52 protein-coding genes, 2 tRNA genes and 2 pseudogenes (1 of these 56 cut by a window edge) are annotated in these 55684 nt (G+C 67.4%); 24 read left to right on the top strand and 32 right to left on the bottom strand.

Annotated elements, in window-relative coordinates; all coding sequences use genetic code 11:
- Both ACMV5O_RS15905 and ACMV5O_RS15900 read right to left on the bottom strand, forming a co-directional pair.
- A protein-coding gene (locus ACMV5O_RS15905; protein ID WP_416164376.1) for a TIGR00645 family protein crosses the window boundary here: on the bottom strand, positions 1-115 show its 5' end (the start). 392 nt of this gene lie to the left of the window's left edge; 115 of the gene's 507 nt are visible here — the first part of the coding sequence; its start codon is at positions 113-115; its stop codon lies beyond the left edge, outside the window.
- 36 nt (positions 116-151) lie between these two features.
- Positions 152-889: an S-methyl-5'-thioinosine phosphorylase gene (locus ACMV5O_RS15900; protein ID WP_416164375.1), complete on the bottom strand. Its 738-nt coding sequence runs from the start codon at positions 887-889 to the stop codon at positions 152-154.
- A gap of 124 nt (positions 890-1013) precedes the next feature.
- On the opposite strand from ACMV5O_RS15900, the gene typA reads away from it, so the two are divergent.
- Positions 1014-2831, top strand: coding sequence for a translational GTPase TypA (gene typA, locus ACMV5O_RS15895; RefSeq protein WP_416164374.1), 1818 nt, complete (start codon positions 1014-1016; stop codon positions 2829-2831).
- Positions 2832-3026: 195 nt separating this feature from the next.
- Here the strand turns inward: typA and galU are convergent, their stop codons facing one another.
- From galU to smc, 4 genes are all read right to left on the bottom strand, one after another.
- Positions 3027-3932: a UTP--glucose-1-phosphate uridylyltransferase GalU gene (gene galU / locus ACMV5O_RS15890; protein ID WP_416164373.1), complete on the bottom strand. Its 906-nt coding sequence runs from the start codon at positions 3930-3932 to the stop codon at positions 3027-3029.
- A gap of 89 nt (positions 3933-4021) precedes the next feature.
- Positions 4022-6082 carry an NAD-dependent DNA ligase LigA gene (gene ligA, locus ACMV5O_RS15885; protein WP_416164372.1) on the bottom strand — a complete coding sequence of 687 codons (2061 nt, stop codon included), beginning with the start codon at positions 6080-6082 and terminating at the stop codon, positions 4022-4024.
- Positions 6082-7164, bottom strand: a complete 1083-nt coding sequence (locus ACMV5O_RS15880; RefSeq protein ID WP_416164371.1) for a cell division protein ZipA C-terminal FtsZ-binding domain-containing protein — start codon at positions 7162-7164, stop codon at positions 6082-6084. The genes ligA and ACMV5O_RS15880 overlap by 1 nt, the downstream gene beginning before the upstream one ends.
- 36 nt (positions 7165-7200) lie before the next feature.
- Entirely contained in the window at positions 7201-10809 is a 3609-nt protein-coding gene (smc, locus tag ACMV5O_RS15875; protein WP_416164370.1) for a chromosome segregation protein SMC, read from the bottom strand.
- A 66-nt stretch (positions 10810-10875) separates the two neighbouring features.
- On the opposite strand from smc, the gene dapC reads away from it, so the two are divergent.
- The 6 genes from dapC (at position 10876) to ACMV5O_RS15845 (ending at position 16868) form a co-directional block, all read left to right on the top strand.
- Positions 10876-12069, top strand: a complete 1194-nt coding sequence (gene dapC / locus ACMV5O_RS15870; RefSeq protein ID WP_416164369.1) for a succinyldiaminopimelate transaminase — start codon at positions 10876-10878, stop codon at positions 12067-12069.
- 14 nt (positions 12070-12083) lie between these two features.
- The gene (dapD, locus tag ACMV5O_RS15865; RefSeq protein ID WP_416164368.1) at positions 12084-12905 is read left to right on the top strand and encodes a 2,3,4,5-tetrahydropyridine-2,6-dicarboxylate N-succinyltransferase; all 822 of its coding nucleotides are present in this window, start codon (positions 12084-12086) and stop codon (positions 12903-12905) included.
- Between the two features lie 23 nt (positions 12906-12928).
- Positions 12929-14104: a PilT/PilU family type 4a pilus ATPase gene (locus ACMV5O_RS15860; protein WP_416164367.1), complete on the top strand. Its 1176-nt coding sequence runs from the start codon at positions 12929-12931 to the stop codon at positions 14102-14104.
- Positions 14105-14212: 108 nt separating this feature from the next.
- A complete protein-coding gene (gene dapE, locus ACMV5O_RS15855; RefSeq protein WP_416164366.1) occupies positions 14213-15361 on the top strand; it encodes a succinyl-diaminopimelate desuccinylase in 1149 nt (382 codons plus the stop codon).
- A 56-nt stretch (positions 15362-15417) separates the two neighbouring features.
- The gene (gene prmB, locus ACMV5O_RS15850) at positions 15418-16356 is read left to right on the top strand and encodes a 50S ribosomal protein L3 N(5)-glutamine methyltransferase (protein WP_416164365.1); all 939 of its coding nucleotides are present in this window, start codon (positions 15418-15420) and stop codon (positions 16354-16356) included.
- 53 nt (positions 16357-16409) lie between these two features.
- Entirely contained in the window at positions 16410-16868 is a 459-nt protein-coding gene (locus ACMV5O_RS15845; RefSeq protein WP_416164364.1) for a response regulator, read from the top strand.
- Between the two features lie 49 nt (positions 16869-16917).
- On the opposite strand, the gene iscX is transcribed toward ACMV5O_RS15845, so the two are convergent.
- The 11 genes from iscX to ACMV5O_RS15790 form a co-directional block, all read right to left on the bottom strand.
- Positions 16918-17112, bottom strand: coding sequence for a Fe-S cluster assembly protein IscX (gene iscX / locus ACMV5O_RS15840; protein ID WP_416164363.1), 195 nt, complete (start codon positions 17110-17112; stop codon positions 16918-16920).
- A 1-nt stretch (position 17113) separates the two neighbouring features.
- Positions 17114-17455, bottom strand: a complete 342-nt coding sequence (fdx, locus tag ACMV5O_RS15835; RefSeq protein WP_416164362.1) for an ISC system 2Fe-2S type ferredoxin — start codon at positions 17453-17455, stop codon at positions 17114-17116.
- Positions 17456-17466: 11 nt separating this feature from the next.
- Positions 17467-19335 (bottom strand): Fe-S protein assembly chaperone HscA, encoded by a 1869-nt coding sequence (gene hscA / locus ACMV5O_RS15830; protein WP_416164361.1) that lies wholly within the window; start codon positions 19333-19335, stop codon positions 17467-17469.
- A gap of 19 nt (positions 19336-19354) precedes the next feature.
- Positions 19355-19888 (bottom strand): Fe-S protein assembly co-chaperone HscB, encoded by a 534-nt coding sequence (hscB, locus tag ACMV5O_RS15825; RefSeq protein ID WP_416164360.1) that lies wholly within the window; start codon positions 19886-19888, stop codon positions 19355-19357.
- Positions 19889-19898: 10 nt separating this feature from the next.
- On the bottom strand, positions 19899-20222 hold the full coding sequence (iscA, locus tag ACMV5O_RS15820; RefSeq protein WP_324538501.1) for an iron-sulfur cluster assembly protein IscA: 324 nt from the start codon (positions 20220-20222) through the stop codon (positions 19899-19901).
- Between the two features lie 26 nt (positions 20223-20248).
- Positions 20249-20632, bottom strand: a complete 384-nt coding sequence (gene iscU / locus ACMV5O_RS15815; RefSeq protein ID WP_416164359.1) for a Fe-S cluster assembly scaffold IscU — start codon at positions 20630-20632, stop codon at positions 20249-20251.
- Positions 20633-20728: 96 nt separating this feature from the next.
- Positions 20729-21937: an IscS subfamily cysteine desulfurase gene (locus ACMV5O_RS15810; RefSeq protein WP_416164358.1), complete on the bottom strand. Its 1209-nt coding sequence runs from the start codon at positions 21935-21937 to the stop codon at positions 20729-20731.
- Positions 21938-21992: 55 nt separating this feature from the next.
- Positions 21993-23156 carry a cysteine desulfurase family protein gene (locus ACMV5O_RS15805; RefSeq protein WP_416164357.1) on the bottom strand — a complete coding sequence of 388 codons (1164 nt, stop codon included), beginning with the start codon at positions 23154-23156 and terminating at the stop codon, positions 21993-21995.
- 9 nt (positions 23157-23165) lie between these two features.
- On the bottom strand, positions 23166-23648 hold the full coding sequence (gene iscR / locus ACMV5O_RS15800) for a Fe-S cluster assembly transcriptional regulator IscR (RefSeq protein ID WP_416164356.1): 483 nt from the start codon (positions 23646-23648) through the stop codon (positions 23166-23168).
- Between the two features lie 168 nt (positions 23649-23816).
- Positions 23817-24572: a serine O-acetyltransferase gene (gene cysE, locus ACMV5O_RS15795; RefSeq protein ID WP_416164355.1), complete on the bottom strand. Its 756-nt coding sequence runs from the start codon at positions 24570-24572 to the stop codon at positions 23817-23819.
- Between the two features lie 240 nt (positions 24573-24812).
- A complete protein-coding gene (locus tag ACMV5O_RS15790; protein WP_416164354.1) occupies positions 24813-25553 on the bottom strand; it encodes an RNA methyltransferase in 741 nt (246 codons plus the stop codon).
- Positions 25554-25676: 123 nt separating this feature from the next.
- Between ACMV5O_RS15790 and ACMV5O_RS15785 the strand changes: the two genes are divergently transcribed.
- Positions 25677-26477: an inositol monophosphatase family protein gene (locus tag ACMV5O_RS15785; RefSeq protein WP_416164353.1), complete on the top strand. Its 801-nt coding sequence runs from the start codon at positions 25677-25679 to the stop codon at positions 26475-26477.
- A 5-nt stretch (positions 26478-26482) separates the two neighbouring features.
- Here ACMV5O_RS15785 and ACMV5O_RS15780 read toward each other — a convergent pair whose 3' ends face one another.
- Positions 26483-27001 (bottom strand): retropepsin-like aspartic protease family protein, encoded by a 519-nt coding sequence (locus ACMV5O_RS15780; RefSeq protein WP_416164352.1) that lies wholly within the window; start codon positions 26999-27001, stop codon positions 26483-26485.
- A gap of 160 nt (positions 27002-27161) precedes the next feature.
- On the opposite strand from ACMV5O_RS15780, the gene mutS reads away from it, so the two are divergent.
- The 4 genes from mutS to ACMV5O_RS15760 all read left to right on the top strand — a co-directional run bounded on the left by mutS (position 27162) and on the right by ACMV5O_RS15760 (position 31337).
- On the top strand, positions 27162-29762 hold the full coding sequence (mutS, locus tag ACMV5O_RS15775; RefSeq protein ID WP_416164405.1) for a DNA mismatch repair protein MutS: 2601 nt from the start codon (positions 27162-27164) through the stop codon (positions 29760-29762).
- Positions 29763-29812: 50 nt separating this feature from the next.
- Entirely contained in the window at positions 29813-30583 is a 771-nt protein-coding gene (locus ACMV5O_RS15770; protein ID WP_416164351.1) for a spermidine synthase, read from the top strand.
- A gap of 127 nt (positions 30584-30710) precedes the next feature.
- On the top strand, positions 30711-30914 hold the full coding sequence (nqrM, locus tag ACMV5O_RS15765; protein WP_324538521.1) for a (Na+)-NQR maturation NqrM: 204 nt from the start codon (positions 30711-30713) through the stop codon (positions 30912-30914).
- 15 nt (positions 30915-30929) lie between these two features.
- The gene (locus tag ACMV5O_RS15760) at positions 30930-31337 is read left to right on the top strand and encodes a CBS domain-containing protein (protein WP_416164350.1); all 408 of its coding nucleotides are present in this window, start codon (positions 30930-30932) and stop codon (positions 31335-31337) included.
- 18 nt (positions 31338-31355) lie between these two features.
- Here ACMV5O_RS15760 and dnaQ read toward each other — a convergent pair whose 3' ends face one another.
- The 3 genes from dnaQ to ACMV5O_RS15745 all read right to left on the bottom strand — a co-directional run bounded on the left by dnaQ (position 31356) and on the right by ACMV5O_RS15745 (position 33408).
- Entirely contained in the window at positions 31356-32081 is a 726-nt protein-coding gene (gene dnaQ, locus ACMV5O_RS15755; RefSeq protein WP_416164349.1) for a DNA polymerase III subunit epsilon, read from the bottom strand.
- A gap of 133 nt (positions 32082-32214) precedes the next feature.
- The gene (gene rnhA / locus ACMV5O_RS15750) at positions 32215-32676 is read right to left on the bottom strand and encodes a ribonuclease HI (RefSeq protein WP_416164348.1); all 462 of its coding nucleotides are present in this window, start codon (positions 32674-32676) and stop codon (positions 32215-32217) included.
- Positions 32677-33408, bottom strand: coding sequence for a class I SAM-dependent methyltransferase (locus ACMV5O_RS15745; protein ID WP_416164347.1), 732 nt, complete (start codon positions 33406-33408; stop codon positions 32677-32679).
- A 28-nt stretch (positions 33409-33436) separates the two neighbouring features.
- Between ACMV5O_RS15745 and gloB the strand changes: the two genes are divergently transcribed.
- Positions 33437-34210 (top strand): hydroxyacylglutathione hydrolase, encoded by a 774-nt coding sequence (gene gloB, locus ACMV5O_RS15740; RefSeq protein ID WP_416164346.1) that lies wholly within the window; start codon positions 33437-33439, stop codon positions 34208-34210.
- 11 nt (positions 34211-34221) lie between these two features.
- Positions 34222-35616, top strand: a complete 1395-nt coding sequence (locus ACMV5O_RS15735; protein ID WP_416164345.1) for a transglycosylase SLT domain-containing protein — start codon at positions 34222-34224, stop codon at positions 35614-35616.
- On the opposite strand, the gene ACMV5O_RS15730 is transcribed toward ACMV5O_RS15735, so the two are convergent.
- The 3 genes from ACMV5O_RS15730 to ACMV5O_RS15720 form a co-directional block, all read right to left on the bottom strand.
- Complete coding sequence (locus ACMV5O_RS15730; RefSeq protein ID WP_416164344.1) at positions 35617-37656, bottom strand: dipeptide ABC transporter ATP-binding protein; 2040 nt, start codon at positions 37654-37656, stop codon at positions 35617-35619.
- Between the two features lie 112 nt (positions 37657-37768).
- Entirely contained in the window at positions 37769-38254 is a 486-nt protein-coding gene (locus ACMV5O_RS15725; RefSeq protein WP_416164343.1) for an FKBP-type peptidyl-prolyl cis-trans isomerase, read from the bottom strand.
- Entirely contained in the window at positions 38244-38726 is a 483-nt protein-coding gene (locus tag ACMV5O_RS15720) for a peroxiredoxin (protein ID WP_416164342.1), read from the bottom strand. Before ACMV5O_RS15720 ends, ACMV5O_RS15725 begins: the two co-directional genes overlap by 11 nt.
- Positions 38727-38969: 243 nt before the next feature.
- On the opposite strand from ACMV5O_RS15720, the gene ACMV5O_RS15715 reads away from it, so the two are divergent.
- From ACMV5O_RS15715 to ACMV5O_RS15695, 5 genes are all read left to right on the top strand, one after another.
- Positions 38970-39995 carry a zinc-dependent alcohol dehydrogenase family protein gene (locus tag ACMV5O_RS15715; RefSeq protein WP_416164341.1) on the top strand — a complete coding sequence of 342 codons (1026 nt, stop codon included), beginning with the start codon at positions 38970-38972 and terminating at the stop codon, positions 39993-39995.
- Between the two features lie 76 nt (positions 39996-40071).
- Positions 40072-40680 carry a transcriptional repressor LexA gene (lexA, locus tag ACMV5O_RS15710; protein WP_416164340.1) on the top strand — a complete coding sequence of 203 codons (609 nt, stop codon included), beginning with the start codon at positions 40072-40074 and terminating at the stop codon, positions 40678-40680.
- 37 nt (positions 40681-40717) lie between these two features.
- Entirely contained in the window at positions 40718-41437 is a 720-nt protein-coding gene (gene imuA, locus ACMV5O_RS15705) for a translesion DNA synthesis-associated protein ImuA (RefSeq protein WP_416164339.1), read from the top strand.
- Positions 41438-41452: 15 nt separating this feature from the next.
- Complete coding sequence (locus ACMV5O_RS15700; RefSeq protein ID WP_416164338.1) at positions 41453-42919, top strand: Y-family DNA polymerase; 1467 nt, start codon at positions 41453-41455, stop codon at positions 42917-42919.
- Between the two features lie 143 nt (positions 42920-43062).
- Positions 43063-43671 carry a hypothetical protein gene (locus ACMV5O_RS15695; RefSeq protein WP_416164337.1) on the top strand — a complete coding sequence of 203 codons (609 nt, stop codon included), beginning with the start codon at positions 43063-43065 and terminating at the stop codon, positions 43669-43671.
- Positions 43672-43744: 73 nt separating this feature from the next.
- Here the strand turns inward: ACMV5O_RS15695 and ACMV5O_RS15690 are convergent, their stop codons facing one another.
- The 6 genes and pseudogenes from ACMV5O_RS15690 to ACMV5O_RS15665 all read right to left on the bottom strand — a co-directional run bounded on the left by ACMV5O_RS15690 (position 43745) and on the right by ACMV5O_RS15665 (position 48170).
- Positions 43745-45550, bottom strand: a complete 1806-nt coding sequence (locus ACMV5O_RS15690) for a M61 family metallopeptidase (RefSeq protein ID WP_416164336.1) — start codon at positions 45548-45550, stop codon at positions 43745-43747.
- A gap of 107 nt (positions 45551-45657) precedes the next feature.
- A pseudogene (locus tag ACMV5O_RS15685) lies at positions 45658-45960 on the bottom strand (acyl-CoA thioesterase); the annotation flags it as partial.
- Between the two features lie 111 nt (positions 45961-46071).
- Positions 46072-46473: pseudogene (locus tag ACMV5O_RS15680) on the bottom strand (acyl-CoA thioesterase); the annotation flags it as partial.
- A gap of 142 nt (positions 46474-46615) precedes the next feature.
- A tRNA-Val gene (locus tag ACMV5O_RS15675) sits at positions 46616-46690 on the bottom strand.
- A 59-nt stretch (positions 46691-46749) separates the two neighbouring features.
- Positions 46750-46824, bottom strand: a tRNA-Val gene (locus ACMV5O_RS15670).
- Positions 46825-46940: 116 nt separating this feature from the next.
- Positions 46941-48170, bottom strand: coding sequence for a benzoate/H(+) symporter BenE family transporter (locus tag ACMV5O_RS15665; RefSeq protein WP_416164335.1), 1230 nt, complete (start codon positions 48168-48170; stop codon positions 46941-46943).
- Between the two features lie 105 nt (positions 48171-48275).
- Between ACMV5O_RS15665 and ACMV5O_RS15660 the strand changes: the two genes are divergently transcribed.
- Complete coding sequence (locus ACMV5O_RS15660; protein ID WP_416164334.1) at positions 48276-49187, top strand: LysR family transcriptional regulator; 912 nt, start codon at positions 48276-48278, stop codon at positions 49185-49187.
- On the opposite strand, the gene ACMV5O_RS15655 is transcribed toward ACMV5O_RS15660, so the two are convergent.
- Complete coding sequence (locus tag ACMV5O_RS15655) at positions 49171-49569, bottom strand: RidA family protein (RefSeq protein ID WP_416164333.1); 399 nt, start codon at positions 49567-49569, stop codon at positions 49171-49173. The two genes, ACMV5O_RS15660 and ACMV5O_RS15655, sit on opposite strands and share 17 nt — an antisense overlap.
- A gap of 208 nt (positions 49570-49777) precedes the next feature.
- On the bottom strand, positions 49778-50719 hold the full coding sequence (locus ACMV5O_RS15650; protein ID WP_416164332.1) for a LysR substrate-binding domain-containing protein: 942 nt from the start codon (positions 50717-50719) through the stop codon (positions 49778-49780).
- 273 nt (positions 50720-50992) lie between these two features.
- On the opposite strand from ACMV5O_RS15650, the gene ACMV5O_RS15645 reads away from it, so the two are divergent.
- The 4 genes from ACMV5O_RS15645 to ACMV5O_RS15630 all read left to right on the top strand — a co-directional run bounded on the left by ACMV5O_RS15645 (position 50993) and on the right by ACMV5O_RS15630 (position 55310).
- Complete coding sequence (locus ACMV5O_RS15645; RefSeq protein WP_416164331.1) at positions 50993-52030, top strand: TRAP transporter substrate-binding protein; 1038 nt, start codon at positions 50993-50995, stop codon at positions 52028-52030.
- 59 nt (positions 52031-52089) lie between these two features.
- Complete coding sequence (locus ACMV5O_RS15640; protein ID WP_416164330.1) at positions 52090-52587, top strand: TRAP transporter small permease; 498 nt, start codon at positions 52090-52092, stop codon at positions 52585-52587.
- Positions 52584-53876 carry a TRAP transporter large permease gene (locus tag ACMV5O_RS15635; RefSeq protein WP_416164329.1) on the top strand — a complete coding sequence of 431 codons (1293 nt, stop codon included), beginning with the start codon at positions 52584-52586 and terminating at the stop codon, positions 53874-53876. The genes ACMV5O_RS15640 and ACMV5O_RS15635 overlap by 4 nt, the downstream gene beginning before the upstream one ends.
- 90 nt (positions 53877-53966) lie before the next feature.
- On the top strand, positions 53967-55310 hold the full coding sequence (locus tag ACMV5O_RS15630) for an amidohydrolase (RefSeq protein ID WP_416164328.1): 1344 nt from the start codon (positions 53967-53969) through the stop codon (positions 55308-55310).
- The last annotated feature ends 374 nt before the right edge of the window (positions 55311-55684 follow it).

Raw genomic sequence — 55684 nt, 5'->3', positions numbered from 1 at the left:
TGCCGAACTTCACCAGCAGCAACACCATCGCCAGCACGAGGCCGAAGTACACCGGCGCCATCAGCCAGCGGCTGGTGAACAACACGTGCTCGAAGGCGGCTTCCAGACGTTTCATATTTTGCGCCTCAAACGATTTCCGGATCCAGGGTTGTCAGACCTTGCACAGGCATTCAAGCACCTTGCGCACGCGCGCCATCGATTGCTGCAGCACCAGTTCGATGTCGCCGAAGACAATGCCATCCGCGCTCGCGGCGCGGCCGGCGGCGTAATTGACGACGACGCTGATCGCCGCGTAGGGCAGATCGAGCTCGCGCGCGAGCGCCGCCTCGGGCATGCCGGTCATGCCGACCAGGTCGGCACCGTCGCGCTCGAAGCGGTCGATCTCCGCGGCGGTCTCCAGACGCGGCCCCTGCGAGGTCGCATACACGCCCCCATCGATGGCCACATCCCCGGTTGCGGCGATCGCGGCAAGTAGGCGGCGGCGCAGTTCCTCGTCGTAGGGGTGGGTGAAATCGATGTGCTTCACCGCGCTGTCGCCGCCGTCGAAGAAGGTGCTGCTGCGGCCCCAGGTGTAGTCGATGATCTGGTGCGGGACCACCAGCGTGCCCGGTGCGAGGTCGGCACGAATGCCGCCCACCGAGGCGACCGACACGATGCCGGTGACGCGCGCCTCCTTCAGCGCCCAGATGTTGGCGCGGTAATTCACGCGGTGCGGCGGAATGGTGTGGCCGAAGCCGTGGCGCGCCAAGAACACCACCGGCTCCTCGCACATGCGACCGAACACCAGGGCGCCCGAGGGCTCGCCGTAGGGCGTGCGCACCACCTCCCGGCGCAGGGTCTCCATGTTCGACAGCTGGGTGAGTCCACTACCACCGATGATCGCAAGCATTGCACCGGGCTCCGCGTTGAGGGCGCGCGATTCTAGCATGGACGCTGGCGCGACTCGAGAATTCCATGTTGCGGCGCCGCAGCCCGTGGTAGACTTCGTGCCCTTTCAAAGACTTCCCGCCTCCATGTCCCGCGCCATTCGCAACATCGCCATCATCGCCCACGTCGACCACGGTAAGACCACCCTCGTCGACCAACTGCTGCGTCAGTCCGGCACGTTCCGCGACAACCAGCAGGTCGCCGAACGGGTCATGGACTCGGGAGACATCGAAAAGGAACGTGGCATCACGATCCTGTCGAAGAACTGCGCCATCCAGTACGGCGACACCCACATCAACATCGTCGACACCCCGGGTCACGCCGACTTCGGCGGAGAGGTCGAGCGCGTGCTGTCGATGGTCGACAGCGTGTTGCTGCTGGTCGATGCGGTCGAGGGCCCGATGCCGCAGACCCGCTTCGTGACGCGCAAGGCGCTGGCGCTGGGGCTCAAGCCGATCGTCGTCATCAACAAGATCGATCGTCCGGGCGCCCGCCCCGACTGGGTCATCAACCACACCTTCGATCTCTTCGACAAGCTCGGCGCCACCGACGAGCAGCTCGACTTCCCGGTCATCTACGCCTCCGGCCTCAACGGCTTCGCAGTGGAAAACCTCGAGGACGAGCGCAGCGACATGCGTCCGCTGTTCGAAGCCATCCTCAAGCACGTCCCCGCCCCCGAAGTCGATGCCGACGGCCCGCTGCAGATGCAGGTCTGTTCGCTCGACTACTCGACCTACATGGGTCAGCTCGGGATCGGCCGCATCAAGCGCGGTCGCGTGCGTCCCAACCAGGAAGTCGTCGTGATGTACGGCGACGAGAGCCGCGGCAAGGGCAAGATCAGCCAGATCCTCACCTTCAAGGGCCTGGAGCGCTCGCCGGCCGAGGTCGCCGAAGCGGGCGACATCGTGCTGATCGCCGGCATCCAGCAGGTCAATATCGGCGTCACCCTGTGCGACCCCAACTGCCTCGAGGGCATGAAGCCAATCGCCGTCGACGAGCCGACGCTGACGATGAACTTCATGGTCAATACCTCGCCACTCGCCGGCCGCGAAGGCAAGTTCGTCACCAGCCGCCAGATCCGCGAGCGCCTGGAGAAGGAACTGCTCAAGAACGTCGCCCTGCGCGTGACCTACACCGGCGACTCGGATGTGTTCGAGGTGTCCGGCCGCGGCGAACTGCACCTCACCATCCTGCTCGAGAACATGCGTCGCGAAGGCTACGAACTCGCCGTCGGCCGGCCGCGCGTGGTGTACAAGGAAATCGACGGCGTCAAGTGCGAGCCCTACGAGCTGCTCACCGTCGACGTCGAGGAGGACCACCAGGGCGGCGTCATGGAAGAGCTCGGCCGTCGCCGCGGCGAACTCCAGGACATGCAGCCCGACGGCAAGGGCCGCGTGCGCCTCGAATACCGCATCCCGGCGCGCGGCCTGATCGGCTTCCAGGGCGAGTTCCTCACCATGACCCGTGGCACCGGGCTGGCCAGCCACGTGTTCGACGACTACGGCCCGATGGCCGGCCAGATGGCCGAGCGCCGCAACGGCGTGCTGATCTCGCAGAACGACGGTGACGCCGTGGCCTACGCGCTGTGGAACCTGCAGGATCGCGGCCGCATGTTCGTGAGCCCGGGCGACGCCCTCTACGAAGGCATGATCATCGGCATCCACACGCGTGACAACGACCTTGTGGTGAACCCGATCAAGGGCAAGCAGCTCACCAACGTCCGCGCCTCAGGTACCGACGAGGCGGTGCGCCTGATCCCGCCGATCGCGCTGACGCTGGAGTCGGCGATCGAGTTCATCGCCGACGACGAGCTGGTCGAGATCACCCCGAAGAGCATCCGTCTGCGCAAGCGCCACCTGAAGGAAACCGACCGCAAGCGCGCAGCCAAGGCCGACGCCGCCTGATCGTCCGCTCCGCACGCAGCGCCCGCCAGCCCTGCGTCGCCACAACATCGAGGCCCCGGCGGGGCCTCCTTTTTCAGCCGACCACATGCTGAGCGCAACGGCCGATGCTGGCAGCGCATCCATTCATCAGCAAGGCACCCGCCGCCACGGCCCCTGGAGAGCGGCGCCATGGGCGTGGATCCGCCCGCGAGGGCCTTACGCCTGCTTCCTCTTGCCCCCGCTCTCGGCGCCAAAGCGGCCACTCAGGTAGGCGGCAAAATCCGCCCCGGTCTCCGAGTGTCGCAGGCCGAACTCGATCGTCGCCTTCAGGTAGCCAAGCTTGGAGCCGCAGTCGTAGCGCACGCCATCGAACTGGAAGGCCAGCACCGCCTCTTCCTTCAGCAGCGAGGCGATCGCATCGGTGAGCTGGTACTCGCCGCCGGCGCCGGGCTTCAACGCCCGGATGTGATCGAAGATGCGCGGCGTCAGGATGTAGCGGCCGACCACGGCCTGGGTCGTCGGCGCGTCCTCGGGCTTGGGTTTTTCGACGATGCCGGTCATGCGCTGCACCTGGCCCTTGTCGGATTCGGTGCTGACGATGCCGTAGCTGCGGGTTTCCGCGCGCGGCACGTTCATGGTGCCCAGCACCGAGCAGCGGTGGTAGTTGTACACGTCCACCATCTGCTTCAAGACCGGCGTGCTGTCCTTGTTGTCGAGCAGGTCGTCCGCGAGGATCACTGCGAAGGCCTCGTCGCTGACCACATGGCTCGCGCACATCACCGCATGGCCCAGGCCGAGCGCTTCCGACTGGCGGATGTAGATGCAGTTGACGCCCTTTGGCACGGTCTTGCGCACGATCTCGAGCAGCTCTTTCTTGCCGCGCGCCTCGAGCTCGGTCTCGAGCTCGTAGGCCTTGTCGAAATGGTCCTCGATCGAGCGCTTGGTGCGCCCGGTGATGAAGATCATGTCGGTGATGCCGGCCGCCACCGCCTCCTCGACGGCATACTGGATCAGCGGCTTGTCTACGATCGGCAGCATTTCCTTCGGGCTCGCCTTGGTCGCAGGCAGGAAGCGCGTGCCCATGCCGGCAACGGGGAAAACGGCCTTGGTGACTTTTTTCATGTGACGCACACTCCGGGGTGTCAGGGGTAGTGAGGGAAAGTTGGGGGGAGCGGACCCGGTCGAACGGCCCGCCTCGCGGACAGCCGCCATCAGGCGGCCAGCAATGCTTGGAGGCCTGCCTCGTCGATGATGGGAACGCCGAGTTCCTCGGCCTTGGCGAGCTTGGAGCCGGCTTCCTCGCCCGCCACCACGTAGTTCGTCTTCTTCGACACCGAGCCCGCGACCTTGCCGCCCTGCGCCTCGATCAACGCCTTCGCCTCATCGCGGCTCAGGGTGGGCAGCGTGCCGGTGAGGACGAAGGTCTTCCCCGCCAACCGGCCGGCCGGGGCCACCGCTGGTGCGCCCTCCTCCCAGTGCACGCCGGCCGCGCGCAACTGTTCGATGACCTCGCGGTTATGCGGCTCGGCGAGGAACTCGGCGATCGAGCGCGCCACGATCGGGCCGACGTCCGGCACCTGCTGCAGCGCAAGCTCGTCCGCCGCCATGAGCGCATCGAGCGAGCCGAAATGGCGGGCGAGATCACGTGCCGTCGCCTCGCCGACGTTGCGGATCCCGAGTGCGAAGATGAAGCGCGCAAGCGTGGTCGAGCGGCTCTTCTCGATCGCGGCGAGCAGGTTCTGCGCCGACTTCTCGCCCATGCGCTCCAGATTGACCAGGGCCAGCACCCCGAGCCGGTAGAGGTCCACCGGCGTCTTGACGATGGCGGCGTCAACGAGCTGCTCGACCAGCTTGTCGCCCAGCCCCTCGATGTCCATCGCGCGACGGCTGGCAAAGTGCAGCAGGGCCTGCTTGCGCTGTGCCGGGCAGAACAGGCCACCGCTACAGCGCGCCACCACCTCGTCCTCGCCGCGCACCACATGCGAACCACACACCGGACACAGCGGGAAGCGCTCCAGCAGACGAAAGCGCGGCAGCTCGCCCGCGCGGCGCTCGAGCACCGGCCCCACCACCTCGGGAATCACGTCGCCGGCGCGGCGCACCACGACCCAGTCGCCGATGCGTACATCCTTGCGGTCGATCTCGTCCTGGTTGTGCAAGGTGGCATTGGTTACCGTCACGCCGCCGACGAACACCGGCTCGAGCCGCGCGACCGGGGTCAGTGCGCCGGTGCGTCCGACCTGCACCTCGATGTCGCGCAGCAGCGTCAGCGCCTCCTGCGCCGGGTACTTGTGCGCCACCGCCCAGCGTGGCTCGCGGGTGACGAAACCCAGGCGCTGCTGCAGCGCGAGCGTATTGACCTTGTACACCACGCCATCAATGTCGAAGGGCAGGCCGTCGCGCAGCGCCGCAATGCGGGCGTGAAAGCCCGCCAGCCCGGCAGCGCCCCGCACCACCGCGCGGTGCGCGCACACCGGCACCCCGAAGGCGGCGATCGCGTCGAGCACCTCGGCATGCGTGGCCGGCACGGTCCAGCCCTGGGTGTCGCCCAGGCCATAGGCAAAAAAGGACAGCGGCCGGCGGGCGGCGATGGCCGGGTCGAGCTGGCGGATGCTGCCGGCGGCGGCGTTGCGCGGGTTGACGAAGTTCTTCTCGCCCCGCTCGGCCTGGTGGCGGTTGAGGGTCTCGAAGTCGTCGCGGCGCATGTAGATCTCGCCGCGGATCTCGATCACCTCCGGCCCAGCGCCACGCAGGCGCAAGGGGATGGCCTTGACCGTGCGCACGTTGCTGGTGACGTCCTCGCCCGTCTCGCCGTCGCCCCGCGTCGCCGCTTGCACCAGCACGCCGCGCTCGTAGCGCAGGCTGATCGCGAGACCGTCGAACTTCAGCTCGGTCGCGTACTCGAGTTCGGGATCCTGCGCCCCCAGCCCGAGTTCGCGCCGCACACGGGCATCGAAGGCCGCCGCGCCGCTCGCCTCGGTATCGGTCTCGGTGCGGATCGACAGCATCGGTACGCGGTGGCGCACCGCTGGAAACTGGGCCAACGGCCGGCCCCCCACGCGCTGCGTCGGCGAGTCGGCGGTGCGCAGCTCGGGGTGTGCTGCCTCGATCGCCTGCAGCTCCCGAAACAGGCGGTCGTACTCCGCGTCCGGAACGGTGGGGGCGTCGAGCACGTAATAGGCATGGTCATGCGCAGCGAGCTCGTCGCGCAACTGCGCCGCCCGTGACGCGGCGGCCCTGCTCGCCGCGCCGGCTTGATCGAACAGGTCCATCACACCGCGAACAGTCGTTGCGCGAGCGGACCGCCCGCCGGAATGCCGTGCTCGGCCATGCGCGCCTGAAACTGCTCGATCTGGCTGCGGATGATGGTGGCCGCTTCGGTGCCGAAGGGTGCGCGGTTGTCGTCGACCACGTCGCCGCCGAGCTGCTCGGCCAGAGCGCCCGCGACGCGCATCAGGCGATCGAAGACCACGCTGCCGTTGGCGACGCGCGGCACGTCGATCACCAGCGTCAGGCCCTGGGTCACGAGCTGCTTCATGCCCTCCGGGGCAAACAAGCCCGGCTCGAGGTTGGAGAGGGTGAACAGGCTCGCACCCTGATCGTCCACCGCATGGAAGGACCCATCGCTACCGAGCTTGAGACCCTGGCGTTCGGCCAGCTGCTGGATCACGCGGCCGTCGAACTGGCCGTCACGCGCGACCACGTTGACGCCGATCTGCACATCTACGTCGGCGCAAAAGCGGTCGAGCTCGGTGGCATTGCGCAGGGTTTCCGCACGCAGCGGCAGACCGGGCGGCAACGCCATCACCGCGTCGGCGACGCGCTGCACCCCGCCGGTGAAGCGCATGAAGTCGGCCTCGCCGATCGAGCCCTGGCGATCGACCAGTTGCAGTGCGGCGCAGAACCAATGGCAGGCCCCCGCGCTATGAGGCCCCAGGGGCTGCCACAGGTTCTGGCTGTCGTTGAAGCCGAACCAGCGCACCGGCTTGCTCAAGCCTGCCAACTGCTCGTTCTGGGCCGCCCAGATCTGGTGCACGTCGAGCGGCTCGATGGCCTCGAGGCGGATCACGCAGTCCGCCCGCTCGTCGAGAAAATTCGGCACCTCGGGGGCGCTGCGCTTCACCGGCGCCTCGCTGAAGGGGCGCGGCTCGCTGCGGGCAATGCCCGGTTCGCGCCGCTCGGCGGCCGGCTCGCCGTCCGTGCGCGGTTCGAGCAGCACGTCGCGATGCTCGGACCTGAAGGCGCGCTCGGCCTGGCGGCGGTGCTTGCGCTCCTGCCATTTGTTGTAGCCGACGATCAGCACCACCGCGGCAAGGCCGGCACCAATCAGCGCGATCTGTAGTTCGCTGTCCATGTAGGTTCCCGAAAGACTCCGTGTTTCCCGTATGACTCAGGCTGCGGCCGGCTCGGCCAGACGCAGCGCCTCTTCGATATCGACTTCCACCACCCTTGAGACGCCCTGTTCTTGCATGGTGACCCCCACCAGCTGCTGCGCGAACTCCATCGTGATCTTGCTGTGACTGATGAAGATGAACTGCGTCTGCGATGACATGCGTTTGACCATGTTGGCGTAGCGCTCGGTGTTGGTATCGTCCAGCGGGGCGTCGACCTCGTCAAGCATGCAGAAGGGCGCCGGATTGAGCTGGAACATCGAGAAAACCAGCGCAATCGCGGTGAGCGCCTTCTCGCCACCGGACAGCAGATGGATCGAGGTGTTCTTCTTGCCCGGCGGCTGCGCCACGATCTGGATGCCCGCATCGAGGATCTCCTCGCCGGTCAGCACCAGCTCCGCCCGGCCCCCGCCGAAGAGCTGCGGGAACAGGGCGCCGAACTGGCGATTGACCGTATTGTAGGTCTCCTGCAACTGCTCGCGCGTTTCACGATCGATGCGCCTGATCGCGTCCTCGAGGGTCTCGATCGCCTGCAGCAAGTCCTCGGTCTGAGCGTCGAGATAGCCCTTGCGTTCCGACGCGATCCTGAGTTCGTCGACCGCGGCAAGGTTGACCGCGCCGAGCTCGGCGATCTCCCGTGCCAGCCGCGCCACCTCGCGCTGCAGGGTGCCCTCCCGCGGATCGGCCGCGAGCAGCGGCGCGAGCGCGTCCTCGTCGGCTGCCGCCTCGCGCAGGCGCTCCTCGAACTGGCCGACGGCCAGTTCCGCGGCCTGCACGGCCAGGCGCAGCTCGCCGACGCGGGCACGCACCGGCGCGGCCTCGTGCTCGGTGCGCAGGCGCATCTCCTCGGCCTGCTTGAGACTCGCGCTGGCGTTCTCGAGCCCATCGCGCCGGGCGGCGAGTGCGGCTTCACGGCTGGCACGCAGGCCGAGGGCGTGCTGCAGCGCATCGGCGCTGCGGCTGTCGTCGGTCGCGTCGAGCTCGACCAGGCGGGCCTCGCGCTCACTGACGATGCGCTCGAGCTGCTCGCCGGCGAGCTGTTGATTGCGGCCGATGTCGTCGAGCTTGCCGACGCACTCGCGCGCCGAGAACCTTGCCTCCTGCAACTCGCGGGCGGCGGCCTGCTCCAGCGCGCGGGCCTCGCGCAGCGCCTGCTCGCGCTCGCGCAACACCTCGGCCGCAGCGTCGAGTCGCTCGCGCTGCAGCTCGGCGAGCTCGGCCGCGCGTGCCTGCTCGAGCTCGGCCCGCGCCAGGTGCTCGCGCTCGCTGCCTTCGAGATGCACGAGATCGTCGAGGTCGCGCCCGAGCTGGCTGCGCCGCTCGTCGGCACGGCTGCGCGCCTGGCTCAGCTTGAGCATCTCGACCTGCTCGCCATGCACCCGCGCTTGGAGCGACTGGGTCTCGCGGCGCAGCGTCCCTGCCCGATCCTGCAGGCTGGCGGCCGCGGCCTCTGCGCCCAGCAGGGCATCATGGGCGCTGCGCGCCTCGTCCTCCAGCGCCTGCTGCTCGGCGGCCAGCTGGTCGATCTCGCGCTGGCGCTCGATCACCCCATGGGTACGGCTGTCGGGCGTGAAGTGGCTGAAGGCGTCACGGCTCAGGATCTGCCCGCGCCGGCCCACCAGCACCACACCGGGCGTCAGCTCGGCATGGCGCGCCAGCCAGTCCTCCAGGCGATCGACGCACCACGCACCGCGCAGAAAGGCCGCCACCAGAGGTTCCAGCCTTGCATCGGTCACGGCAACCCGATCGCGTAGCGGCGTGAGTCCGACCGGCGCCTGCGCCTGCGGCTCATCGCTGCCGCCCGCGGTGCCCAGCGCGATCGCCAGCGACTCGGGCGGCGCCTCGTCGAGGATCAGCCGCGCCGCGGCCTCGGCGGCCGCCGCGTCGGTTGCGATCAGGGCCGCGAGCCGCTCGCGCAGCACCGACTCGACCGCGGCATCCCATTCGGGCTCGACACGCACGCTCTTCCAGAGCGGCGCCAGCGCGGCCAGCCCCTGGCGCTTGAGCCAGTCGCCGAGCTTGCCCTGCGACTGCACGCGCGCCTGCAACTGCACCAGCGCATCGCGCCGGGCGCGCAGCTCGGTCAGGCGGCGCTGCACCGTGCGTTCATGGTCCAGCGCGGCCTTGAGCTGCGCCTGCACCTCGGGCAGTCGCGCCTGCGCTGCCGCGAGCTCGTGCTGCTGGGCGTCGAGCTCGTCCTGCAGCGTCTCGAGGCGTGCCTCGCGTTCGGCGATGTCGCGCTCCTCGGGACCGACGATGGCTGCGCGCTCGGCCTCGAGCCGTGCGCGGCGTTGCGCCAGCGCGTCGAGCGCGCGCGTCGCGCTAGCACGATTCGCCTCCTCGACCCGCAGCTGCTGCTCGGTTTGCGCCAGTTCGCGGCGTGCGGCGGCGACCGTCGTGTCTGCCGCCTGCCTGGCAGCATCGAGCTCGGGCACGCGCTCGCCAATCTCGCCGTGACGCGCCTCGGCGTGCTCGGCGCGCAAACCCGCGTTCTCGGCCAGCTCCTCCCAGCGCACGCGGTCCTGCATGAGCGCCTGCGCCCGCGACTGCCAGTGCTGATGCTCGAGCTCCAGTTGCCCAAGACGAGCCTCGAGTCGCTTGCGTGCTTCGCCGAGGTGCTGCAGCTCGGTCTCGAGGCGGGTGACTTCGGCGCTGACCGCGAAGAGGTCGCTCTGCGCGCCGTGTACGGCCTCGGAGGCCGCGAAATGCGCCTCGCGCGCGTTCTCGACCGCGGCCTCGAGTTCGTTCAGGCGGGCGCTGTCCGCCTCGATGCGCAGGCTGGCCTCGTTGAGCGCCGCGGCTACGCACTCGTATTCGGCACGGGCCTCGTTGCGCTTCACCAGCCACAGCAACTGCTGCTTCTGCACGTGTGCGGCATTGAGGGCCTGGTAGCGCGAGGCCACCTCGGCCTGGCCCTCGAGGTGGCTGATGCGTTCGCCCAGCTCCATGCGGATGTCGTCGAGCCGGGCGAGGTTGTCGCGCGCGTCGCGCAGCCGGCCCTCGGTTTCCTTGCGCCGTTCGCGATACTTGGTGACGCCTGCCGCCTCCTCCAGGAAGCCGCGGATCTCCTCGGGGCGGGCCTCGATGATGCGCGAGATCATGCCCTGCTCGATGATGGCGTAGGCGCGCGGGCCCAGACCGGTGCCGAGAAAGAGGTCGATGACATCCTTGCGCCGGACGTGGACGTTGTTGATGTAGTAAGTCGATTCGCCCGAGCGGTCGAGCACGCGCTTGACCGAGATCTCGGCATAGCGCGACCACTGCCCGGCGGCTTTGCCCTCGGCATTGTCGAAGACCAGCTCGACGCTGGCGCGCGAGACCGGCTTGCGCGTGGTCGAGCCGTTGAAGATGACGTCCTGCATGGACTCGCCGCGCAGCGCCGAGGCCCGGCTTTCGCCCAGCACCCAGCGCACCGCGTCGATGATGTTCGACTTGCCGCAACCATTGGGGCCGACCACGCCGACCAGATTGCCGGGTGTCTGCACGGTGGTCGGGTCGACGAAGGTCTTGAAACCGGCGAGTTTGAGCTTGGAAAGACGCACGTCGGGACGATACAGGGAGCGGGAGCGCCGCGACAGGCCTGTGCGGACGCCGGAAAGGCGCGCCATGATACCATCTTCGACCCAAGCCACTTCGCATCCCGGCGCCTGCGCGCCGCGGCAAACGGTATCAAAGTGAATCCGAACCTCACCCGCCTCCAGCCCTATCCCTTCGAGAAGCTGCGTGCCCTGTTCGCCGGCATCGAGGGCCCTGCCGGACTCAAGCCGATCCGCCTGTCGATCGGTGAGCCGCAGCACCCCACGCCCGGCTTCATCCGCCAGACACTGGCCGATAACCTCGGCGGGCTGGCGAGCTACCCGGCCACCCTTGGCACCGACGCCCTGCGCGGCGCCATCGGTCACTGGCTCGAGCGCCGCTACGGCCTGCCGAAGATCGACCCCGCGACCCAGGTGATCCCGGTGGCCGGTACGCGCGAGGCCTTGTTCGCCTTTGCCCAGTGCGTGGTCGATGGCACCCGGCCCGCGGCCAAGGTGCTGTGCCCGAACCCTTTCTATCAGATCTATGAGGGGGCGGCGCTGCTCGCCAATGCCGAGCCGGTCTTCATCAACAATCTGCCGGAGAACGGCTTCGGCTCCGACTTCAGTGCCATTGACGAGGCCACCTGGCGCGACGTGCAGCTGGTGTACGTGTGCTCGCCCGGCAATCCGACCGGACGCCTGCTCACGCTGGAAGAATGGAAGACGCTGTTCGAACTGTCCGATCGCCACGGTTTCGTGATCGCCGCGGACGAGTGCTACTCCGAGATCTACTTCGACGACGAGGCCAAGCCGATCGGCGGGCTCGAGGCGGCCTGGCGCCTGGGGCGTACCGATTTTCGCAACGTGGTGATGTTCTCCAGCCTGTCCAAACGTTCCAACGTGCCTGGCATGCGATCGGGTTTCGTCGCGGGCGACGCCCGCATCCTGAAGGACTTCCTGCTCTATCGCACCTACCAGGGCTGCGCGCTCAACCCCGCGGTGCAGGCGGCCTCGGTGGCAGCCTGGAACGACGAGGAGCACGTCGAGGAAAACCGCCGCCTGTACCGCGACAAGTTCGCGCGCATCACGCCGATGCTCGCGCCCTACCTGCCGGTGGCGCTGCCCGATGCAGGCTTCTACTACTGGGTTCGCACCCCGCTGCCCGACACCGAGTTCGCCCGCCGTCTGCAGGCTGAATATAATGTGACCGTCCTGCCCGGCAGCTATCTCGCACGCGAAGCACATGGCGTCAACCCTGGCGCCGGCTTCGTCAGAATCGCGCTGGTCGCCGACACCCACGAATGTGTCGAGGCGGCCGAGCGCATCATCGATTTCTGCAAAACCCTCTGAGAGAGAATCCCCCAATGCACGCTCTGCAACAGATCATCGACGACGCCTTCGAAAACCGTGCCAGCCTGTCGCCCGCCTCGGCCCCGGCCGAGATCCGCGACGCCGTGGAAGAGGTCATCGCCGGCCTGGATGCCGGCACCCTGCGCGTGGCCGAGAAGAAGGACGGCCAGTGGGTCGTCAACCAGTGGATCAAGAAGGCGGTACTGATTTCCTTCCGCCTGCGCGACAACGAAGTCGTCCAGGCCGGTGGCCTGAACTTCTACGACAAGGTCGCAACCAAGTTCGGCGACTACAGCCCCGAGCAGTTCCGCGAAGGCGGGTTCCGCGTGGTGCCGCCGGCCGTCGCGCGCAAGGGCAGCTTCATCGGCAAGAACGTCGTGCTGATGCCCTCCTACGTGAACATCGGCGCCTATGTTGACGAGGGCACGATGGTCGACACCTGGGCAACCGTCGGCTCGTGCGCGCAGATTGGCAAGAACGTGCACCTGTCGGGCGGCGTCGGCATCGGCGGGGTGCTCGAGCCGGTTCAGGCCGGCCCGGTCATCATCGAGGACAACGTCTTCGTCGGTGCCCGCTCCGAAGTCGTCGAGGGCGTGATCATCGAGGAAAATGCGGTGCTGTCGATGGGCGTGTACATCGGCATGAGCACCAAGATCTACGATCGCGAGACCGGAACGGTCAGCTACGGCCGTGTGCCCGCCGGTGCCGTCGTGGTACCGGGCAGCCTGCCCTCGGCCTGCGGCAAGTACAGCCTGTACTGCGCCGTGATCGTGAAGAAGGTCGATGCCCAGACGCGCGCCAAAACCGCGATCAACGACTTGTTGCGCGGCGCCTGACCCACACCGGGAGTCCGAACGCCATGATTTTCGACAGCCTGTTCACCTTGATGGCCGAGAAGAAGGCGTCGGACATCTTCATCACCGCCGGGGCCCCGATCCACATCAAGATCCAGGGCCACACCATGCCGATCAACCAGCAGGTCATGGACCCGCTGATGATCCAGCGCATGATCCACGAGGCGATCACGCCCTCGCAGGTGGCCGTGCTCGAGCGCGACCGGGAGCTGAACCTGTCCTTTGGTCGCCGCGACCTGGGCAACTTCCGGGTGAACGTGTTCTGGCAGCGCAACTCGATGGCCGTGGTGGTGCGCTATATCCAGAGCGACATCCCCACAGTCGAGGCGCTCGGCCTGCCTGCGGTGCTAACCGAGGTGGTGATGGACAAGCGCGGATTGATCCTCGTGGTCGGCGCCACCGGATCGGGCAAGTCGACCACGCTGGCGTCCATGCTCGATCACCGCAACCGCAACCGTAGCGGCCACATCCTCACCGTCGAGGATCCGATCGAGTACCTGTTCAAGCATAGAAAGTCGGTGGTAAACCAGCGCGAGGTGGGTATCGATACACTGAGCTGGACCGAGGCGCTGCGCAATGCCATGCGCCAGGCGCCCGACTGCATCCTGATTGGCGAGATCCGTGACCGCGAAACCATGCAGGCGGCGATCTCCTACTCCCAGACCGGCCACCTGTGCCTGGCAACGCTGCACGCCAACAACGCCTATCACGCGCTCAACCGCATCGTTAACTTCTTTCCGCTCGAGAACCGGCAGTTGCTCTACCTCGACCTCGCGGTGGCGCTGCGCTGCATCGTCTCGCAGCGCCTGGTGCGCAAGCCCGATGGCAAGCGTGTGCCCGCCGTCGAGATCCTGATGAACACGCGTCACGTCAGCGAGCTCGTCGAGCGGGGCGAACTCAACGAGATCAAGGAGGCGATGGAGCAATCGCTCGCCCCCGGTTCGCAGACCTTCGAGCAGGCGCTCTACAAGCTGTATTCGGACAAAACCATCGCCCTCGAAGAGGCCCTGGCCAATGCCGACTCACCGACCAACCTGCACTGGCTGATCAACAACGCCCAGATCAATGCGCCCGATGCCGAAGCCAGCGCCGCGCGCTCGGGCAAGCTGATGGACTTCGAGGCGACCAACGCAGAAGGGGCGTCGTTCCAGGAGTTCACGCTCGACCTGGACAACAATTGAGGGCAGACCATCGCCTGCCCTGCGCGCCTTCGCCCCAGCGCCGCAACACGCCCCTCCACCGCGAGCGATCCTTGCGCGATCGCTGTGCCTATCGACCAAATCCGATCAATGTCCCCATCGCCCTCCCCCACGCTCGCCCTTGCCTGCGAGCTGATTGCCCGTCCATCAGTCACCCCCGAGGACGCGGGCTGCCTTGAGCTCATTGCCGAGCGGCTGCAAGCGCTCGGCTTCCACTGCGAGCGCATCGATACCGGTGGCGTGTCCAACCTGTGGGCACGGCGCGGCCGCAGCGCCCCGGTGCTGTGTTTCGCCGGCCACACCGACGTGGTGCCGCCCGGCCCGTCCGAGGCGTGGGACACCCCGCCCTTCGCGCCGACGGTGAAGGACGGCATGCTCTATGGGCGTGGCGCGGCGGACATGAAGTCTTCGCTGGCGGCCTTCGTGACGGCGATCGAGCGCTTTGTCGCCGCCCACCCGGATCATGCCGGCAGCATTGCCCTGTTACTCACCTCGGACGAGGAAGGCATCGCCACCCATGGCACGGTAAAGGTCGTCGAGGCGCTTGCGGCGCGCGCCGAGCGCCTCGATTACTGTGTGGTGGGCGAACCGACCTCGGTGAACACGCTCGGCGACATGATCAAGAACGGGCGCCGCGGCTCGCTGTCCGGGACCCTGCGCATCAAGGGTCAGCAAGGCCATGTCGCCTACCCGCATCTCGCCCGCAACCCGATCCACCTCTTTGCGCCGGCACTGGCCGAACTCGCCGCGATCCGCTGGGACGAAGGCAACGAGTTCTTCCCCCCCACCACCTGGCAGGTGTCCAACATCCACGCCGGCACCGGTGCCAACAACGTCATCCCGGGCGTGTGCGAGGTGCTGTTCAACTTCCGCTTCGGCTCGGTGTCCAGCGCCGAGGCACTCAAGCAGCGTACCTGCGCGGTCCTCGATGCCCATGGGCTCGACTACGAGATCGACTGGCACCTGTCGGGCAAGCCCTTCATCACCGGCCGCGGCAAGCTCGTCGCTGCGCTATCGGATGCAATCAGCGACGTGCTCGGCGTGACGACCGAGCTGTCGACCACGGGCGGCACTTCCGACGGGCGCTTCATCGCCGACATCTGCACCGAGGTGGTGGAGTTTGGCCCGGTCAATGCGTCCATCCACAAGATCAACGAGTGCATCGCCGTCGATGCGGTCGAGCCCTTGTCGCAGGTCTATGAGCGCACGCTCAACGCCCTGCTGCCCTGCCCGAACTGAGGCCAGGCAGGCCCACCTGCCAGCACGCAAGACCCAAGAACCGAACGAGAACCGAGATGACGCAAGCCGAGCACCTGGACGACGAACACGAGCACGAGCACGAACATGAGCATGGCCCGCTCGCCGAGCTGGTTACCGTGCGCGACTGGTTGCGCTATGCCGTGACCCGATTCAACCGCGCCGGCATCGCCTGCGGGCATGGCGTGGCCGATACCTTCGACGAGGCGGTGTGGCTGATTCTGGGCACGCTGGCCCTGCCGCTCGACCGCCTCGAGCCCTTTCTCGACGCCTGCATCCCGGGTGGCGAACGTGTCGCGCTGCTCGAAGCGATCGAGCAGCGCGCCGACGAGCGCATCCCGACCGCCTACATCCTGGGCGAAGCCTGGCTCGGCGATTTCCGATTCACCGTCGATTCTCGCGTGATCGTGCCGCGCTCCTTCTTCGCCGAGCTGCTCGAAGACGGCCTCGCCCCGTGGATCGAGGATGCCGATGCGGTGGGCAGCGCGCTCGACCTGTGCACCGGCTCCGGCTGCCTTGCGATCCTGATGGCGCAGGTTTTTCCGAATGCCGCCATCACCGCTGCCGATCTGTCCGCCGATGCCCTCGAGGTGGCGCAACAGAACATCACCGACTACGGCCTCGAAGACCAGATCAGGCTCGTGCGCAGCGACGTTTTCTCGGCCCTGCAGGGGCAGCGCTATGACCTCATCTTGAGCAACCCGCCTTATGTGACGGCTGCATCGATGGACGCGCTGCCGGCCGAGTACCTGCACGAGCCGCGCATGGCGCTGGCCTCGGGCGAGGACGGGCTCGACGTCGTGCGCCGCCTGCTGGCAGAAGCGGCCGATCATCTGAACCCGGGCGGCGTTCTCGCCGTCGAAGTCGGGCATAATCGCGAAATCGTCGAAGAGGCCTTCCCGAACCTGCCCTTCAACTGGCTGTCCACCGCCGGTGGCGACGACATGGTGTTCCTGCTTCGACGCGAGGACCTCTAGGCGCCGATGCTTGTCGCCTGGACAAGGCGAGGCGGCGCGACAAGGAATTGATGATGCCAAACGAGCGCCCGATCCTGCTGGTGGAGGACAACCCCGATGACGAGGCGCTGACGCTGTGCGCGTTGAGCAAGAATCGCATCGACAACCCGGTGGTCGTCGCGCACGACGGGGTGGAGGCGGTGGACTACCTGTTCGCCAACGGCGCCTACTCGGGGCGAAAGGTTGAGGAGTTACCGGCCGTCGTCCTGCTCGACCTGAAACTGCCGCGCATCGACGGGCTCGAGGTGCTGCGCCGCATCCGCGCCGACGCCCGCACGGCGGTGCTGCCGGTCGTGATCCTGACCACCTCGCGCGAAAACCTCGATCTGCGCCAGGCCTACAGTCTTGGCGCCAACAGCTACATCCGCAAGCCGGTGGACTACGACCGCTTCGAACGCGCCATCGGCCTGCTCGGCCACTATTGGCTCGATCTCAACGAGACCGCGGACTCCGAGCTGCGCGGGGCCTACTGACAGCACCATGCGCGCGCCCGGCAACGGGCCACACGCGTGCTAACCACGCTCAGGCGAGCTCGTCGATCCAGGCCTGCTGGATGCCCTCGAGAATGCGCTCGCCGCAGCGCTTGGGGTCGTCATCGAACTCGGGCAAGGCAATGACCCAGTTCATCAGGTCGACGAAGTTGAGCGTACGCGGGTCGACGTCCGGGTGGGCGTCGGCGAGCTCGATGGCAATCTCCTGAACTTCGGTCCATTTCATGTCAGTGCTTTCCTTCGCGGGCCATGTTGATCGTGTAGCGCGGAATCTCCACCACCAGCGGCGTCTCACCCACGAGCGCCTGGCAGGACAGGCGTGACTGCGGCTCGAGGCCCCAGGCCTTGTCGAGCAGGTCTTCCTCCTCATCCTCGGCCTCGTTGAGCGACTGGAACCCCTCGCGCACGATGACGTGACAGGTGGTGCAGGCGCAGGACTTCTCGCACGCGTGTTCGATGTCGATGCCGTTGTCGAGCAGGGTGTCGCAGATCGTGGTGCCAGGGCTCGCTTCGATCACGCTGCCATCGGGGCACAACTCGACATGGGGAAGGACGATAATCTGGGTCATGGTTCGCTGGGTCAAAGTTCTAGCTCGTCAACCTTGTGTCCGGCCAGCGCGCTGCGGATGCTGTTGTCCATGCGCCGGGCGGCGAATTCGTCGGTGGCACGCGCGAGCGCGTCGATGCCGGTCTTGATCGCACGATGGTCCTGGCCCGCCAGGAGCGCCCGCAGAGTGCCGATCGCAGTGTCGATCGCCGCGCGCTCGTCGGCGTCGAGCAATGCGCCGTCCTTGGCGAGCGCATGCTCGGTGGCCTCGATGACGCGCTCGGCCTCGACCTGCTGCTCGCGCAGCGCGCGCGCGCGCATGTCGTCACCGGCATGTTCCGCACCCGACTTCAGCATCTCGGCAATCTCGTCGTCAGACAGTCCATAGGAGGGCTTGACCAGCACGCTCGCCTCGACGCCGGACGACATCTCGCGCGCCGAAACCGACAGCAGGCCGTCCGCGTCAACCTGGAAGCTGACCCGGATGCGCGCCGCGCCCGCCACCATCGCCGGGATACCGCGCAGTTCGAAGCGAGCGAGCGAGCGGCAGTCGGACACCAGCTCGCGCTCACCCTGCACGACGTGGAAGGCCATCGCCGTCTGGCCGTCCTTGAAGGTGGTGAACTCCTGGGCGCGCGCGATCGGCAAGGTCGAGTTGCGCGGCACCACCTTCTCCACCAGTCCGCCCATGGTCTCGAGGCCGAGCGAAAGCGGGATCACGTCGAGCAACAACCAGTCGTCCTGCGCGGCACGGTTTCCCGCGAGCACATTGGCCTGCATGGCAGCGCCGAGCGCAACCACCTTGTCCGGGTCGAGATTGGTGAGTGGCTCCTGGTCAAAATAGGCCGCCACGGCGCGCTGGATGTGCGGCATCCGGGTCGCGCCGCCCACCATCACCACGCCCTTGATGTCCTCCGGGGCGAGGCCGGCATCGCGCAAGGCCTTGCGCACCGGGGTCAGCGTCTTCTGCACCAGGTGACGGGTCATGTCGGCGAACTCGTCGCGGGTGACCACGAGGTCGACCTCTTCGCCCGATGCCAGGCGCACATGGATCGGCGCCTCCTCGCAGGAGGTGAGCAACTCCTTCGCCTCGCGCGCCTTCATCTGCAGACGACGTGCGTCCTCGAGCGAAGGGGGCGAGATCCGCGCCTTGTCGAGGATCCAGCAGAACAGGCGGTGATCGAAATCATCGCCGCCGAGGGCAGCGTCGCCATTGGTCGACAACACCTCGAACACCCCGCGCGAGAGCTTCAGGATCGACAGGTCGAAGGTGCCGCCGCCGAGATCGTAGACCGCGTAGACGCCCTCGGACGCGTTGTCGAGACCGTAGGCCACCGCCGCCGCGGTCGGCTCGTTGAGCAGGCGCAGCACATCGAGCCCGGCCAGGCGCGCGGCATCCTTGGTAGCCTGGCGCTGGGCGTCGTCAAAATACGCGGGCACCGTGATCACCGCCCCCACGAGCGAGCCGCCGAGACTGGCCTCGGCACGCTCTCGCAGTCGGCGCAGGATCTCGGCCGAAATCTCGACCGGACTCTTGACGCCCTGCACGGTGCGCAGGCGCAGCATGCCCGGGCTGTCCTCGAAATCGTAGGGCATGGTCTCGATGTGCGCGACGTCCTTCAGCCCGCGCCCCATGAATCGCTTGACCGATGCGATGGTGTTGCGCGGATCGACGGCCTGCGCCTTGAGCGCGGCCTGACCCACATCGACGCTGCCGTCCGCCGCATAGCGCACGACGGATGCGAGCATGGTGCGCCCACTGTCGTCGGGCAGGCAGACTGCGATCCCATTGCGGACGGTGGCAACGAGTGAATTGGTGGTGCCCAGGTCGATGCCCACAGCGAGCCGATGCTTGTGCGGCTCGGCGGACATGCCGGGTTCGGCGATTTGCAGCAAGGCCATCAGGTGTGTTCCGTGCTCTCTAGTTTTCGAGGGCCAACAGCGCCTCGTCGATTTCATGCTGGAGTTTGCCGATGAACATCAGCCGGCGCACGGTGTCGGCTGCTCCTTCGTAGTCGTGTTCATCGTCGAGCTGGCGCCCGAGCTCGGCGCGTACCTCGCGCGCGTGCTGCAGCAGGCGGCGGTGAAGGTCCTCGAGCTCGGTCACCTCGGCCGCTGCGCGCGCCTCCTCGACCGCCTCACGCCACTCCATCTGTTCCATCAGGAACTCGGGCGACATCGCGGTGTTGGTCTCCAGCCCGGCGTCGACACCGGCGAGCTCGAGCAGGTATTGCGCACGCGTGAGCGGCTGGCGCAGGGTGCGAAAACCTTCGTTCACCCGCGTCGCCCATTGCATCGAGCGCCGCTTCTCGGCATCGGAGAGGTGCGCGTGGCGATCGGGATGCACCTGCGACTGCAACTCGTGCCACGCCGCCTCGAGTGCCGCGTCGTCGATCTCGTAGCGACGCGGCACACCGAACAGCGCAAAGAAGTCCTGCGTGAGGTCGATGCTCATCGGCCCGCGCTCAGACGTTGAAGCTTTCGCCGCACCCGCACTGGTCCTTCACGTTCGGGTTGTTGAACTTGAAGCCCTCGTTGAGCCCTTCCTTGACGAAGTCGAGTTCGGTGCCTTCGAGATAGGCGAGGCTCTTCGGGTCGATGACGACCTTGACGCCGTGGCTCTCGAACACCAGATCCTCGTTCTCGGTGTGATCGACGAACTCGAGCTTGTAGGCCATGCCGGAGCAGCCCGAAGTCTTTACGCCGAGGCGGATACCGAAGCCCTTGCCGCGCTTGGCAATGAAGTTCGATACGTGGCGGGCAGCGGATTCAGATAGCGTGACGCCCATGTCTTCTCCTGTTCTGTAGATGCCGCTCAGGCCTCGTGCTTCTTCTTGTAATCGGCCACCGCGGCCTTGATCGCGTCCTCGGCGAGGATCGAGCAATGGATCTTCACCGGCGGCAGGGCGAGCTCCTCGGCGATCTGCGTGTTCTTGATCTCGAGCGCCTGGTCGATGGTCTTGCCCTTCACCCATTCGGTGACGAGCGAACTCGAAGCGATGGCAGAGCCACAGCCGTAGGTCTTGAACTTGGCGTCCTCGATGACGCCATCCTTGCCCACCTTGATCTGCAGCTTCATCACGTCGCCGCAGGCCGGCGCGCCGACCATACCGGTCGCGACGCCGTCCTCGTCCTTGCCGAAGGAGCCGACGTTGCGCGGATTCTCGTAGTGGTCGAGGACCTTTTCACTGTATGCCATGATTTTCTCTCCGTCAGGGGTGTTCAGTATTCTTTTGACCGCTGCACGGTGGCAGCGGTGCGATCAATCGTGCGTGGCAACGCTCGGGATGCGTTTTCAGTGGGCGGCCCACTGCACGGTGTCGAGGTCGACGCCGTCCTGGTACATCTCCCACAGCGGCGACAGTTCGCGCAGCTTGCCGATCTTCTTGTGCAGCAGCTCGATTGTGTAGTCGATCTCTTCTTCGGTGGTGAAGCGGCCGATCGAGAAGCGGATCGAGCTATGGGCGAGTTCGTCGTTGCGACCGAGCGCGCGCAGCACGTAAGAGGGCTCGAGGCTGGCCGAGGTACAGGCCGAACCGGACGACACCGCGATGTCCTTGATCGCCATGATCAGCGACTCGCCTTCAACATAGGCGAAGGAGATGTTCAGGTTGTGCGGCACGCGCTGCTCGAGGTCGCCATTGACATAGGTCGCCTCGATGTCGGTGAGCCCGGCCAGCAGCTTGTCGCGCAGCTTGCCGATGCGCAGATTCTCGGTCGCCATCTCCTCGCGGGCAATCCGGAAAGCCTCGCCCATGCCGACGATCTGGTGCGTCGCCAGCGTACCCGAACGCAGTCCGCGCTCATGGCCGCCGCCGTGCATCTGCGCCTCGAGGCGGACACGCGGCTTGCGACGCACGTAGAGGGCACCGATACCCTTGGGCCCATAGGTCTTGTGCGCGCTGAAGCTCATCAGGTCCACCTTCAGGCGCTCGAGGTCGATCGCCACCTTGCCGGTCGCCTGGGCGGCATCGACATGGAAGATGATCCCCTTCTCGCGGCAGATCTCGCCGATCTCGGCGATCGGCTGCACCACGCCGATCTCGTTATTCACGAACAGCACCGACACCAGGATGGTGTCCGGCCGAATCGCCGCCTTGAGGACGTCGAGATCGAGGAGACCGTTCTCCTGCACGTCGAGGTAGGTGGCCTCGAAGCCTTCGCGCTCGAGCTCGCGCACCGTGTCGAGCACCGCTTTGTGTTCGGTCTTGAGCGTGATGACGTGCTTGCCCTTGCCCTTGTAGAAATGGGCCGCGCCCTTGATGGCGAGGTTGTTCGACTCCGTCGCACCCGAGGTCCAGATGATCTCCTTGGGGTCGGCATTGACCAGCGCGGCGACCTGCTCGCGCGCGTCCTCCACCGCCTTCTCGGCCTCCCAGCCGTAGGCATGCGAGCGGCTTGCCGGATTGCCGAAATGCTCGGTCAGCCAGGGAATCATCTTTTCCGCCACTCGGGGATCCACCGGGGTCGTGGCCGAGTAGTCGAGATAGATCGGGAACTTCATTGAGTCTCTCCGCAGAGTCGTTGTTCGGGTGTTGATCGGTTCAGGCCGGTGAGGCTCAGGTGCTCACCGATGCCAGGTTCTTCAGTTCGCCCACGACACGGGCGAAGGTATTCATGAATTGCCGCACATCGGCCGCAGTCGTGCCGCGACCAAGGCTCACCCGCAGCGCGGCACGGGCGAGTTCGGGGGCCACGCCCATCGCCAGCAGCGTGTGCGAGGGCTCCGGGTTGGCGCTCGAACAGGCCGAGCCACTCGCACAGGCAAAGCCCGCGCGATCGAGCTTGCCGACAAGCGTCTCGCCGTCGAGCTGCGCGACGGCAAAGAACACCGTGTTGGGCAGTCGCGGCGCCGCCGCCGAAAAGACCTGCGCTCCGCACTGCGTGAGGGCGACCTCCAGGTCGTCGCGCAGCTGTCCGAGCCGCATCGCCTCGGCCTCGCGCACGGCGCGCGCGCGCTCACAGGCGACCCCGAAGCCCACGATCGCGGCCACGTTCTCGGTACCCGAACGCAAGCCCCGCTCCTGGCCGCCGCCGGCAATAAGCGGTGCCAGCTCGACCCGCTTGTCAACCACCAGCGCACCCGCGCCAAGCGGACCGCCGATCTTGTGCGCAGACAGCGTCATCGCATGCACGCCGAGCGCGCGGAAGTCCAGCGCCAGCTTGCCCAGCGCCTGCACCGCATCGGTATGAAACCACGCTCCGGCCGCCTTTGCCTGTGCAGCCAGAGAAGCCACATCCTGGATCACGCCGGTCTCGTTGTTCGCGAGCATCACCGACACCAGGCGCGGCCTGGCCGCAAGCACCGACTGCCAGTCGTCAGCATCGATCCGGCCCTGATCGTCGACCGCAATCTCGTGCAGCGACCAGCCTGCACGCTGCAGTTGCCGCGCGGGCTCACGCACGCAGGGGTGCTCGATCGAACTCACCGCCACCAATCCCGGCTTCGTGGTCGCCGCCGCGCCCTTCAGGAACAGGTTGTTCGCTTCCGAGCCACCGCTGGTGAATACAACTTCGGTCGCGTGCGCGCCCACTGCGGCCGCGACCCGCGCCCGCGCCTCGTCCACCGCCGCACGCGCCTGACGCCCATACTCGTGACGACTCGAGGCGTTGCCGAAGCGGACCGGGTCAGCCGCGCCGAGCCAGGGCAGCATCGCCTCGCGCACCACCGCATCGAGCGGCGTGGTGGCATTCCAGTCGAGATAGACCGGGGCAAAACTCATCGACAGGCCTCAGACCGCAGCCACGGTGCTCGTCGCCAGCGTGGCGCGACGACGGATGTTCTTCAACACGGCCATGTCGGCATCGGGTCGCACCTGACGATTCACCAGGGCCTCGAGCGTGACCGAATCCAGATAGGCGTACATGCGCTTGTTGAGGTTGGCCCACAGGTCGTGCGTCATGCAGCGATGGGCGTCGTGACAGTTCTCCTTGCCCCCGCACTGGGTCGCATCGAGCGGCTCGTCGACGGCAATGATGATGTCCGCCACCGTGATCGCGTCCATTTCACGAGCGAGGCGATAACCGCCACCCGGCCCGCGAATGCTGCTGACCAGCTGATGCCTGCGCAGTTTGCCGAACAACTGCTCGAGATAGGACAGCGAGATGCTCTGGCGCTCGGCGATCCCGGCCAGCGTCACCGGCCCGTCGGTCTGGCGTGCCGCCAGATCGATCATTGCCGTCACGGCGAAACGCCCCTTGGTCGTCAATCTCATGTTCGCTCCTGATGGATCCCGGTAACGGTCCGAGAGCGCAAAATGCCCCGCCCGTCGAATACCTTAACGTTTCGGTCGACTATACGTATCCCGACAAAAACGGTCAACTACTCGGGCCAACTCCATCCATTTGGTGCAGAACCGCCCCACGGACGCGACAGATCGCCGTCAATCGACCATCTTCGACAGCCGGTTGGCGTCGAAATCGTCGCTTGGGCCAACCGCCTCATCGAGCTTGACACCAGCGGCCTCGAGGCGGGCGATGATGGCCTGCAGGCGCCGGTCCGTTTCCACGGCATGGTCGAGCAGGCCATGCAGGGCCTTGGCCATCGGGTCATCCATGTCGCGCGTCACCCCATAGGCACTGAAGCCGATCTGCTCGGCCTTCTGCTCGCGTGCGGCATCGCGATCAGGGTCAACGACGCGGGCGGGGTTGCCGACGGCGGTCGCGCCCGCCGGCACCGGCTTCACGACCACGGCGTTGGAGCCGATCTTGGCACCGTCTCCGACCGTAAATCCTCCGAGCACCTTCGCCCCCGCACCGACCACCACCCCCCGACCCAGCGTCGGATGGCGCTTGGTGCCCCTGTAGAGCGAGGTTCCGCCCAGGGTCACCGCCTGATAGATGGTGCAATCATCGCCGATCTCGGCCGTCTCGCCGATCACCACCCCCATGCCGTGGTCGATGAACACGCGCCGCCCGACCACGGCCCCCGGGTGAATCTCGATCCCGGTGAGAAAGCGGCTGACGTGGCTGACGAAGCGCCCCACCCAATGCCAGCCGCGGATCCATGCGCCGTGCGCCAGCCGATGAAACATCAGCGCGTGGATGCCCGGATAACAGGTCAGCACCTCCAACGTGGAACGGGCTGCAGGGTCGCGCTCGCGCACGCTGGCCAGATCTTCACGCAGACGGCTGAACATTTTGTACTGGGCTCCGGAAGGCAAAGGTGAAAAAGGAGGTCTCGAGGGAAAGGCATGGCGCCGACCCCCTTGATGCTGATGCGCCCGCGCGATCGAGCAGACACACGCCGCATCTCCGCGCCTGGAGGTAAAACCATCGCGCGCGGCGCACCGCTCAATTCCCGACAATTTTAATCGACTTAATGCCGCAAACTCAAAGCCGACGGCTGATCAAGCGGCAATTACGCGCTGCGCACGGGCTCAACCGCGACGCTTGGGGCGCTCGAAGGTCGTCAACATCCCGCGCAGGATGGCCAACTCCTCGCGCTCGAGCCGCACCCGGTTGAACAGCCGCCGCATGCGCGGCAGCAGCCGCTTCGGATTGGCCGGATCGTGAAAGCCGCTGGCGGTGACCACACGCTCGAGGTGGGCCATGAAACCTTCGAAGTCGGCGTGGGTGGCGGGCTCGCCCTGTGCGTCGTGCGCCATGCCCACCGTAGCACCGAGCGCCGCCAGGCGGATCTCGTAGGCCAGCACCTGCACCGCCGCGCCCAGATTGAGGGAGGAGAACTCGGGGTCGGTGGGGATCGTCACCGGCATGCTGCACAGCCCCACTTCTTCATTGGTGAGGCCGCTGGTCTCGTTGCCGAACACCAGCGCCACCCTGCCTTCGGCACAGCGCGCGACGAGCTCGAGCGCCGCTTCGCGCGCGGGCAGGCGGGGCAGCGACAGTTCGCGCCGGCGCGCAGTGAGCGCCGCCGAGAACACGGTGTCGGCGAGCGCGTCCTGCAAGCTGGGCACCACGCGCGCCGACTCGAGCAGATCGAGCGCACCCGAGGCGCGCGCGGTCGCAACCTCATCGGGAAAGGACTCGGGCGCCACCAGCCACAGCTCGCGCAGGCCCATGGTCTTCATGGCGCGCGCGGCAGCGCCGATATTTCCGGGATGGCTGGTGCGCGACAGCACGACGCGGATGCGATCGAGCGCGAGGGGGCGATTCATATTAAGATTCCACGCTTTCCGAATTCTGCCGGGTTGCCTGCCTGGAATCTGCGTTCGACGGCGATCCAAGAGCGCCGCCACGCGGCATCGCAGGCCCCGCTTCTTTAACCGAGATCGCTTCGCATGCATCCCACCCTGAACATCGCCGTCAAGGCCGCACGTCGCGCCGCGACCGTCATCAACCGCGCTTCGACCCAGCTCGACCTGCTCACCGTGCAGTCAAAGTCGCCCAATGATTTTGTCACCGAGGTGGATCGCGCCGCCGAGCAGGCGATCATCGAAGTGCTGCGCGACGCCTTCCCGGGGCACGGGATTCTAGCAGAGGAGTCCGGCGAGTCCGGCCCCGACAGCGAGTTCAACTGGATCATCGACCCGCTCGACGGCACGACCAACTTCATCCACGGCTTTCCGCAATACGCGGTCTCCATCGCGCAGACGAAGAACGGCGTACTCGAGCACGCGGTGGTCTACGACCCGAACACCAACGAGCTGTTCACCGCCTCGCGCGGCAGCGGCGCCTTCCTCAACGACCGCCGTATCCGCGTGTCGCGCCGCACTCGCCTGAACGAGGCCTTGATCGGCACCGGCTTCCCGTTCCGCAAGTTCGACCAGGTCGACGCCTACCTGGCGATGTTCAAGGAGCTGACGCAAAAGACCGCCGGTATCCGTCGCCCGGGCGCCGCGGCGCTGGACCTCGCCTACGTCGCTGCCGGCCGCCTCGACGGCTTCTGGGAGATGGGCCTGTCGCCGTGGGACATGGCCGCCGGCGTGCTGCTGATCCAGGAAGCGGGTGGCCTCGTGTCCGACCTGTCCGGCGAAGGCAACTTCCTGACCACCGGCAACGTCGTCGCCGGCTCGCCGAAGATCTTCGGCCAGATGCTGCCCATCATCCAGGCCTATCGGCCGGCGGGCATGCAGGCCTGAATCCATCAGGAGCCGGGGATGCGCAGGCTCAGCGTGTCTCCGCGCTGGGTGAACTCGAGGTAACGCAGCACCGACATGCCGAGCAGAACCTCGTCACTGCGCATGCCGGGGTTGAGGTGAGCGCTCACGTTGCGCACCTCGAACGGGCCCAGCGTGAGCGCCTCGATGCGCGTCTGGCGCACCGTAACGCTGCCGTTGGCGGTCAGCACCGAGCCGGCGGCACCGGGCTGGAGCCCCAGCACCGGCCCCAGATGGGCGGGCACCGACACCTGGGTGGCACCGGTGTCGAGCAGGAAGCTCACCGGCTGGCCGTTGATCTGCCCGGGCGCGACGTAATGACCGAAGCGGTTGCGCTTGAGCACCAGCTCGGTTGCGCCGGGCGCCACCACCAGGTTTCGATTGGGGTTGTCGCGCTGCTCGAGCACCGAATCGAAACTCACCCAGCCCAGCCCGAGAAAGGCGAGCGAAGCCAGCAGGCCGAGTTTGCGGCCGATGCTGCGCGTATCCGATTCGGCAGGGCTCACAGCCGGCGTTCCTCCTCTTCGTGGCGGCCAGGGCAGCCACGGGTCCATCGACAATCACGCTCCCACTGACGACAACAAAGCACGCGAGAGGTTTCGGTTGGCACTCCGCTCTTCCCACGACACGAACTCGGCCGCTCGCACCGCGGCGCCTGCCTCCAGCATGGGCGAGGCCGAGATCGCTGCCCACACGCCGATGATGCAGCAGTATCTGCGGCTCAAGGCGCAGCATCCGCATACCCTGCTCTTTTACCGCATGGGCGACTTCTACGAGTTGTTCTTTGAGGACGCCGAGAAGGCCGCCCGCCTGCTCGACATCACCCTCACCACGCGCGGGCAGTCGGGTGGCAGACCGATCCGGATGGCGGGCGTGCCCTTTCACGCGGTCGAGCAATACCTTGCGCGCCTGGTCAAGCTCGGCGAATCGGTGGTGATCGCCGAGCAGGTGGGCGAGCCCGGCACGAGCAAGGGGCCGATGGAGCGCGCGGTAAGCCGCATCGTGACGCCCGGCACACTCACCGACGCCGCCCTGCTCGATGATCGCCGCGACGCGCTGCTGCTCGCCGCCAGCCTGCACCGCGGGGTGCTCGGCCTCGCCTGGCTCAATCTCGCCAATGGGGACTTCCGCCTTATGCAGTGCCCCGCCGAGGCCTTGCAGACCCAGTTCGAGCGTCTGCGCCCGGCCGAGGTGCTGATTCCCGACGGGCTTGCATTGCCCCTCCTCGACAGCCTGGCGCCGGCGCTGCGCAAGCTGGCCGACTGGCAATTCGATGCCGACACGGGTACCCGCCTGCTCACCGCCCACTTCGGCACGCGCGACCTCGCCGGCTTCGGCGTCGAGGACCTGCCGGTGGCGCTCGCCGCCGCCGCCGCGCTGTACGACTACGCCCAGGCCACACAGCGCCAGACCCTCGCCCACGTCACCGGGCTGAGCGTCGAGCGCGAGTCCGAATACCTGCGGCTCGATGCCGCCACCCGGCGCAATCTCGAGCTCACCGAGACCTTGCGCGGCGAGCCGGCACCCACGCTGCTGTCGCTGCTCGACAGCTGCACCACCAGCATGGGCTCGCGCTGGCTGCGCCACGCCCTGCACCACCCGCTGCGCGAGCGTGCCGTGCCCGCTGCACGCCAGGCCGCGGTCGCCGAGCTGGTCGGGGAGCGCACCGACTACGGCATCGACAGCCGCGACGGGCAGCTCGCCGCCACGGTGCGCAGCACGCTGCGTGGCGTGGCCGATGTCGAGCGCATCACCGCGCGCATCGCCCTGCGCAGCGCCCGCCCGCGAGACCTCTCCGCGCTGCGCGACAGCCTCGCCCGCCTGCCCGAACTCGACGCCGCGCTGCACGGCTGCCAAGCCAGCCTGCTCGGCGAACTGCGCGCCGCGCTCCACATCGCACCTGCGCCGCTCGAACTCCTGCAGCGCGCCATCGCCGCCGAACCGGCCGCGATGGTGCGCGACGGCGGCGTGATCGCCCCCGGCTTTGACGTCGAGCTCGACGAGCTGCGTGACATCCAGAGCAACTGCGGCGAGTTCCTGCTTGCCCTCGAGACGCGCGAGCGCGAGCGCAGCGGCATTACCGGCCTCAAGGTGGAATTCAACCGGGTGCATGGCTTCTACATCGAGGTCAGCCGTGCCAATGCCGACAAGGTGCCCGACGACTATCGCCGCAGACAGACGCTGAAGAACGCCGAGCGCTACATCACGCCCGAACTGAAGGCCTTCGAGGACAAGGCGCTGTCGGCGCAGGAGCGTGCATTGGCACGCGAGAAGCTCCTCTACGACGGCATTCTCGACGCCCTTGCCGAACACATCCCGAGCCTGCAGCGGATTGCCCGTGCGCTGGCAACCCTCGACGCCCTCGCCGCCTTCGCCGATGCGGCCCTGCGCTACGGCTACGTGCAGCCGCGCTTCACCGACACGCCCGGGCTGCACATCGGCGGCGGCCGTCACCCGGTGGTCGAGCGCCAGGTCGACAACTTCATCCGCAACGACGCCAGGCTGGGCGCCACCCGCCGCATGCTGATGATCACCGGGCCCAACATGGGCGGCAAATCGACCTTCATGCGCCAGGTGGCGCTGATCTGCCTGCTCGCCCACGTCGGCAGCTTCGTGCCCGCCGACAGCGCCACGCTGGGGCCGCTGGATGCAATCTTCACCCGCATCGGCGCATCCGACGACCTCGCCTCTGGGCGCTCGACCTTCATGGTCGAGATGACCGAGGCCGCCGCCATCCTGCACGGCGCCACCGAACACAGCCTGGTGCTGATGGACGAGATCGGCCGCGGCACCTCGACCTTCGACGGCCTGGCGCTCGCCTTCGCCATCGCGCGTCAGCTGCTGGAGAAGAACCGCAGCCTGACCCTGTTCGCGACCCATTACTTCGAGCTCACCCGGCTCAACGGCGACTACCCGGAGTGTGCCAACGTGCATCTGGATGCGGTCGAGCATGGTCACCGCATCGTCTTTCTGCATGCCCTGGAAGAGGGACCCGCCAGCCAGAGCTACGGCATCGAGGTCGCCGCACTCGCCGGCATCCCGGCCGGCGTCATCCGTGATGCCAAGCGCCGCCTGCGCGCGCTGGAGAACCGCGAGATCGATGCGGGCCCGCAGGCCGACCTATTTGCCTCGCTGCCCGAGCCCGCGCAGGACGAGGCCTTGTCGCACCCCGTGCTCAGCGCACTGGCAGAGCTCGACCCCGATACACTCAGTCCGCGTGAGGCGCTCGAACGCCTGTATGCACTCAAGCGCCTCGCCAGCGCCTGAGGACCGCAAGCGCAACGCCCGCTCCCCACTGATCCCCTGTACGCACCCGCATGAACCCCTCCATCGACATCTCGGAAGCCGCTGGCGTCCGTTACTTGCACTTCGGCTCGGAATGGATCCAGGGCGCGATGCGCATCCGCAAGCCCAACGCCCTCGAGCTCGCCTACACGCGCGAGATGATGGCCGGGCTGCTGCTGCGCGACGGCCTCGCCGAAGACGGCGGCCACTGGCCGCGCAAGGTCCTGATCATTGGTCTCGGCGCCGCCTCGCTGGCCAGATACATCCATCACAGCCTGCCGCAGAGCCGCATCCGCGTGGTCGAGATCGCCCCCGCCGTGGTGGCGGCCGCACGCCAGTTCTTCAAGCTGCCGGCCGAGGACGCACGCTTTTCAATCCATATCGGCTGCGGCGCACAGTACGTGCTCGAGCGTGACGAAACCTGGGACTACATCCTGATCGACGGCTATGACAGCCGGGCGCGCGCTGGCGCGCTCGACACCCTGCCCTTTCATCAGGCGGTACGCAGCCGGCTGTCGGACCGCGGCCTGATGGCGGCCAATCTTTTCGGTCGCTCGCGTGGCTACAAGAGCAGCCTGGAAAGAATCATCCGTGCCTACGACGACAGGGCGATCGCCTTTCCGTCCTGCGACAGTGGCAACGTCGTCGCATTTGGCGCCGCAGGAGAAGCCATCGAACGCAGCGTGTCCGAGCTGCGCGAGCGCGCCCGCGGGCTGAAGGCTGCAACGGGGCTTGACCTCGGCCCCACGGTGGCTCGGCTCGAACAGTCGGGCAGCCTGCCCGGTGGGGTGCTCAGGCTGTGATCCTGCGCGCACCGCGCGCGACCCGGTTCGATGCATCTGCAGGCATGGCCAGAACAAGCCGGTCCGCGGTATTGTCCACCCGGCGCGAGGGCCTGCACACGGCTCGTTTGAATGAGGCAGAATCTGAATGAGTACCTTTCTGATCACACTGATCATCGTCGGCATCGTCATCGCCGCGATGGCCATCGGCGTCATGTTTGGTCGCAAGCCGATCGCCGGTAGCTGCGGCGGCATCGGTGCAATCGGCCTTGACTGCGAGTTCGGCTGCAAGAAGCCCTGCTCGAAGCGTCAGGCCCGCATGGAGGCCGCCAAGGCCGAACAACAACACTGACCCTCGGGAGACACCATGCTCAGTTCCCTGCTCGTCAAGGATTACATGATCGGCGACCACCTCGCCTTCACTGCCCAGACCGACCTGCTCAGGGCGGTGCATACCTTGCTGGAGCATCGGCTCAGCGGCGCACCGGTGGTGGACGAAAACAATCGCCTGATCGGCTTCCTGTCCGAGAAGGACTGCCTGAAGGCCGCCCTCGATGCCTCCTACTTCCGGCGTGAGGCGGGCAGCGTGCAGGAGTTCATGAGCACCGACGTGGCCTCCATCTCGGGCGACGCCAGCCTGATCGACGCGATCGAAATGTTCATCGGTGACCACTATCGCTGCCTGCCCGTGGTCGAGGGCTCGCGCCTGATCGGTCAGATCTCGCGGGTCGATATCCTCAAGGGCCTGGAAAAGCTGCGCCGCGACGGTCACTGACGCAGCCCGGCCGGTCGCTCAGGCCGGCGCATCCTCCACCTCTGTGGGGGGCAACCATAGGCACAGGCCCTTGTTCGCCCTGGCGATGTCGCTCAGCACGGACTCATGCGCCTCGAGCTCGGCCGCAGTCGGGCGCAGGATCCTGAGCGTGGCGCGTCGCTCGAGCGCGCCTGCGGCATCCGCCTCGCGCGGTAGGGTTTCCTCTTCTAGGCCGATCATCAGGCTTTCCTGTCCGCGCGTCATGGCCAGGTAAACATCCGCCAGCAGCTCGGCGTCGAGCAGCGCGCCGTGCAGTTCGCGACGGGCGTTGTCGATCTCGTAGCGATCGCACAGGGCATCGAGCGAGGCCTTCTTGCCGGGGTTCTGCTCCTTGGCGAGCTTGAGGGTGTCGATCACCCCGCAGCACAGGCTCGCCAGCCGCTCGCGGCCAAGCAAGTGCAGTTCGTTGTCGAGAAAGCCGACATCGAAGCTGGCGTTGTGGATCACGAGTTCGGCATCGCGCACGAAGTCCTCGAACGCCACCGCAACCTCGGCGAACCGAGGCTTGTCGGCAAGGAACTCCTCGGTGATGCCATGCACCGCGACCGCCTCGGCATCGATTCCCCGCTCGGGGTTGATGTACACATGGAAGTGGCGGCCGGTGAGACTGCGGTTGAGCAGTTCCACGCAGCCGATCTCGATCACCCGGTCGCCATTGCGCCAGTCCAGTCCGGTCGTCTCGGTATCGAGCACAATTTGTCGCATCGGTCTTCCTGTCGGCCGTCGGCCTTTCCTTCGCTTCCGGGGCCACTGTTTACCGCGGCCCGCCGGTTCTAACCCGTGACGAGGTGCGTTGCACAATCCGCACCGTCGGCCACCCTTCACATCGGTTGCAGGCTCAGCCCTGCACCGCCGCGCCGGCCTTGCGCACCGCGTCCACCCCGCGCCGCGCGAGTTCATCGGCGCGCTCGTTCTCCGGATGCCCGGCGTGCCCGCGCACCCACAGCCACTTCACCTGGTGCCGCGCCGCAGCCTCGTCGAGCGCACGCCACAGGTCGGCATTCTTGACCGGGGCCTTGGCGGCCGTCTTCCAGTCGCGTGCCTTCCAGCCATGGATCCACTCCGAAATACCCTTCTGCACATACTGGCTGTCGGTGTGGACACGGGCGGCCACAGGTCGCTTCAAGGCCTCCAGCGCGCGGATGACCGCGAGCAGCTCCATGCGGTTGTTGGTCGTTGCCGGCTCTCCGCCCCAGATCTCCTTCTCGTGCGCACCCGCGCGCAGGATCGCGCCCCAGCCACCCGGTCCCGGATTGCCGCTGCAGGCGCCGTCGGTGTAGATATCGACCACTTCTTCCATTTACTGCGTTTTCCTTGATCCGCCGTCGCGCTGGGCGACCGGCGATAGTCGTTTCGACGCGGCCTTGCGGCTGCGCCAGTGAGGGGTGATGAGGCGCATGCCATGCACCCGCTTCACCCCGTGCAAGAGGTAGGCCGCGCCAAGCACCGGCCACCATCGCCTGCCGGCTCGATCCATGAACTGCCAGCGCTGCAGCCACTTGAGGCTGCTCGCCGGGGGCGCATAGCAGCCGAAGCCGTTGCCCTGGATCTCGAAGCCAAGCAGCGTCAGCCAGTCGCGGATCCGCATCACGGCGCGATACTGCCCGCGCCAGGGCGGCGCCGCGTCCTTGCGGCGCGTCAGCAGCCGGCGCAGCCCCCACAGGCTGAGCGGATTGAAGCCGCTGATGACCACGCTGCCCTCGGGCACCAGCACACGCTCAACCTCGCGCAACACGCGATGCGGATGCTCTGAAAACTCCAGCACATGCGGCAACAGGACCAGGTCGATGCTGGCCGAGGCGAAGGGCAGCTCGAACTCCTCTGCCACCACGCCGCTGTCGGCCACCCGCCCGCACACCACCCGGTACGGCATGCGGTTGGCGCGCAGCAGGTCGAGACCCGGCAGGCCGACCTGCACTGCGTTGTAGCCGAAGACATCCGCCACCATCCGGTCCAGCCCGTCCTGCTCCCACTCGAGCAGGTACTGCCCCTGCGGGGTTTGCAGCCAGTCCTTGAGATCGAGGATTGACATCGGCTCTCAGGTCCTCACAATTCGCGGGATGGACATTATCCCCCTTCCTGCCTTTCGCGATAACTACATCTGGCTGCTGCATGACGGACACCATGCGCTGGTGGTCGATCCAGGCGACGCCACCCCGGTCGAAGAAGCACTCGCGCGCCTGGGCCTCAATCTGAAAGCCATCCTCGTCACGCACTGGCACGCCGATCATGTTGGCGGTCTCGCGCGGCTGCTGGCGCGCTGGCCCGTTCCGGTGTTCGGCCCCGCAGGGGAAACCATCGAGGGCGTCAGCAAGCACCTGCGCGAAGGTGACGAGGTTCGCCTCGCCGAGCCTGCCGTGACCTTCAGGGTAATGGACGTCCCCGCTCACACCGCCGGCCACATCGCCTTCGTCGGCATCGACCTGGAGCCTGGTGTCGTGTTCTGCGGCGACACCTTGTTCTCGGCCGGCTGCGGCCGCCTGTTCGAGGGCACGCCTGCGCAGTTGGCGAGCGCGCTCGCCAAACTCGCCGCCCTGCCCGCCGACACCCGCGTCTGCTGCACGCACGAATACACCCTGTCCAACCTTGCGTTCGCGCGGGCCGCCGAGCCGGACAACCCCGAGCGCGACGCCTATGCCCTTGACTGCGCCGCGCGCCGCGAACGCGGTGAGCCGACCCTGCCGAGCACCATCGGGCGCGAGCGTGCGATCAACCCCTTCCTGCGCACCGACCGCCCGGGCGTGATCGACGCCGTTGCCGCCCACAGCGGCGAGCGGCCCACCGATGCACTCGCCTGCCTCGCCGCGCTGCGGGCATGGAAGGACCGCTTCTGAAGCGCCCCCCAATGCCCACCTCGCCCCACGGTACGCACCTGCGCCCCTCCCGCCTCGCCCTTGCCATCGCCTGCGCGACACTCGTCCTCGTTGCGCCGCAGCTGCGTGCGCAGACCGCAGGCGGCATGGCGCCCGCCGGCGAACCCGCACCGCCCGGCGCGATCACCGCCGAGCGCCGGATACCCGGCGAGCCCACGCCGGTGCTCGAGGAGGAGATCGTCGTCGAGCGCGTGCTGACGCTCGACCTCACGCGCGACGCCAACGACATCTGGGACCGCATCCGGCGCGGCTTCAGCATGCCCGACCTGGACAGCCAGCGGGTGATGGATCAGCAGGCCTTCTACCTCAACCGGCCGGGCTTCCTGAAGCAGGTCTTCGCCCGCGGCGGACGCTACCTGTACTACATCGTCGATGAGCTCGAACGCCGCGGCATGCCGACCGAGATCGCACTGCTGCCCATGGTCGAGAGCAGCTACAATCCGATGGCCTACTCACGCGCCCACGCCTCCGGGCTGTGGCAGTTCATCCCGTCGACCGGCAAGCACTACAACCTGACCCAGGACACCTGGGTGGACGAACGCCGCGACGTGATCGCCTCCACCAACGCCGCGCTCGACTACCTGCAGCGCATCTACGACATGCATGGCGACTGGCACCTCGCGCTGGCCTCCTACAACTGGGGCGAGGGTTCGGTGCAGCGCGCCCTGCGGCGCAACGCCGAGGAAGGCCTGCCACAGGAATACATGCACCTGCGCATGCCCGACGAGACGCGCAACTACGTCCCCAAGCTGCAGGCCATCAAGAACATCGTCGCCGAGCCCGAGCTGTTTCACTTCGAGCTGCCCTACGTCGCCAACGAGCTGCATTTCGTCACTGTCGACGCCCCCGTCGGCGTCGACCTCGCCACCGCCGCGCGCCTGTCGGACATGCCGCTGGACGAATTCCTGGCGCTCAACCCGGGCTTCAATCGGCCAGCGATCACGACGCCGGGGCAGACCTTCATCGTGCCCACCGACCGCGCCGAACAGCTCGAGGAAGGCCTGGCCGAGCTCGAGCGCAGCGGCAAGGGCTGGCGCATGCACGTCTTGGCCGGCGGCGAGTCGCTCGATGCGGTCGCCGGCCGCCACGGCCTGAGCACGGCGCAACTGCGTCGGCTCAACGGGCTCGCACCGGGCAGCAACCCGGGCTCTGGCCATGCGCTGCTGGTGCCGGACGGGGTCGATCCCGATGGTGCGCTCGAGGTCAGTGCCCTGCTGCCCTTCGCCGCTGCCGCCGCCGCGAGCCAGCAGGGCCTGCGCCTTGCCCCGGCAGGCGCAGGCCGCGGCCAGCCCCAGCTCAAGTCGCCCAAGCCGGTGCCGCGCGGCGCTGGCAGCGGTGAGCGCCGCAACAACAACCGCTCGCGCTGATCAGGGCTCCAGGCGCGGCCAGTGGCAGCGCACGCGATGACCCCGACCAAACTCGGTCACCGACGGGTAGCTGAGCCGGCACACGTCGGTAGCGTGGGCGCAACGCGGATGGAAATGACAGCCACTGGGCGGGTTGAGCGGCGACGGCAGGTCGGTCGCCGCTCCCGCAGCCGCGGCGGACATGACGCCGTCGGTGTCGCTCCCGATGCGGGGTACGGCCGCCATCAGGCTGCGCGTGTAGGGGTGGAAGGGCGCGCTCAGTACACGCTCCACCGGCCCCTGCTCGACGATACGGCCCAGATACATCACCGCCACCTCGTCGGCGAGGTATTCCACCACGGCCAGGTTGTGGGTGATGAACAGGTAGGCCAGCCCATGCTCGCGCTGCAGTTCGCGCATCAGGTTGAGCAGTTGGGCCTGTACCGAGACGTCGAGCGCACTCGTCGGCTCGTCGCAGATGATCACGCGGGGCATCACGGCCAACGCACGCGCCACCGCGATGCGCTGGCGTTGCCCGCCCGAGAATTCATGCGGATAGCGCCAGCGCATCTCGGCCGGCAGGCCGACACGGGCCAGCAGTTCGTCCACCCGCAGGCGCCGTTGCTGCGCGTCCGGCTCGACGCCGAGCGCGATCATCCCCTCCTCGATGATCTCGCCCACCCGCATACGCGGATTGAGCGAGGCGAAGGGGTCCTGGAACACCATCTGCACCGCCCGCCGCATGGGCTGCAGCGCCTCGGGCGGCAAGGCGCTGACGTTCTCGCCGTCGAGAAAGAGCTCGCCACTGGTGGGCTCGATCAGGCGCAGGATGGCCTTGCCCACGGTGGTCTTGCCACAGCCGGACTCGCCGACCAAGGCCAGGGTGCGCCCGGCCATCAGGTTCAGGCTGACCCCATCGACCGCCTTGAGCTCAGCCACCTTGCGCTTGAGCAAGCCCTTGCGCACCGGGAAATGCACCGCAAGCTCGCGCACCTCCAGCACCGGCTGTGTCGCTCGCTGACGATGCGCAACCGCCGCCACGGCTTGCTGCAGGTCGAGCGCACGGGGGACACTGACCCCTTCGTAAAGGTGGCAACGCACCGCCTGCGGGCCGAGCCGATGCCAGCCCGGCGCCTCCTCGTCGCAGCGGTCGAAAGCCATCTGGCAGCGCTCGGCAAAGCGGCAACCGTGAAACGCACGGTCGAGGCCGGGCACACTGCCCTCGGGCGCGTCGAGGGGCGCGCCACGGCGTTCCACAGCCGGCAAGGCCGCGAACAGCTTGCGCGAATAGGGATGCAGCGGCGCGGCGAAAAACGCGTCGCGCGGGCCCGTCTCAACCAGCTCGCCGGCGTACATCACGCCGACGTCATGGGCCATGCGCGCAACCACGCCGAGGTCATGGGTGATCAGCAGCATGCCCATGCCGCGTTCGCGCTGGATATTCGCGAGCAAGGCCAGCACCTGGGCCTGGATCGTCACGTCGAGGGCGGTGGTCGGTTCGTCGGCGATCAGCAACTGCGGCTGGCCGGCAAGCGCCATGGCGATCATCACCCGCTGCTTCATGCCGCCCGAGAACTGGAAGGGATAGTCGTGCAGGCGCCGCTCCGGGTCAGGAATGCCGACCGCCTCGAGCAGGCGGCAGGCCTCGGCCGCCGCGCCGGCCCCGTGCAGGCCGTGCTGCGCCAGCGCCTCGGTGATCTGCGCGCCGATGCTCATCACCGGGTTGAGACTCGTCGACGGCTCCTGGAAGATCATGCCGATACGGCCGCCGCGGATCGCGCGCATGGCGGACTCGGGCAGCGCCAGCACATCCTCCCCGCTCAGCCGGACACGCCCACCCACGATGTAGCCGCCGTCCGGCAGCATGCGCGTCAGCGCCAGCGCAGTCATCGACTTGCCGCAGCCGGACTCGCCGAGCAACGCAAAGGTCTCGCCCGCGCGGATGCTGAAGCCCACCCCGTCGACTGGCCGAATGTCGTCGCCCGCTCGCTCGATCACCACGCGCAGGTCGGACACCTGCAGCAGGGGGGCTGCCGCATCGGGCGGGCTGGAAGTGGACATGGAAACGGTCACGCGTAGCGAGAATCAGGGCAGAGCGAACTCGGCCCCCGCTCCGGCGAGCGGGGGCCGACGCATGTGAAAGGGGCCGCAAGTGCGGCCCCCGAATTGGTGCTTAGTGGTGGTGGCCACCCGGTCCGTGCACGTGACCGTGACTCACCTCCTCGGCGGTGGCCGGGCGGACTTCGGCGATCGTGACGTCGAACACCAGCGCCACGCCGGCGAGCGGATGGTTGCCATCGACCACCACCTTGCCATCGGCGATGTCGGTGACACGGTAGACCAGGTCTTCCTCACCGTCGTCGGACACGCGCTCGAAGCTCATGCCCACCTCGATGTTGTCGGGGAACAGCTTGGCGTCCTCGACCAGGATCAGGTCCTCGTCGTAATCACCGAAGGCGTCTTCCGGCTGCAGCTTGACCTGAAGCTGATCACCGACCTTCTTGCCGTGCAGGGCCTCTTCCAGGAGCGGAAAGATGCCGTCGTAGCCACCATGCAGATACACCAGCGGGTGATGACCGTCATCGATGACGGCGCCGTCCGGGTCGCGCACGGTATATTGCAGCGTCACCACGCTGTTCTTGACGATTTCATTTTGCATTCTGCGATTCCAGTTCCTTGACGAGTTCAAAAACCGTGGCCGCGTGGCCACGAGGCGCCACATCGTAGAGTGCGTGGCGGATCCTGCCCTGCTTGTCGATGATGAAGGTCGACCGCCGCACACCCATCTTCTTCACACCGTCGACTTCGCGCTCCTGCCAGACCTTGTAGAGTCGGCAGGCCTCGGTGTCCGAGTCCGACAGCAGGCGGATGGACAGCCCTTCCTTGTCGCGGAATTCAGCGTGGGTCAGACAGTCGTCAGGACTCACGCCAAGCACGATGCAGTCGTAGCGGGCAAACTCATCCTCGTGGTCGCTGAAATCGGCGGCCTGGAGGGTGCAACCCGGCGTGTTGTCGCGAGGGTAGAAATAGAGCACCACATTGTGCTTGCCGACCAGGGATGCGAGGTCGAAAATCTCCATATCGGCATCCGGCAGCGAGAATGCGGGGGCAATGTCTCCGCTCTGAAGCATGTGGTCTCCCTGATGTGGGGTGGATTCTAGCCGAGACATTCGACTAACACTACCGGCACCGGGTCGGACTTGGGTGTGGTCGAGCACTGGGTACTCCTCCGTGCTTGTTGTCGTGCTGTTGTCACGCGTCAGGGTGCCGCCAGCCGACACCATGGTGAAGCAATAGCCCAGATCGGGGCTGGGCTCAAGATGCAGCGCATCATTGCCGCCTCGCCTGCCCCCGTTCAATGGAGGTCATTCCTCATGCCGCACGCTGCTGCCTCGCTGCGCCCGCTCCCCGTCACCATGCGCGCCATGGTGCTCCAGCGCCCCGGTGAGCCCTTGCGCCTGCAGGCGCTGCCGGTTCCTCGACCCGGCGCGGGGCAGGTGCTGCTGCAGGTTGAGGCCTGTGGCGTGTGCCGCACCGATCTGCACCTCATCGACGGCGAGCTGCCCGAGCCCGTGCTGCCGATGATTCCAGGGCATGAGATCGTCGGCCGGGTGGTGGCGGTCGGCGAGGGCGTCACCGGCATTGCCCGCGGGCAGCGCATGGGCGTGCCCTGGCTGGGGTGGACCTGTGGCCACTGCGCCTACTGCACCGGCGCGCGCGAGAACCTGTGTGACGAGGCGCGCTTCACCGGCTACCAGATCCAGGGCGGCTATGCGGAATACACCGTCGCCGACGCACGCTACTGCTTTGCACTCGGCGACGCGCTCGATGCCGCAGCAGCGGCCCCGCTGCTGTGCGCCGGGCTCATCGGCTACCGCGCGCTGACGATGGCGGGCGACGCGCGGCGGATCGGGCTGTATGGCTTTGGCGCCGCCGCCCACATCATCGCCCAGGTGGCGCACTGGCAGGGCCGCGAAGTCCATGCCTTCACCCGTGCCGGCGACAGCGAAAGCCAGGCCTTCGCCCGCCAGCTCGGCGCGAGCTGGGTCGGCAGCGGCGCAGAGCGGCCGCCGCATGCGCTGGATGCGGCGCTGATCTTCGCGCCCGCCGGCGAGCTGGTGCCCGCCGCGCTGCGCACCCTGGCCAAGGGCGGCACCGTCGTCTGCGCCGGCATCCACATGAGCGACATTCCCTCCTTCCCCTACGACATCCTGTGGGGCGAGCGTCGCATCGTGTCGGTGGCCAACCTCACCCGCCGCGATGGCGACGAGTTTCTCGCCCTTGCGCCGCGCGTTCCGGTCCGCACCGAGATCACTCGTTTTGCGCTGGAGCAGGCCAACAGTGCGCTCGAGCGGCTGCGCCGCGGCGCCCTGCAGGGTGCGGCCGTACTCGTGCCCTGAGGCGTCTGCGCCAGTGCGTTCGACTTGCCCTCGGCGGATAACTGTTTAAAATTACAGCCACCCCATGGAGGCTGTGATGACCGCCCGAAACGAAACCCTCACCGCGCGCCAGCAGGAAATCCTCGATTTCATTCGCGCCACCCTCGAGTCCGAAGGCCGCCCGCCGACCCGCGCCGAAGTGTGCACCGCTTTCGGCTTCCGCTCGCCCAATGCCGCCGAGACCCATCTGCGCGCGCTCGCGGCCAAAGGGGCCATCCTGCTCGAGGAGGGGCGCGCGCGCGGCATCCGCCTGGCCGAGGCCCTCGGCCTGCCACTGGTCGGTCGGGTCGCGGCCGGCAGCCCCATCCTCGCCGCCGAACATGTCGAGGCCCGCTATCAACTCGACCCCGCGCTGTTCTCGCCCAAGGCCGACTACCTGCTGCGCGTGCGCGGCATGAGCATGCGTGACGCCGGCATCCTCGACGGCGACCTCATCGCCGTGCGTCGCAGCGGCGAGGCACGCAATGGCCAGATCGTCGTCGCCCGCGTGGAGGACGAGGTCACCGTCAAGACCTTGCAGCGCAAGGGCGCGCTGGTCGAACTGCTGCCGGCCAATCCCGACTACGCACCCATCGTGGTCGATACCCGCAGCGAAGCGCTGGTCATCGAGGGCATCATGGTCGGGCTGATCCGCAAGGATCACTGAGCCAGACGCCGCTGCCTGCACGCTCACACCTCTCAACATGGCCTTTCCTGCGCGCCACGCCCTGGATGAAGCCTGGCCCGCAAGCTCAGCGTCGGGTCCGGGGGCAATCCTGGCGGCCCTGCCCACGGGCAGCGTCTGGCAGGCGAACCGCATCGCACACAGCCAAAGCGAAGCGCGCCCGAGCGGTTTCGCCGCGCTCGACCGCGAACTGCCTGGTGGCGGCTGGCCCTCAGGCGCGCTGATCGAACTCCTGCTCGACCGGCCCGGTGCCGGCGAGCTGTCGCTGTTGCTGCCGCTGCTCGGCCGCACCCCCGCCGAACGCTGGATCGCCTGGGTCGCGCCACCGCTGCTGCCCTACCCCCCTGCGCTGCTGCGCGCCGGCGTGCCGCTGTCGCGGCTGCTGCTGATCCAGCCCAGGCGCAGCGAAGACGCACTGTGGGCCGCGCGCCAGGCCGCCGCGTCCGGCAGTTGCAGCGCCGTGCTGGCCTGGATGCAGAAGCTCGACAACGCCGCACTGCGCCGGCTGCAACTGGCGGCCGAAGACAGCGCGACACCGGTGTTCCTGTTTCGCCCGCGCTCGGCAGGCGGACAGGCCTCGCCCTCCCCGCTGCGGCTGGCGCTCAGCCCCGCCGGCGAGCAGTTGCGCATCGACATCCTGAAGCGCCGCGGCCCACCATCGGCCCGCCCGCTGATGCTGACGATCCACCGCGATCTGCAGCGGGACCCGGTACGCACGGGGCTGCGTCTCGCAAGCTGAGCGCCACCGCCCCCCATGCTCTGGCTCGCCATCCTGCTGCCGGCACTGCCGCTGCAAGTCTTCACCCGCGGTGCGCGCGCGGACACCGCGATCGCCGTGACGGCCGCCCCCGCCCAGGCCTGCATCCTCGCCGCCAGCCCGTTCGCCACCGCTGCGGGCGTGCGCCCCGGGCAACGCAGCGCGAGCGCGCTGGCCCTGCTGCCCGAACTGCAACTGCACGCCCGCGCGCCGGAACGCGAAGCCAGGGCGCTGCATGAGATCGCAAGCTGGGCCGCACGCTTCACCCCGCGCCTGAGCCTGTCGCCGCCCGATGCGGTCCTGCTCGAGATCGGCAGCTGCCTGCGCCTGTTCGGCAACGCCCAGCTCATCGAGGCCGAGGTGCAGGCGGGGCTGCGCGAGCTCGGCTTCGAAGCGCACACCGCCTGCGCCCCAACGGCGCTGGCCGCACGCTGGTTCGCGCGTGCCAACGGCCGCAGCCCGACCGCGGCGGACTGGCTGGACGCGCTCGAGCGCCTGCCGCTCGATGTGCTTGGCGACGAGGACGGCTGTGACGCCGCCACCCTGGCGCTACTCGCCGGCCTCGGCCTGCGCACGCTGGCCGAGTTGCACCGCCTGCCCGCCGCCGGCCTCGCCCGCCGTGGCGCCCAGGCCGCCATGCACTGCCTGGCGCGCGCGCGGGGCGAGACCCCGGACCCGCGCCCCTGGTTCGAGGTCGGCGAAAGCTTCGATTGCGGCCTCGCGCTGCCTGCACCGACTCACCATGCCGAAGCCCTGCTGTTCGCCGCCCGTCGCCTGTTCGCCAGCCTCGGCGGATGGCTGCGCGCCCGCCACGCCGCCATCGACCACTGTCGCTTGCTGCTCGAGCATGAATACCAGCCTGCGACCGGGCTTGAGCTGGTGCTCGGCAGCCCCAGCCAGGACGAGTGCCGCCTGCTGCTCATCGCCCGCGAGCGCCTCGGTACGCTGCAACTTGCGGCCGATGTGAGCGGCTTGCGGCTCCTTGCCGAGCACACCCTTGCCGCCGCGACCTCGAGCACGGACCTGTTCGACGATAGCAGCCGCGTCCGGGAACAGGCCGATCTGCTGCTCGATCGCCTGCGCGCCCGACTGGGGCGCGACCGGGTCAGCCAGCTCCGTGCCCTGCCCGACCACCGGCCGGAGGCGGCCTGGGCAGGCCTGCCCCATCCGCCCGCAGGGCGCACGGGCGCCAGGGCCGTCGTGGCGAAGGGCACGCTCCCGGCCTGGCGCCCCCCCGCGACCGATCGCCTGCGTCCGCTGTGGCTGCTCCCCACGCCACGCAGCGTCGATCCCGACGCCTTCGTGCTGTTGAGCGAAGCCGAGCGCATCGAGTGCGGCTGGTGGGACGAGCAGCCGGTATGCCGCGACTACTACCTGGCGCGCGACACCCGTCAGGCCTTGTGCTGGATCTACCAGTGCCTCGACAAGCCGCAAGCCTGGTATCTGCATGGCTATTTCGGCTGATCGATGCATCGGCCTCGTCAGGCCCAGGGGCGCGCACCACGGTCCGCATTCCCGCCCATCACCGCCCCGGTACCGCCCGCTCGGCGTAGTACACTTGCGCGTCGATCCCCAGCAACGCGCAGCCCCTGCGCCCGCAGCCCACAATGCCCCAAGTACCCCAGCACGCCCCCCCGAACGCCTCATCCCTGTCCGCCGCCGCTACGCCGGCTGCCGCCCACGGCACGCTGCCGGCCGGCGATCGCAGCCGGCAGCGTGCCCTCTTCTGCCTGCTCGTCTGCGTCGTCGCCCTCCCTGCTTCCTGGCTGCTGTTCTCCCAGCTCGAGCGCCTGTGGCCCACGATCGCCGCCATGGAAGGCCTGCTCTTCATGGCAGCCACCACCCTGCTCGGCGCGGCGATGGCAGTCGGTCCGCTGGCCGCCGCACTCGGCTTCCTGCTTGCGGTGTGGTTCGGCGTGGAGAGCGTCTATCGCCCGCGCCGTCGCCCCTCGCCCGCACTGGACCGCTTCATCATCGGCGCTGGCCTGCTGGTCTGGTTTGCCCCTGCGCTCAGCGCCATCGGCATTGCCCTGCAGGCTGTGGTGCGCGGCCGCATCCATTTCGTGCGCCCACCGCGTGACTACCTGCTCGCCACCGATCCCATCGCCTTCTGGCAAGGTGTCGGTTTCTGGCTGATCATGGCAGCGCTGTTCGCCTTCCTCGCCTGGCGCTACTGGCGCCCCCGCCTGCTGTCGGGCAAGCCCCACGGCGAGTGATCGCAGCGGCGCCGCGCTCGCCACGGCCACCACGCGCCCACCAGACTCCCGGGGCTGATGCGCGGCGCCGCGCTCAGGCGCCCAGCCAGCCCTTGCGCAGCGCCACCGCACGCTCGCCGCTGCGCGCAGCCAGCTTGAGCACGTACTTGTCAGCCGGCGGCTCAGCCAGCTCGACCTGGAACACCTTCAGTTCGTCGCGGCGGAAGGCGTGCAGTTCGACGCGATCGCCCGGCCGGCGGCGCTTGAGCTGCGTCTCCAGACCCTTGGCCGTCAGTTTCAGCCCGTCGAGCGCGATCAACACGTCACCAGCCGACAGCCCCGCGCGCTGCGCCGGGCCCCCATCGTACACATTGGCGATGCGCGCCTCGCTGTCGCCCGGGGCGAGCTTGAGGCCCAGGCCGGGCGCGGTGCTGGCCGGCTCGACGGCGAGCTCGACACCGAAGCCCTTCAGGAGGCGTTCGAGCGGCAAGTCGTCGGTGCCTTCGACCGCCTGCTGCAGCCAGCGCGCCAGGCGCTTGCCGAGCACCGCGCCGCCGACCTCGCGCACGGCATGGTAGATGCCGTCCTCGGCCACCCCGACCCCCGTCTGGCCATGGTCGGCCCACAGCTTGCGCATCACGTCATCGAGACTGCAGCGCCCTTCGCTGCCGGCGCGCAGTTGCAGGTCCAGTGCCAGCGCGATCAGCGCCCCCTTGGCGTAATAGCTGACGACGGCATTGGGTGCGTTCTCGTCCTGGCGGTAGTACTTGGTCCACGCATCGAAGGACGAGTCCGCCACGCTCTGCTTCAGGCGGCCACTGCCGCGCATCACGTTGGACACCGTCTTGGCCAGCAGGCCGAGGTAATCCTCAACCCCGATCACGCCGCTGCGCACGAGGGCGAGGTCGTCGTAGTAGGAGGTGAAGCCCTCGAAGGCCCACAGCAGGCGGGTGTGGTTCTCGCGCGTCAGGTCGTAGGGGGTGAACGCGGCCGGCTTGATGCGCTTGACGTTCCAGGTATGGAAGTACTCGTGGCTGCACAGGCCGAGAAAGGACTTGTAGCCGTCGGGCAGCCCCTCCATGCCCTTCCACGGCAGTTCGTCGCGCGCGCACAGCAGCGCGGTCGAGGCGCGATGCTCGAGGCCGCCATAGCCATCGCCCACCACCATGGTCAGGAAGAGGTAGTAATCGACCGGGGCGGGCGCGCCAAACAGGTCGATCTGCCACGCGCAGATGCGCTCGAGGTCGGCGCAAAGGCGATCGAGATCGCAATCATGGCGACCGGTCAGGGCGATATCGTGAGGGACGCCGGCGGCCTCGAAGCGCGCGAGCGTGAACTCGCCCATCTCGACCGGATGGTCGATGAGCTCGTCGTAGTCGCGGGCGCGAAAGCGGCCGAAGCGACACCCGGCTGCGCCCCCGGCGCGCCCGACTGCCGGCGGCAGGGCGGTGATGAGCCGCCAGCCACGAAACGGCGCACCCTCAGGGCGTTCGATGATGACCTCGCAGGGCGCCTCGGTGTGGCCCTCGACCGCCACGAAGACGCTCGTGCCGTTGAAGAAGCCGTGGCTGTCGTCAAGGTGGGCGGACCGCACCGAGAGGTCCCAGGCATAGACCTCGTAGTGCAGGGTCAGCGCCTCGCCCGCAGGTGTTGGGGCTACCCGCCAGCTCTGCTTGTCCAGCTTTTCCACCGCGCATGCGTGCCCCGCGCACTCCGCGCGCAGGGTGACGATATTGCGCGCGAAGTCGCGGATCATGTAGCTGCCCGGGATCCAGGCCGGCAGGCGGAAGATCTGGCCCGCGGGGTCGGGCGCACGCACTGTGCAACTCACGGCAAACAGATGGGCCCCCGGGTTCGAGAGGCGGATGCGGTATTCGACGGCAGGCACGGCGGACGGCATGGGCGGGCTCTCTCCCTGGCTGGAATTCCTGGACGCGGGGCGAAGCATACGCCTGCCTCTCACGGGTTCTCCAGTTTCAGCGCTCCGATGCGCGCGCCGTGCGCAACTCAGGCCGCATCGACCGTCGCGCCGGCGCGAAACGCGCCGACCGTGGTGTAAGTCAGCTTCGCCTCGGTGACCTTCACCACGAAGGGGTTCTCCGGGTTGCGTTGCGCAAACACCTCGACATCGACGGTCACGGTCTTGTCGCCGGCATCGGCAATCTCGGCGTAGAAGCTGAGCTTGTCACCAACCGACACCGGCTGCTTGAAGGTGAAGGAATCGACCGCCACGGTCGCGACACCGGCGCGCATGCGGCGGGTCGCCAGCACGGCGCCGGCGATGTCGACCATCGACATGATCCAGCCGCCGAACACGTCGCCGGCCGGATTGAGGTCGGCCGGCATCGGCACCACGCGCAGCACCAGTTCCTTGTCCCACACCGGCTCGGCACACGAGGCGAATTCATCGGCGGCCGAGGCTGGCGGCAAGAGGCGCTTGTTGCCCGCATCGTCCACCGCCACATAGGTCAGTTGCGCCTCGGTCACCTTGACCACCACCGGGTCAGCCGGATTGCGCTCGGCGAAGACCTGCACATCGACGGTCACCGACGACTTCCCCACCGCCAGCACGTCGGCGTAGAAGCTGACCACGTCGCCGACCGACACCGGCTGCTTGAAAGCGAAGGAGTTCACCGCCACGGTGACCACGCGCGAGCGGGCGCGGCGGATCGCGGGCGAGGCGCCGGCGATATCGACCATGGCCATGATCCAGCCGCCGAACACGTCCCCGGCCGGGTTGAGGTCGGCCGGCATCGGCATCACGCGCAAGGCGAGGTGTTCCTTGGAGGGGAGTTCGGTGACACTCACGGGGCGCTCGGCCATGGCTGTACTCCTTTGTCTTCGAGCTACGGGTGGCTGGAGTGTAATACCCCGGGCCGGACTGGCAAGCCGGGCCGCGACATCGCCAGGGTCTCTACGCCAGGTCGACAAAAAAGCCGGCGCAATGGCCGGCTTCAATGAAGTGTGGTGGGCGGTACTGGGATCGAACCAGTGACCCCTGCCGTGTGAAGGCAGTGCTCTACCGCTGAGCTAACCGCCCGATCCATGCGCCTTGGCGCGTGCAATCGGTTTCCCGGGCGCTTCACGGCTTGCGGGCCGTGGTGGGCGGTACTGGGATCGAACCAGTGACCCCTGCCGTGTGAAGGCAGTGCTCTACCGCTGAGCTAACCGCCCCGAGAAAAGAGGCCGCATTCTAGAAGGCGGCCTGAGTATCGTCAAGCGTTACAGCGGGACGCCATTCGAACGACATCGATGGCACGGATGCAATGCGGCCGACGCCGCCGGTGCGCTCATTTTGCCAAGGCGACGAAGTCCTGCCTCTCCATCAGCCAGGACACGACGAAGCCCGCGACCAGGCCCCAGAACGCGGCGCCGATGTTGAGCAGGCTGATGTCCGCCACCGTCACCAGCAGGCTGATCAGGGCACCGAGCGAGAACTTGCCACCGAAGGACGCCATGAAGGCGCCCTGGAGCACGCGCAGCATCGCCAGCCCGCCCAGCACCATGATGAATTCGGCGGGCGCGGCCAGCATCAAGCCGGTAAAGGTCGGCGCCATCAGGCCGAACAGCACCCCGAACACGCCGAACGCGAGCGCCGCCGTGTACTGACGACCGTGCTCGCCGGACGAGGTGAGCAGCGCATTGGTCGGACCGGTCAGGCAGCTGCTGACCGCGCCCACCGCCGCACTGAGCGCGGCGCCAATGCCCGAGACGACGGCGATGGTGTTGACCGGCGGCTCGTGACGGGCTGCCTTCAATACCGCGACGCCCTGGCCGTTCTGCACCACCAGCACCGTGATCGCCAGCGGCACCACGAGCTCGACGAGCGCAGCGAGCGACCACACAGGTGCCTGCACCAGTGGCTGAGCAAAGCTGAAGCTGCCCAAGGCAGACGTATCCAGGCGATCGAACACGGCAATCGCCAGTGCGCCCACGAGCAGGGCACCGATCACCGGCGGCATGCGCTTGCCCAGCACCGGGCTGGCCGACAGCAGCAGGAAGGCGACGACCATTGGCGCGGCAATGGCCACGTCACTGTGCAGGGCGTGCACCAGATCGAGGCCGAAGCGCAGGAAGACGCCTGCCACCATGCCCATCACGATCGGCATCGGCAGGGCCTGCATGAAGCGCTTGACCCAGCCGCTCATGCCCATCACCAGGATCAGCAGGCTGGTGGCGTAGAAGGCGCCGATGACTTCGGCAAAGCTCAGGTGCTGCAGGGCCGGGCCGACCAGCACCGTGCCCGGGATCGTCCACGCGAAGCCGAGCGGCGTGCGGTACTTCCAGCTCATGGCGATGGTGATCAGGCCGTTGATGAAGAACACGCCGAACACCCAGGAGGCGAGTTCGGCCTGCGACAACCCGCCGCGCGTGCCCACGGCCAGGATGATCGCGACCGGGCCGGTCGCCGAGAAGATGAAGCCGATCAGGCCGTTGGCGAAGTACGTGAGGCCGAAGTCGTCGAGGATTCGCCTTGGCCCTGGCGCTTTTTCAGTGGGGCGTTCGAGATGAGCAAGCATGGGTGGGTCTCAATGGGGACGACGATTATGGTTATTCATCCGGCAGATATAAAGACGTCTAGAATGAAATCACTATTCTGAAAATACGAACATTCAGGACTCGCCATGGATCGTATCGCAGCGATGCGGCTTTTCACCCGCATCGTCGAACTGGGCAGCTTCAGCCGTGCGGCCGCGCAACTCGGCGTGGCGCGGGCCTCGGCCACGCAGATCATCAAACAGCTGGAAGCCCGCGTCGGGGTGCGGCTCCTGCTGCGAACGACGCGGCAGGTCACGCCCACCGTCGATGGCAGCGCCTACTATCAGCGCTGCCTCGAAATCCTGAGCGACCTGGATGAGCTCGACGCGGAGTTCTCGCAGGTCGGGCGCCACCCGCAGGGCAGCATCCGGCTCGACATGTCCGGTTCGCTCTGCCGCCTGGTTCTTCTCCCTGCCCTGCCCGCATTCTGCGCGCGCTACCCGCAGATCAAGCTCGAGATCGGCGTCGGCGACCGCCAGATCGATCTCGTGCGCGAAGGCGTGGATTGCGTGCTGCGCATCGGTGACCTGCGCGACATACCCCTGGTGGCGCGCGAGCTAACGCGGCTCGAACAGGTCACCTGCGCCGCTTCGGACTACCTCGCCCGCCACGGCGCGCCACGCAGTCTGGCCGAACTCGAGGGGCACCTCACCGTCGATTACGTCTCGGCCACCAGCGGCAAGCAGGTCCCGCTCGCATTCGACGTCGGCGGCCGCATCGAGCGCCATGTGCTGCCGGCCACCGTCACCGTCAATAACGGCGATGCCTACGTCGCGGCGTGCAAGGCCGGCTTCGGGATCATCCAGTTGCCTCGCTATCACGTCAGCGCAGAACTCGAACGCGGCGAGTTCGAGGAGATCCTCACCGAACACCGACCGCCCCCCTTGCCGCTGAACGTGCTGTATCCCCCCAATCGTCAGTTGTCGGCCCGGGTGCGCGTGTTGATCGATTGGCTGGGCGAGCTCTTCGCGTCCAGCCCGCTCACTGCGCGGCGATGACCTCGATCTCCACCTTCAGCCCCTCGAAGGCCAGCCGCTCCACACCGAGCAGGGTCACGGCCGGCGGGCGGTCGGCATCGAAGTAGGCCGAGCGGATCTCACGGATCCGGGCAAGTTGCTCGGGGCGCAGGTCGACCACGTAGATGTTGACCTTGACCAGATCGCGCATGCTCGCGCCCTGGGCCTGCAAACCGATCTCGATGTTGTCGAGGGTGCCCTTCAACTGCGCCTCGAGGTCGTCGGGGTTGCGCACCCTGCCCTCACGATCGCAGTCCACCTGCCCCGACAGAAAGATCAGCCGCTCTGCTGCACGGACGGAATAGGTCTGGCTGAACGCCTTGCCGACGAACAGTTCGGGCGGGTTGATGGCTTGATGTTCCATGTTTGTGTCTCCAGAGAGTCGATACGTCTGGCGGGAGATTCTGATTGTGCGGGACAGACAGATAAACCCCGTAAGACCGGAAACACTTTTCGCAGATTAAGAACAATCCAGGGGGCTGGAAGGAGGCGTCCGAGCCCTGCCTGCAGCGATTGCGCCTGATCGCGCCGGCCGCCTCGTCCCGCCCCGAGTGTCGGCTATTCGTCGCACGTCAGGAGGTAATGGGGCGCACACCCGTTGCCGCAGCGCTGGCGCCGACCGAAAGGGCTGAAACGTGCCGGCGGAACATGCCTGCGAGCTTCTTCGCAGCGCTGCCCAGTGGCACGTTACGCAAGGTCAGCAGCCCGAGCGACATCGGCGGCGGCAGCGGATCCAGCAACAGGGGGGTCAGGCCGACCCCCGCGCACGGATCGATGATCAGCGCCTTCGGCCCGTAACCGATGAGGTCGTTGCGGCGCGCCAGTTCCAGGATCAGGAAGGGCGAGGAGCAGTGCAGGATGCGGCTCGGCGCTGCAAAGCCGCGTGCTGCGAGCCAATCGACAAGATTCATGCTCTGGCTGCCGGCGCTCAGGTTCAGCACCCATGGCGCTTCGGCCACGTCCGACCAGTCCCGCACACCGGCCAGCGGGTGGCTGCGGCGCAGGAAGGGCACGGCCTCGATCTCGGCGAGAGGCTCGAACTCGATCTCGTAGGGCAGGTCCTGCGCAGAGGCCAGCGCAATCGCGAAATCGATCTTGCCCTCGATCAGGCCGGGTAGCGCCTGCACCAGCAACCCCTCGTGGAAAGTGAGTTCGGCGTCCGGCTGCGCGCGGCGAAACTCGCTGAGCACGTCTGGCAGCACGGTCGCGGTCAGCAGGGGCGTGATGGCGGCCTTGACATGCGCCCCCGCGCCCCCGCGCATCAGGCGGATCTCCGCGCGTGCCTTCTCGATCGTCGCCAGCACGAGGCGCGCGCGTACCAGCAAGGCGTTGCCTTCGGGGGTGAAGCCGACGCCCTTGTAGCTGCGCTGCAGCAGCTCCGCGCCGACGTCCTCCTCGAGCTCGCGCAGCGCCTTGGTGAGGGCACTCTGGCTGAGGTTCATGGCGCGTGCGGCCGCACGGATGGAGCCGCGGTCGGCCACCTGCACCAGGGCCTTGAGTTGGTGATCTTTCATGATCGCACTGACCTAATCTGGTTGTCACCCACGAAAAAATATCGCCTTACGGCGTGCGCGGCAAGTTCATATGATTTGCTCATGAGTTATTTCTATTCGAGAGCCCGATGAACGCCCAGCCAACCGTCGTGAGCAGGATCGATACCGAGCCGTTGAGGGCTTGGCGCCATGCCCGTCATCGACGTACTGGCTGTGCTGGCAGCGGGCGCACGATCGGCGCGCTCAAGCAGTAAGCCCCAGTAAGCCCATAACTAAACCTTGTTCGGAGGCAACATGAAACTCAGCAAACTACTCGCCACCCTGTCCGCCGGATTCGTCCTCGCCACCGGCGCCGGCCTGCCGGCCGCGCAGGCCGCCACCACCCTCACCATGTCGAGCTGGGTGTCACCCACCCACTTTCTGACCCCCGAGGTCTTCCAGCCCTGGATCGAGGACGTCAAGCGCGTCACCGAGGGCCGTGTCGACGTCCGCATCCTGCCCAAGCCGGTGGGCGGCCCCGCCCAGCACTGGGAGCTGGCGCGCAAGGGCGTGGCGGACATCACCTGGGGCAATTTCACCTACGAGCCGGATCGCTTCAAGGCACTGTGGTTCTCGGAGATGCCCTTCACCGGTACCAACGCGGAAGCCTCCTCGGTGGCGCTGTGGGAGACCTACGAGAAGTACCTCGCCGGCAAGCCGGCCTTCGAGGGCGTGGTCATGCTCGGCGTCGGCCTATTCGGCGGCGGCCAGATCCACCACGGCAGCAAGAACATCATCGAGCCGGACGACCTCAAGAACCAGAAGGTGCGCATGGGCGGCCCGATCCAGAAGCGCCTGCTCGAGGACCTCGGCGCAGTGCCGGTCGCCGGACCGGGGCCGAAGGCCTACGAGCTGCTCGAGAGCGGCGTGGTCGATGCGTCGCTGCACACGATCGAATCGGTGATCAACTTCCGCGTCGACGAAAAGCTCAAGCATCACACCATCGTCCCCGGCGGCTTCTACGACGCGAGCTTCTTCGTCGTCATCAACGAGGGCAAGTGGAACAGGCTCTCCGAGGCCGACCGCAAGGCGATCATGAGCGTGTCGGGCGAGAAGCTGTCGCGCCTGTGGGGCCAGCGCTTCGACGTACAGAACCAGGCCGGCGAGGCCAAGCTGCGCGCTGACGGGCACAGCTTCAACGAACCCTCGCATGCGCTGTTCGAGCGCATCGGCGCGGTGCGCGAGCGCATGCTCGCCGACTGGGCGGCCGAAGGCCCGAGCTTCGGTGTCGACAAGCCGATGGAGATGCTCGAGTTCTTCGAGCAGCGCTACAAGGCCCACGCCGGCAACTGATCGCCCACTGATCCTGGAAGTGGCCGGCTCCGGCCGGCCACTTCCACACGGAGAATCACATGGACGCGTATCTGTCCCGCATCCGCAAGGGCGTGGAGGCGCTGCTCATCCTCACGCTGTTGGGCATGGTCCTGCTCACCTTCGCCGACGTCATCGGGCGCCGGCTGTTCGGTACCCCCGTCTTCGGCGCTCACGACGCCACCGAACACCTGATGGCGATCATGGTGTTCTGCGGCCTGCCGCTACTGACGGCCGCGCGCGGACACCTGGCGGTGGACCTGTTCGACAAATACCTGATGAAGCCCAGCATGGCCTGGTGGCACCGTCTGATTGCACTGCTGATGACCCTTGTGCTGCTGCTGATCGCCTACGAATTCTTCAATGCCGCGATCGAGGCAGGCCAGATCCAGGAGATTAGCCAGGCGCTGTCGATTCCGCGTAGCGGCATGTATGCCTTCATCTCCTTCACCTCGCTGCTGTCGGCCCTGGCTGCCCTGCTGGGCTGCTTCGGCGCCCCCGCCTCGCACTCCCACGCGCCCGAGGAGCATGCCAAATGACCGTCGGTCTCCTTTCCCTGCTGGCCGTGCTGGTGCTGGCCTTCCTGCGCGTACCGCTCGCCTTCGCGCTGCTGTCGGTGTCGCTCGCCGGCATCAGCGTCGTCATGGGCTGGGACGTCGCCCGCTCGCTGGTGCCGATGACGATCTCGGAGGCCGTGTTCTCGTATGAACTGGCCGTGGTGCCGATGTTCATCCTGATGGGCAACATCCTCGCCCGCTCGGGCATCTCCGACGATCTGTTCCGCGCCGCCAACGCCTTCCTCGGCCCGGTGCGCGGCGGACTTGCGCTGTCGACCATGGTGACCTGCGCCGGCTTCAGCGCGGTGTGCGGCTCCAGCCTGGCGACCGCGGCCACGATGTCCAAGGTCGCCTACCCGAGCATGAAGCGCTACGGCTACTCGGACCAGCTCGCTTCGGCCACCATCGCCGCGGGTGGCACGCTCGGCATCCTGATCCCGCCGTCCATCATCCTGATGATCTACGGCATCCTCACCCAGACCAACATCGGCGACCTGTTCGTCGCCGCAGTGATCCCCGGCCTGCTCGGCCTGCTGATGTATCTGGGCGTGGTCTACGCCATCGCCTGCATCAGCCCGCAGGACGCGCCGCGCGGCGAACGCACCACCACGGCGGACAAGCTCCGCTCCCTGCGCGGCGTGTGGCCCTTCACCCTGCTCTTCGTGCTCATCATCGGCGGCCTGTATGGAAGGCTCTTCACCGCCACCGAGGCCGCGGGTCTGGGTGCCGGTCTGGCGCTGATCCTGTCCATGGCGCAAGGGCGCATGAGCTGGCAGAGCTTTCGCCAGATCTTCGTTGAGACCGCGACCACCTCGGTGATGCTCTACAGCGTGCTGTTCGGCGCACTGCTGTTCGCCAAGCTGATCTCGTTCTCGGGCCTGGGAGAAGGCCTCCTGGCCTTCGTCGAGGAGGCGGGCCTGGGCCCTTACCAGACCCTGGCGGCAATCCTGCTCATCTTTCTGCTCCTCGGCTGTGTGATGGAGTCGCTGGCGATCATCCTGATCTGCGTCCCGCTGTTCTTGCCCATCCTGATCAGCCACGGTTTCGACCTCGTGTGGTTCGGCATCATCGTCGTCGTGGTCACCGAGATTGCGCTGATCACGCCGCCCATCGGCATGAACGTTTTCGTGCTCAAGGCCACGCTGCCGCACGTCCGTCTCGGCGCGATCTTCCGCGGACTGTTCCCCTTCGTCGGTATCGATTTGGTGCGCTTGCTGCTGCTGGTGGCCTTCCCGTCGATCTCGCTCTGGCTGGTGGCTATGATGAAGTGACGCTGGCGCGGCCGGCGCGGCGCAGCCGCACCCCGGCCCAATCGATGGACAGCCCGAGCAGTTCCTCCAATCCCAAGAGAGATCCCGCAAATGAAAACAAGCACGCACTCCGGCAAGGTCCTGCGCCTCGCCGCCGCCATCGCCCTGCTGGGCCAGGCTGCGCTCGGCTCTGCGCAAGCGCTCGACGACGCTACCCTCCAGGACCTCAGCACCCGTGTCGAAGCCCTGCAGCCGCGGATGGTCGAGTGGCGCCGCGACATCCACCAGCACCCCGAGCTCTCCGGCCAGGAGGTGCGCACCGCGGCCCTGGTCGCCGAGCATCTGCGCAAGCTCGGCATGGAGGTGCGCACCGGCGTCGGCGGGCACGGGGTCGTCGGCCTGCTCAAGGGTGGGCAGCCGGGCAAGGTCGTCGCCCTGCGCGCCGACATGGACGCGCTGCCTGTGGCAGAGGTCACCGGACTGCCGTTTGCCTCCCGGGTCAAGCAGATGAACATGGGGGTCGAGTCGCCGGTCATGCACGCCTGCGGTCACGACGGCCACACCGCGATGCTGATGGCGGTGGCCGAGGTGCTGGCCGGCATGCGCGAGCAGCTCCCGGGCACGGTCAAGTTCGTCTTCCAGCCCTCCGAAGAGGGCCTCTCGTCGCCGCCCGAGCCGGGCCAGAGCTGGGGCGCCAAGGCCATGGTCGAGGACGGCGCGCTCGAGAACCCGCGCCCGGACGTGGCCTTCGCGCTGCACATCATTCCCAACATGCCCTCGGGCATGATCGGCTACCGCAGCGGCCCGCAGTTCGCCAGCGGCGACACGGTGCGCATCAAGATCAAGGGCAAGCAGACCCACGGCGGCTTCCCGTGGAACGGGGTGGATCCGATCGTGGTGTCGGCCCAGGTGGTCACCGCGCTGCAGACCATCGTCAGCCGCCAGCTCAACATCAGCAAGGAACCGGCCGTCCTGTCGATCGGCCAGATCAATGGCGGCAACCGCGAGAACATCGTGCCTGAATCGGTCGAAATGGTCGGCACCCTCCGCGCCTTCGACGAGGCCATGCGCGCCGATGCCAAGGAGCGCATCACGCGCACCGCCGAGTCGATCGCTGCGGCCAGCGGCGCTGCCGCCGAGGTGAGCTTCGGGCCGTCCGCCTATCCGGTGACGACAAACCCCGAGGCGCTGACCGAGATGATGGCGCCGGTGCTGAAGAAGGTCAGCGGCGGCAAGGCGATGCAGACTTCGCGCCTGATGGCCTCGGAGGATTTCTCCGAGTTCCAGAAGGTCGTGCCGGGCCTGTACATCATCCTCGGTGCCGCCCCCGAAGGCAAAACGCCGGCGACCGCGGCGCCGAACCACAACCCCGCCTTCGATTTCGACGAGGGCGCGATGCCAGCCGGCGCGAAGGCCTTGGCGGCAATGACCCTGGAGTTTCTGGCGAGACCGTGACGAGCGTGTTCCGAATGGGCAGAATGCGACCTATCGCTTGCCGATCAAAGGAGGTGGCTCGCTTACATCAGCCGATTGGAATTCGAGCGACCCGGAAGACGGCTGCGAGGAACTCGAGCAGCCCGCTATCTGCGGTGTCTCATCACAGAACCGGCAGCTCCGCAGTGACCGCTTCCTCGACCTTTCCCGGCTTCGTCACGGCGGCTCGGCGGAAGCCGCGTCCTGTGTCGGCAGCGCGAACTTCGAGATCCAGCTCATCCTGAATGGCTACTGTCGCGTTCCCCTGCCGCGCCATGTAGGGGTCAGCTCACGAAACGGAAAAAATCGTACGCTATGCCTTGTCGTGCCAGCCCAGCACAATGATTGACATGCCC

The organism is Thauera sp. WH-1 (genome assembly GCF_047806685.1).
GTDB lineage: Bacteria > Pseudomonadota > Gammaproteobacteria > Burkholderiales > Rhodocyclaceae > Thauera.
The sequence above is the reverse complement of the archived record's forward strand: the minus strand, read 5'-3'. Positions and strand labels throughout refer to the sequence as shown.

Excerpts from the sequence above, each read along its gene's own strand:
- dapD (WP_416164368.1), top strand. The coding sequence starts at position 12,084 with ATGCACGCTCTGCAACAGATCATCGACGACGCCTTCGAAAACCGTGCC.
- ACMV5O_RS15650 (WP_416164332.1), bottom strand. The coding sequence starts at position 50,719 with ATGAAAGATCACCAACTCAAGGCCCTGGTGCAGGTGGCCGACCGCGGC.
- mutS (WP_416164405.1), top strand. The coding sequence starts at position 27,162 with ATGGGCGAGGCCGAGATCGCTGCCCACACGCCGATGATGCAGCAGTAT.
- iscU (WP_416164359.1), bottom strand. The coding sequence starts at position 20,632 with ATGGCATACAGTGAAAAGGTCCTCGACCACTACGAGAATCCGCGCAAC.
- ACMV5O_RS15700 (WP_416164338.1), top strand. The coding sequence starts at position 41,453 with ATGCTCTGGCTCGCCATCCTGCTGCCGGCACTGCCGCTGCAAGTCTTC.
- ACMV5O_RS15760 (WP_416164350.1), top strand. The coding sequence starts at position 30,930 with ATGCTCAGTTCCCTGCTCGTCAAGGATTACATGATCGGCGACCACCTC.
- fdx (WP_416164362.1), bottom strand. The coding sequence starts at position 17,455 with ATGACCCAGATTATCGTCCTTCCCCATGTCGAGTTGTGCCCCGATGGC.
- ACMV5O_RS15880 (WP_416164371.1), bottom strand. The coding sequence starts at position 7,164 with ATGGACAGCGAACTACAGATCGCGCTGATTGGTGCCGGCCTTGCCGCG.
- dnaQ (WP_416164349.1), bottom strand. The coding sequence starts at position 32,081 with ATGCGACAAATTGTGCTCGATACCGAGACGACCGGACTGGACTGGCGC.
- ACMV5O_RS15805 (WP_416164357.1), bottom strand. The coding sequence starts at position 23,156 with ATGAGTTTTGCCCCGGTCTATCTCGACTGGAATGCCACCACGCCGCTC.
- ACMV5O_RS15715 (WP_416164341.1), top strand. The coding sequence starts at position 38,970 with ATGCCGCACGCTGCTGCCTCGCTGCGCCCGCTCCCCGTCACCATGCGC.
- ligA (WP_416164372.1), bottom strand. The coding sequence starts at position 6,082 with ATGGACCTGTTCGATCAAGCCGGCGCGGCGAGCAGGGCCGCCGCGTCA.
- ACMV5O_RS15900 (WP_416164375.1), bottom strand. The coding sequence starts at position 889 with ATGCTTGCGATCATCGGTGGTAGTGGACTCACCCAGCTGTCGAACATG.
- nqrM (WP_324538521.1), top strand. The coding sequence starts at position 30,711 with ATGAGTACCTTTCTGATCACACTGATCATCGTCGGCATCGTCATCGCC.
- ACMV5O_RS15725 (WP_416164343.1), bottom strand. The coding sequence starts at position 38,254 with ATGCAAAATGAAATCGTCAAGAACAGCGTGGTGACGCTGCAATATACC.
- smc (WP_416164370.1), bottom strand. The coding sequence starts at position 10,809 with ATGGCGCGCCTTTCCGGCGTCCGCACAGGCCTGTCGCGGCGCTCCCGC.
- ACMV5O_RS15860 (WP_416164367.1), top strand. The coding sequence starts at position 12,929 with ATGATTTTCGACAGCCTGTTCACCTTGATGGCCGAGAAGAAGGCGTCG.
- ACMV5O_RS15720 (WP_416164342.1), bottom strand. The coding sequence starts at position 38,726 with ATGCTTCAGAGCGGAGACATTGCCCCCGCATTCTCGCTGCCGGATGCC.
- ACMV5O_RS15845 (WP_416164364.1), top strand. The coding sequence starts at position 16,410 with ATGCCAAACGAGCGCCCGATCCTGCTGGTGGAGGACAACCCCGATGAC.
- ACMV5O_RS15655 (WP_416164333.1), bottom strand. The coding sequence starts at position 49,569 with ATGGAACATCAAGCCATCAACCCGCCCGAACTGTTCGTCGGCAAGGCG.
- ACMV5O_RS15690 (WP_416164336.1), bottom strand. The coding sequence starts at position 45,550 with ATGCCGTCCGCCGTGCCTGCCGTCGAATACCGCATCCGCCTCTCGAAC.
- ACMV5O_RS15810 (WP_416164358.1), bottom strand. The coding sequence starts at position 21,937 with ATGAAGTTCCCGATCTATCTCGACTACTCGGCCACGACCCCGGTGGAT.
- ACMV5O_RS15770 (WP_416164351.1), top strand. The coding sequence starts at position 29,813 with ATGAACCCCTCCATCGACATCTCGGAAGCCGCTGGCGTCCGTTACTTG.
- iscX (WP_416164363.1), bottom strand. The coding sequence starts at position 17,112 with ATGAAATGGACCGAAGTTCAGGAGATTGCCATCGAGCTCGCCGACGCC.
- ACMV5O_RS15630 (WP_416164328.1), top strand. The coding sequence starts at position 53,967 with ATGAAAACAAGCACGCACTCCGGCAAGGTCCTGCGCCTCGCCGCCGCC.
- prmB (WP_416164365.1), top strand. The coding sequence starts at position 15,418 with ATGACGCAAGCCGAGCACCTGGACGACGAACACGAGCACGAGCACGAA.
- gloB (WP_416164346.1), top strand. The coding sequence starts at position 33,437 with ATGGACATTATCCCCCTTCCTGCCTTTCGCGATAACTACATCTGGCTG.
- galU (WP_416164373.1), bottom strand. The coding sequence starts at position 3,932 with ATGAAAAAAGTCACCAAGGCCGTTTTCCCCGTTGCCGGCATGGGCACG.
- iscR (WP_416164356.1), bottom strand. The coding sequence starts at position 23,648 with ATGAGATTGACGACCAAGGGGCGTTTCGCCGTGACGGCAATGATCGAT.
- ACMV5O_RS15730 (WP_416164344.1), bottom strand. The coding sequence starts at position 37,656 with ATGTCCACTTCCAGCCCGCCCGATGCGGCAGCCCCCCTGCTGCAGGTG.
- ACMV5O_RS15695 (WP_416164337.1), top strand. The coding sequence starts at position 43,063 with ATGCCCCAAGTACCCCAGCACGCCCCCCCGAACGCCTCATCCCTGTCC.
- rnhA (WP_416164348.1), bottom strand. The coding sequence starts at position 32,676 with ATGGAAGAAGTGGTCGATATCTACACCGACGGCGCCTGCAGCGGCAAT.
- ACMV5O_RS15645 (WP_416164331.1), top strand. The coding sequence starts at position 50,993 with ATGAAACTCAGCAAACTACTCGCCACCCTGTCCGCCGGATTCGTCCTC.
- ACMV5O_RS15785 (WP_416164353.1), top strand. The coding sequence starts at position 25,677 with ATGCATCCCACCCTGAACATCGCCGTCAAGGCCGCACGTCGCGCCGCG.
- ACMV5O_RS15665 (WP_416164335.1), bottom strand. The coding sequence starts at position 48,170 with ATGCTTGCTCATCTCGAACGCCCCACTGAAAAAGCGCCAGGGCCAAGG.
- typA (WP_416164374.1), top strand. The coding sequence starts at position 1,014 with ATGTCCCGCGCCATTCGCAACATCGCCATCATCGCCCACGTCGACCAC.
- ACMV5O_RS15745 (WP_416164347.1), bottom strand. The coding sequence starts at position 33,408 with ATGTCAATCCTCGATCTCAAGGACTGGCTGCAAACCCCGCAGGGGCAG.
- ACMV5O_RS15790 (WP_416164354.1), bottom strand. The coding sequence starts at position 25,553 with ATGAATCGCCCCCTCGCGCTCGATCGCATCCGCGTCGTGCTGTCGCGC.
- dapE (WP_416164366.1), top strand. The coding sequence starts at position 14,213 with ATGTCCCCATCGCCCTCCCCCACGCTCGCCCTTGCCTGCGAGCTGATT.
- ACMV5O_RS15635 (WP_416164329.1), top strand. The coding sequence starts at position 52,584 with ATGACCGTCGGTCTCCTTTCCCTGCTGGCCGTGCTGGTGCTGGCCTTC.
- hscB (WP_416164360.1), bottom strand. The coding sequence starts at position 19,888 with ATGAGCATCGACCTCACGCAGGACTTCTTTGCGCTGTTCGGTGTGCCG.
- ACMV5O_RS15735 (WP_416164345.1), top strand. The coding sequence starts at position 34,222 with ATGCCCACCTCGCCCCACGGTACGCACCTGCGCCCCTCCCGCCTCGCC.
- ACMV5O_RS15640 (WP_416164330.1), top strand. The coding sequence starts at position 52,090 with ATGGACGCGTATCTGTCCCGCATCCGCAAGGGCGTGGAGGCGCTGCTC.
- cysE (WP_416164355.1), bottom strand. The coding sequence starts at position 24,572 with ATGTTCAGCCGTCTGCGTGAAGATCTGGCCAGCGTGCGCGAGCGCGAC.
- imuA (WP_416164339.1), top strand. The coding sequence starts at position 40,718 with ATGGCCTTTCCTGCGCGCCACGCCCTGGATGAAGCCTGGCCCGCAAGC.
- iscA (WP_324538501.1), bottom strand. The coding sequence starts at position 20,222 with ATGGGCGTCACGCTATCTGAATCCGCTGCCCGCCACGTATCGAACTTC.
- ACMV5O_RS15660 (WP_416164334.1), top strand. The coding sequence starts at position 48,276 with ATGGATCGTATCGCAGCGATGCGGCTTTTCACCCGCATCGTCGAACTG.
- lexA (WP_416164340.1), top strand. The coding sequence starts at position 40,072 with ATGACCGCCCGAAACGAAACCCTCACCGCGCGCCAGCAGGAAATCCTC.
- hscA (WP_416164361.1), bottom strand. The coding sequence starts at position 19,335 with ATGGCCTTGCTGCAAATCGCCGAACCCGGCATGTCCGCCGAGCCGCAC.